The sequence below is a fragment of the Cystobacter fuscus DSM 2262 genome, from assembly GCF_000335475.2.
GTDB classification, from domain to species: Bacteria; Myxococcota; Myxococcia; order Myxococcales; family Myxococcaceae; genus Cystobacter; species Cystobacter fuscus.
Genome location: NZ_ANAH02000005.1, coordinates 575,657 through 633,327, shown reverse-complemented (window position 1 = coordinate 633,327; position 57,671 = coordinate 575,657). Strand labels below are relative to the sequence as shown.

38 protein-coding genes (2 of these 38 running past the window's edge) are annotated in these 57,671 nt (G+C 69.1%); 21 read left to right on the top strand and 17 right to left on the bottom strand.

The genetic code is table 11. The features are described from left to right. A protein-coding gene (locus D187_RS10095; protein ID WP_002625197.1) for an ATP-binding protein crosses the window boundary here: on the top strand, positions 1–2,358 show its 3' portion. Its footprint begins 567 nt before the window's first position; the window shows 2,358 of its 2,925 coding nt (coding positions 568–2,925); its start codon lies beyond the left edge, outside the window; its stop codon occupies positions 2,356–2,358. A gap of 101 nt (positions 2,359–2,459) precedes the next feature. Further along, entirely contained in the window at positions 2,460–3,854 is a 1,395-nt protein-coding gene (locus D187_RS10090; protein WP_002625193.1) for a peptide MFS transporter, read from the top strand. Between the two features lie 7 nt (positions 3,855–3,861). Here D187_RS10090 and D187_RS10085 read toward each other — a convergent pair whose 3' ends face one another. Both D187_RS10085 and D187_RS54940 read right to left on the bottom strand, forming a co-directional pair. Then, on the bottom strand, positions 3,862–5,322 hold the full coding sequence (locus tag D187_RS10085; protein WP_002625191.1) for a POT family MFS transporter: 1,461 nt from the start codon (positions 5,320–5,322) through the stop codon (positions 3,862–3,864). Positions 5,323–5,397: 75 nt separating this feature from the next. After that, a complete protein-coding gene (locus D187_RS54940; protein WP_002625189.1) occupies positions 5,398–6,276 on the bottom strand; it encodes a hypothetical protein in 879 nt (292 codons plus the stop codon). A gap of 722 nt (positions 6,277–6,998) precedes the next feature. Here D187_RS54940 and D187_RS10075 point away from each other — a divergent pair. The 3 genes from D187_RS10075 to D187_RS10065 are packed head-to-tail and all read left to right on the top strand — an operon-like array spanning position 6,999 to position 10,532. After that, positions 6,999–8,351, top strand: coding sequence for a class I adenylate-forming enzyme family protein (locus D187_RS10075; RefSeq protein WP_051256287.1), 1,353 nt, complete (start codon positions 6,999–7,001; stop codon positions 8,349–8,351). Then, a complete protein-coding gene (locus D187_RS10070; protein ID WP_002625185.1) occupies positions 8,344–9,078 on the top strand; it encodes an SDR family NAD(P)-dependent oxidoreductase in 735 nt (244 codons plus the stop codon). The genes D187_RS10075 and D187_RS10070 overlap by 8 nt, the downstream gene beginning before the upstream one ends. Next, on the top strand, positions 9,072–10,532 hold the full coding sequence (locus D187_RS10065) for a thioester reductase domain-containing protein (protein WP_002625183.1): 1,461 nt from the start codon (positions 9,072–9,074) through the stop codon (positions 10,530–10,532). The genes D187_RS10070 and D187_RS10065 overlap by 7 nt, the downstream gene beginning before the upstream one ends. Here D187_RS10065 and uvrA read toward each other — a convergent pair. After that, entirely contained in the window at positions 10,529–13,414 is a 2,886-nt protein-coding gene (gene uvrA, locus D187_RS10060) for an excinuclease ABC subunit UvrA (RefSeq protein WP_002625182.1), read from the bottom strand. The two genes, D187_RS10065 and uvrA, sit on opposite strands and share 4 nt — an antisense overlap. Positions 13,415–13,698: 284 nt before the next feature. Here uvrA and D187_RS10055 point away from each other — a divergent pair, with 284 nt between their 5' ends. Continuing rightward, positions 13,699–14,610, top strand: a complete 912-nt coding sequence (locus tag D187_RS10055; RefSeq protein WP_245591671.1) for a metallophosphoesterase family protein — start codon at positions 13,699–13,701, stop codon at positions 14,608–14,610. Positions 14,611–14,624: 14 nt separating this feature from the next. Here the strand turns inward: D187_RS10055 and D187_RS10050 are convergent, their stop codons facing one another. Continuing rightward, positions 14,625–16,001 carry a pyridoxal-phosphate dependent enzyme gene (locus D187_RS10050; RefSeq protein ID WP_043428988.1) on the bottom strand — a complete coding sequence of 459 codons (1,377 nt, stop codon included), beginning with the start codon at positions 15,999–16,001 and terminating at the stop codon, positions 14,625–14,627. 36 nt (positions 16,002–16,037) lie between these two features. On the opposite strand from D187_RS10050, the gene D187_RS10045 reads away from it, so the two are divergent. Beyond that, complete coding sequence (locus tag D187_RS10045; protein WP_002625176.1) at positions 16,038–17,585, top strand: AMP-binding protein; 1,548 nt, start codon at positions 16,038–16,040, stop codon at positions 17,583–17,585. Here the strand turns inward: D187_RS10045 and D187_RS10040 are convergent. Together D187_RS10040 and D187_RS10035 are read right to left on the bottom strand one after the other, a co-directional pair. Then, entirely contained in the window at positions 17,582–18,445 is an 864-nt protein-coding gene (locus tag D187_RS10040; protein ID WP_002625174.1) for a DUF5995 family protein, read from the bottom strand. The two genes, D187_RS10045 and D187_RS10040, sit on opposite strands and share 4 nt — an antisense overlap. A 25-nt stretch (positions 18,446–18,470) precedes the next feature. Beyond that, positions 18,471–20,858 carry a PEP/pyruvate-binding domain-containing protein gene (locus D187_RS10035; RefSeq protein WP_002625172.1) on the bottom strand — a complete coding sequence of 796 codons (2,388 nt, stop codon included), beginning with the start codon at positions 20,856–20,858 and terminating at the stop codon, positions 18,471–18,473. Positions 20,859–21,037: 179 nt separating this feature from the next. Between D187_RS10035 and D187_RS10030 the strand changes: the two genes are divergently transcribed. Then, entirely contained in the window at positions 21,038–22,684 is a 1,647-nt protein-coding gene (locus D187_RS10030; RefSeq protein ID WP_245591663.1) for a family 43 glycosylhydrolase, read from the top strand. A gap of 7 nt (positions 22,685–22,691) precedes the next feature. Here the strand turns inward: D187_RS10030 and D187_RS10025 are convergent, their stop codons facing one another. Next, positions 22,692–24,023, bottom strand: coding sequence for a ferritin-like domain-containing protein (locus D187_RS10025; RefSeq protein WP_002625168.1), 1,332 nt, complete (start codon positions 24,021–24,023; stop codon positions 22,692–22,694). Positions 24,024–24,297: 274 nt separating this feature from the next. Between D187_RS10025 and D187_RS10020 the strand changes: the two genes are divergently transcribed. Further along, a complete protein-coding gene (locus tag D187_RS10020; RefSeq protein WP_002625166.1) occupies positions 24,298–27,276 on the top strand; it encodes a discoidin domain-containing protein in 2,979 nt (992 codons plus the stop codon). A gap of 11 nt (positions 27,277–27,287) precedes the next feature. Here D187_RS10020 and D187_RS10015 read toward each other — a convergent pair whose 3' ends face one another. Continuing rightward, on the bottom strand, positions 27,288–28,196 hold the full coding sequence (locus D187_RS10015; RefSeq protein WP_051256304.1) for a phosphatase PAP2 family protein: 909 nt from the start codon (positions 28,194–28,196) through the stop codon (positions 27,288–27,290). Positions 28,197–28,249: 53 nt separating this feature from the next. Here D187_RS10015 and D187_RS10010 point away from each other — a divergent pair, with 53 nt between their 5' ends. The 4 genes from D187_RS10010 to D187_RS09995 all read left to right on the top strand — a co-directional run bounded on the left by D187_RS10010 (position 28,250) and on the right by D187_RS09995 (position 37,095). Next, on the top strand, positions 28,250–31,516 hold the full coding sequence (locus D187_RS10010; protein WP_002625161.1) for a PD-(D/E)XK nuclease family protein: 3,267 nt from the start codon (positions 28,250–28,252) through the stop codon (positions 31,514–31,516). Beyond that, positions 31,509–35,219, top strand: a complete 3,711-nt coding sequence (locus tag D187_RS10005) for a UvrD-helicase domain-containing protein (protein ID WP_002625159.1) — start codon at positions 31,509–31,511, stop codon at positions 35,217–35,219. Before D187_RS10010 ends, D187_RS10005 begins: the two co-directional genes overlap by 8 nt. A 12-nt stretch (positions 35,220–35,231) precedes the next feature. Further along, positions 35,232–36,542: an adenylosuccinate synthase gene (locus tag D187_RS10000; RefSeq protein ID WP_002625157.1), complete on the top strand. Its 1,311-nt coding sequence runs from the start codon at positions 35,232–35,234 to the stop codon at positions 36,540–36,542. A gap of 190 nt (positions 36,543–36,732) precedes the next feature. After that, positions 36,733–37,095, top strand: a complete 363-nt coding sequence (locus D187_RS09995; RefSeq protein ID WP_211241495.1) for a PH domain-containing protein — start codon at positions 36,733–36,735, stop codon at positions 37,093–37,095. Between the two features lie 3 nt (positions 37,096–37,098). Here the strand turns inward: D187_RS09995 and D187_RS09990 are convergent, their stop codons facing one another. Both D187_RS09990 and D187_RS09985 read right to left on the bottom strand, forming a co-directional pair. Next, positions 37,099–37,935 carry an FHA domain-containing protein gene (locus D187_RS09990; RefSeq protein WP_002625153.1) on the bottom strand — a complete coding sequence of 279 codons (837 nt, stop codon included), beginning with the start codon at positions 37,933–37,935 and terminating at the stop codon, positions 37,099–37,101. A 38-nt stretch (positions 37,936–37,973) separates the two neighbouring features. Further along, positions 37,974–38,423, bottom strand: coding sequence for a hypothetical protein (locus tag D187_RS09985; RefSeq protein WP_002625152.1), 450 nt, complete (start codon positions 38,421–38,423; stop codon positions 37,974–37,976). Positions 38,424–38,668: 245 nt separating this feature from the next. Here D187_RS09985 and D187_RS09980 point away from each other — a divergent pair, with 245 nt between their 5' ends. Continuing rightward, on the top strand, positions 38,669–39,865 hold the full coding sequence (locus D187_RS09980; protein ID WP_002625151.1) for a carbohydrate-binding family 9-like protein: 1,197 nt from the start codon (positions 38,669–38,671) through the stop codon (positions 39,863–39,865). 32 nt (positions 39,866–39,897) lie between these two features. Here D187_RS09980 and D187_RS09975 read toward each other — a convergent pair whose 3' ends face one another. The 3 genes from D187_RS09975 to D187_RS09965 are packed head-to-tail and all read right to left on the bottom strand — an operon-like array spanning position 39,898 to position 43,053. Then, a complete protein-coding gene (locus D187_RS09975) occupies positions 39,898–40,326 on the bottom strand; it encodes an endonuclease V (protein WP_002625150.1) in 429 nt (142 codons plus the stop codon). 2 nt (positions 40,327–40,328) lie between these two features. After that, positions 40,329–40,583, bottom strand: coding sequence for a hypothetical protein (locus D187_RS09970; RefSeq protein WP_043429169.1), 255 nt, complete (start codon positions 40,581–40,583; stop codon positions 40,329–40,331). A gap of 4 nt (positions 40,584–40,587) precedes the next feature. Continuing rightward, the gene (locus D187_RS09965; protein ID WP_051256286.1) at positions 40,588–43,053 is read right to left on the bottom strand and encodes a DNA internalization-related competence protein ComEC/Rec2; all 2,466 of its coding nucleotides are present in this window, start codon (positions 43,051–43,053) and stop codon (positions 40,588–40,590) included. Between the two features lie 202 nt (positions 43,054–43,255). Here D187_RS09965 and D187_RS09960 point away from each other — a divergent pair, with 202 nt between their 5' ends. Next, positions 43,256–43,750, top strand: a complete 495-nt coding sequence (locus tag D187_RS09960) for a CarD family transcriptional regulator (protein WP_002625147.1) — start codon at positions 43,256–43,258, stop codon at positions 43,748–43,750. Between the two features lie 103 nt (positions 43,751–43,853). Here D187_RS09960 and D187_RS56985 read toward each other — a convergent pair whose 3' ends face one another. Further along, entirely contained in the window at positions 43,854–45,116 is a 1,263-nt protein-coding gene (locus tag D187_RS56985) for an FHA domain-containing protein (protein WP_002625146.1), read from the bottom strand. A gap of 208 nt (positions 45,117–45,324) precedes the next feature. On the opposite strand from D187_RS56985, the gene cysS reads away from it, so the two are divergent. Together cysS and D187_RS09945 are read left to right on the top strand one after the other, a co-directional pair. Then, positions 45,325–46,791, top strand: coding sequence for a cysteine--tRNA ligase (gene cysS / locus D187_RS09950; protein ID WP_002625145.1), 1,467 nt, complete (start codon positions 45,325–45,327; stop codon positions 46,789–46,791). Between the two features lie 174 nt (positions 46,792–46,965). Continuing rightward, positions 46,966–48,423 carry a DUF8814 domain-containing protein gene (locus D187_RS09945; RefSeq protein ID WP_002625144.1) on the top strand — a complete coding sequence of 486 codons (1,458 nt, stop codon included), beginning with the start codon at positions 46,966–46,968 and terminating at the stop codon, positions 48,421–48,423. A gap of 24 nt (positions 48,424–48,447) precedes the next feature. On the opposite strand, the gene D187_RS49735 is transcribed toward D187_RS09945, so the two are convergent. Both D187_RS49735 and D187_RS09935 read right to left on the bottom strand, forming a co-directional pair. Next, positions 48,448–49,527, bottom strand: coding sequence for a hypothetical protein (locus tag D187_RS49735; protein ID WP_155893277.1), 1,080 nt, complete (start codon positions 49,525–49,527; stop codon positions 48,448–48,450). A 150-nt stretch (positions 49,528–49,677) separates the two neighbouring features. Next, a complete protein-coding gene (locus D187_RS09935) occupies positions 49,678–51,066 on the bottom strand; it encodes a glycoside hydrolase family 26 protein (RefSeq protein WP_002625142.1) in 1,389 nt (462 codons plus the stop codon). Between the two features lie 193 nt (positions 51,067–51,259). Here D187_RS09935 and D187_RS09930 point away from each other — a divergent pair, with 193 nt between their 5' ends. Then, on the top strand, positions 51,260–51,739 hold the full coding sequence (locus D187_RS09930) for a hypothetical protein (protein ID WP_002625141.1): 480 nt from the start codon (positions 51,260–51,262) through the stop codon (positions 51,737–51,739). Here D187_RS09930 and D187_RS09925 read toward each other — a convergent pair. After that, complete coding sequence (locus D187_RS09925) at positions 51,726–52,763, bottom strand: serine hydrolase domain-containing protein (protein ID WP_043429161.1); 1,038 nt, start codon at positions 52,761–52,763, stop codon at positions 51,726–51,728. The genes D187_RS09930 and D187_RS09925 overlap by 14 nt on opposite strands. Positions 52,764–52,938: 175 nt before the next feature. On the opposite strand from D187_RS09925, the gene D187_RS49730 reads away from it, so the two are divergent. The 3 genes in view from D187_RS49730 to pheA are tightly spaced (at most 16 nt apart) and all read left to right on the top strand, a layout consistent with a single transcriptional unit that may run on beyond the window. Next, positions 52,939–55,902, top strand: a complete 2,964-nt coding sequence (locus D187_RS49730) for an ATP-binding protein (RefSeq protein WP_002625139.1) — start codon at positions 52,939–52,941, stop codon at positions 55,900–55,902. Between the two features lie 16 nt (positions 55,903–55,918). After that, positions 55,919–57,502 (top strand): hybrid sensor histidine kinase/response regulator, encoded by a 1,584-nt coding sequence (locus D187_RS09915; RefSeq protein ID WP_002625138.1) that lies wholly within the window; start codon positions 55,919–55,921, stop codon positions 57,500–57,502. Continuing rightward, positions 57,499–57,671: the beginning of a prephenate dehydratase gene (gene pheA / locus D187_RS09910; protein ID WP_002625137.1), read on the top strand. Its footprint extends 688 nt past the window's final position; only the first 173 of its 861 coding nucleotides appear in the window; its start codon is at positions 57,499–57,501; its stop codon lies beyond the right edge, outside the window. Before D187_RS09915 ends, pheA begins: the two co-directional genes overlap by 4 nt.

Below are 57,671 nucleotides of genomic sequence, written 5' to 3'. Positions count from 1 at the left end.
GACGTGTGCCGCTACCACCTGCGCTGGACGGATCCGCTGCCCATGTGGGGCCGCTACATCGGCCTGCTGCTGGGCGCGGTGAGTGGGGTGGGCACGAGCATCCTCGGGCTGGGGCATCCGGCCTTCTCCGTGACGGCGTTGTCGCTGGCGGGCGTGTCGTTGGGCAGCTGGTTGGACCTGCGGCGGGAGATGCGCCGCAAGGACGAGGCGCTCAACGAGCAGACCCACGGCATGATGGGCTCGCTCGAGGAGCTGCAGCAGCGCTACGACGAGATGTTCCGCATCAACGTCGCCCTCGAGGACCGGGTGGCCGCGCGCACGCGCGAGCTCACCGAGTCCAACGCGCGGTTGGAGGCGGCGCTCGCCAAGCAGAAGGAGCTGGACCGGCTCAAGAGCGAGTTCTTCGACAACGTGAGCCATGAGCTGAGGACGCCCCTCACGCTCATCCTCCTCACGCTCGACTCCCTGCTGCAGCGCGGCCCCGAGGTGTTCGCGCCGCCCGTGCGCCAGCACCTGGAGACGATGAACCGCAGCGCCTCGCGCCTGTTGCGGCTCATCAACAACCTGTTGGACCTGACCAAGCTGGAGGCGGGCAAGACGAAGCTGCGCCACGAGCCGCTGGAGATCGAGAGCTTCCTGTCCTCGCTGCTGGTGCCCTTCGAGGTGCTGGCGGACAAGAAGGGCGTGGCGCTGGAGCTGGAGGGCCACGCGCCCACGCCGGTGCAGGTGGACGTGGCGCGCCTGGAGAGCGTCTTCCAGAACCTCATCTCCAATGCCCTCAAGTTCACCCTGCAGGGCCGGGTGACGGTGCGCCTGCACGAGGACGACACGTGGGTGCATGTGGAGGTCATCGACACGGGCGTGGGCATCGCCACGCAGGACCTGTCGGTCATCTTCGACCGCTTCGCCCAGGCGGACTCCTCGGGCACGCGGCGCTTTGGCGGCACGGGCATCGGCCTGGCGCTGGTGAAGGAGACGCTGGAGCTGCACAAGGGCGGCATCGACGTGTCGAGCGAGCTGGGCAAGGGGTCCAACTTCCACGTGCGGCTGCGCAAGGGCCCGGCGCCCGTGCGCGAGGCCGAGCCCGAGCTGCCGCCCGAGCCGGTGCTGCTGCGCCCCCTGGGCCGCTCGCTGGACGCGGCTTCCCTGCTCGAGCCCGAGGGCACCGTCACGGTGACCGCGGTGGAGGCCGTGCCCGTGCTCCCGCCGGATGTCGAGGCTGGCCCGGACGCGCCCCGCGTGCTGCTGGTGGAGGACGAGCCGGAGATCCGCTCCTTCCTGCGCCAGGTGCTCAAGCCCTACTACCGGCTCTTGGATGCGAGCAATGGTGAGGAGGGCCTGAGCCTGGCCCAGAAGGAGCGGCCGGATCTCATCATCTCGGACGTGATGATGCCGGTGATGTCGGGCCTGCAGATGCTGGCGGCCCTGCGCGCCTCGCCGGAGACGGTGGACACGCCCCTCATCCTGCTCACCGCGCGCCAGGAGGTGGAGGCCAAGGTCGAGGGCCTGACCATGGGCGCCAACGACTACCTGCCCAAGCCCTTCTCTCCCCGGGAGATGCTCGCGCGCGTCGAGGCGCAGCTGCGTCTGCGCGACGCGGCGATACGCGCGGCGGAGAACGAGCGCCTGGCGGCCACGGGCCTGCTCACCTCGGGCTTCGCCCACGAGGTGCGCAACCCCCTCAACGGCTTGATGAACGCGTTGTTGCCCCTGCGCGAGAGCCTCACCGGCACCACGCCGGACATCGGCATGGCCGTGGGCATGTTGGAGCTCATCGAGGAGTGCGGCCAGCGCATCCGCCACCTCGCCGAGGGGCTCTTGTCCTTCGTGCGCACCGGCACCAAGGCCATGGCGGTGGACCTGGGCGCCTCGCTGGACGCCAGCGTGCAGGCGCTCTCCTGGCGGCTGTCGCCGGACCTCAAGGTGGAGCGTGACTACCAGTGCGCCGAGCCGGTGTGGAGCGATCCGGGCTCGCTCAACCAGGTGTGGGTGAACCTGCTGGACAACGCGGTGCGCGCCGTGGCCAAGGAAGGCGGCCGGGTGCGGGTGGTCACCTCTCGCGAGGGCAGTGACGCCGTGGTGTCCATCATCGACAACGGGGTGGGCATCAAGCCGGAGAACATGGATCGCGTCTTCCAGCCCTTCTTCTCCACCCGCGACGCGGGCGAGGGCACGGGCCTGGGCCTGGCGCTCTGCCAGCGTATCGTCCTGCAGCAGGGCGGGCGCATCCGCATCTTCAGCGAGTACGGCAAGGGCACGCGCGTGGAGGTGCGGCTGCCCCTGGAGGCCGATCCGGACCGGCTCCTGCCGCCGCTGCTCTCCGATGGCCGGGTGCGTCAGCACCACTGGAACACGTAGAGCGGCCTGACGGCGAGGGGTGGTCTGACAGGCAGAGGCGCTTCTGCTAGTAGAAGCAGGGGCCTCTTCCCCCTTCCCCCTACCCGCGAGGACATTCGCGCATGGCACACAGTCCGGCCTCCACGACCGGCCGAGGTCACCCCAAGGGCCTCTACCTGCTGTTCACCACCGAGATGTGGGAGCGCATGAGCTATTACGGCATGCGCGCCCTGCTGGTGCTCTACATGGTGGGCGCCACCGGCAATGGCGGCTTTGGCTGGAGCCAGGCCAAGGCGCTGCAGGTCTACGGCTTGTACACGGCCCTGGTGTACACCACGCCGGTGCTCGGCGGCTTCCTCGCGGACCGCTACCTGGGCCAGCGGCTGTCGGTGACGCTCGGTAGCATCCTGATGATGCTCGGCCAGTTCGTCCTGGCGATGCCCGGCAACAACGAGGCCCTCTTCTACGCGGGCCTGGGCCTGCTGGTGGTGGGCAACGGCTTCTTCAAGCCCAACATCTCCACCATGGTGGGCGGCCTGTACGCACCCGGGGACTCGCGCCGGGATGGCGCCTTCACCATCTTCTACATCGGCATCAACGTGGGGGCGTTCCTGGCCTCGGCGGTGTGCGGCACGCTGGGCGAGAAGTACGGCTGGTCCTGGGGCTTCGGCTCGGCGGGCGTGGGCATGGCGCTCGGCGTCCTCGTCTTCCTGCTGCTGGGCAACCGCTTCCTGGGTGACGTGGGCAAGCGCCCCACCCAGGTGGTGCGCCAGGAGAGCAAGCCCGCGGCTCCCGCGGCGGCCCTCACCCGCGCCGAGGTGGACCGGATCGTGGTCATCTTCGTGCTCGCGCTCTTCGTCGTCTTCTTCTGGGCGGCGTACGAGCAGGCCGGCGGCCTGATGAACCTCTACACGGACGCCAAGGTGGACCGGCACCTGCTCGGCTGGGAGGTGCCCACCACCTGGTTCCAGGCCGTCAACCCCATCTTCATCATCGGGCTCGGTCCGATCTTCGCCGAGGTGTGGACGAGCCTGGGCCGGCGCGGCAGGGATCCCTCCATCCCCGCGAAGATGGCCCTGGGCCTGCTGCTGCTCTCCTTTGGCTTCGTCTTCATGCTCGGTGCCTCCAAGCAGAGTGCGACCGAGGGCAAGGCGGCGATGATGTGGGTGGTGACGGCCTACTTCTTCCACACCGCGGGCGAGCTGTGCCTGTCGCCGGTGGGGCTCTCCATGGTGACGAAGCTGGCGCCCACCCGCTTCGCCTCGGCGCTCATGGGCGTGTGGTTCATCGCCAACGCGGTGGCCAACTACCTGGCGGGGCTCATCGGCGGCTACGCGGAGAAGCTGGGCGAGTTCGATCTCTTCCTGGCCATCACCGCCTTCACCGCCGTGGCCGGCGTGGTGCTGCTGGGCGTGTCGCCCGTGCTCAAGCGGATGATGCACGGCGCGGACGAGATTCGCCCGACCGCGCCGACGGGCTCGGAGCAGGGGGGCGCGCACTCCGCCCCCGCGGCCTGAGCGGGCGCTACAGCGCCTTCGAGTTGTCCGCGAGGGAGGGAGGGGGCTGCGCGCGATCCGGCACGCTGCCCCCCACGTCCTGCTGGTAGTAGTCGCGCACCTGGTAGTGGCGGGCCATGAAGGCCATGGCCCCGGCGGCCAGCAGCGCGAGCCCTCCGTAGAAGAAGAACTGGCCCGCTCCGCTGAAGACGTTGAGCGCGGAGGCGATGGCCACCGCCACGTTGGCGAGCGTGGTGGTGAGCAGCCACAAGCTCTGGATGATGCCCTTCATCTCGCGCGGCGCCTGGGTGTAGGCGAACTCGAGGCCCGTGGTGGACACGAGGATCTCCGACAGCGTGAGGACGATGTAGGGCAGGAGCTGCCAGGAGATGTTGAGCACGGTGCCCCGCTCCATCACCACCTGGAAGTAGCCCGCGATGGCGTAGGAGAACGCCCCCACCGCGAGCCCGAGCGGCATGCGGCGCAAGGGGGTGAGCTCCCAGCCCGCCCGCTGGAAGGCGGGATACACCACGCCCACCAGCAGGGGGATGAGGATCATCACCAGCGCGGGGTTGATGAACTGCATCTGGCTGGGCTGGAAGGTGATGGGGCCCACCTGGGGATCCATGGCGCGCGCCTGGATGACCCAGGTGGACGCCTTCTGGTCGAAGAGCATCCAGAAGAAGGGGATGGTGGGCAGCAGCAGTCCGCTGATGCGCAGCACGGCCTTGGCGCCCTCCACGGCCTCGGCGGGGTGCTCGCGCGTGGCGCCGTCGAGCCAGTGGCCCCCCTGGCCCCGGTGGCGCAGCGCGGAGCCGACGACCTTGTGGAAGGAGTGGGGGTTAGGCCCGGTGGGGGGCACCACCACGTAGTGCTTGCGGCCGCTCCAGAAGATGACCGTGGCCACGAACATCAACACGCCCGGGATGCCGAACGCCACCGCGGGCCCCAGGTGCTTGAGCGTCAGGGGGATGGTCAGCGAGGCGAAGAAGGAGCCGAAGTTGATGGTCCAGTAGAAGATGGCGAAGACCTTCTTCACCAGGTGCTTGTTGTTCGCGGTGAACTGGTCACCCACCATGGCGCTCACGCACGGCTTGATGCCGCCGCTGCCCAGGGAGATGAGCACCAGGCCCGTGTAGAAGCCCGTGGCGTTGTTCTCGAAGAGCGCCAGGCACGCGTGGCCCAGGCAGTACACGAGGCTCAGCCAGAGGATGACCTTGTACTTGCCGAACCAGCGATCCGCGAGGTAGCCGCCCAGCAGCGGGCAGAAGTACACGCCCGCCATGAACAGGTGCATCAGGCTCTTGGCTTGAGCCGAGCGCGCGCCCTCGTCGGGCACGGCGTTGCGCAGCAGATAGTCGATGAGGAACACCGTGAGGATGTTCCTCATCCCGTAGAAGCTGAAGCGCTCACAGGCCTCGTTGCCGATGATGTAGGGAATCTGAGGCGGGAATCGGTCCGAGGATGGAGCGCTGGGCGTGCGGGCCATGGGCGGGGAGTGCCTTGCCGGTAGGGGGTCCAACCTCCCTGCCTACTCCACCGCCCACCCCGGCACAACCCGGGCTCAGGGCGCCAACGACAGCCCGACGAAGGGCCCCGCGAACAGGTCGCGGTTGACGATGCCGTCCACCAGTCCCTGATCATTGAGGTAGGTGGCTCGGTAGCCCGCCCGCAGCCGCAAGACGCTTCCCAGGTCCACCCCCACGCCGGCATCCCCGCTGAGCTGCACGTACGGCAGCGGCGTCCAGTGGGCGGAGGCCTCCAGCTTGAGCGGTCCCGCGACCTTCAGGCGGGCGCTCGTTCCCAGGCCTGGTCCGATCATGGTGATGTCCGGCGCGAACGCCGCGTCCAGGCCTCCGGTCAACCGCCACTTCACCCGGTCGCTGTTGACCAGCAGGAAGCTGGGCCCGAGCGAGAACAGGGCAATGGAGTCACGCCCCATGCCTTCTTCCGCGGCCAGGTTGAACAGGTCCAGCCTCGTCCCGAAGCCGAACCGCTGCCCGTCCACATTCAACCCCAGCCCCACCGAGTAGCCATTCGCCACGGCGCCCGTATCCACCTTCAGGTCGAGCTGGGCGGGCGGGGTCGACATCTCCTGCGCGGAAGGGGGAGGCGGCGGACGCAGTCGCCGCCACGCCGCGCTGTACCCATAGTACCGGCCGTAGCTTGGCAGGCCGACGCCCAGGAAGGGCCACGCCCAGGCCGGATCGAAATAGTAGTAGCTGGCCCACGGGTACCCGTAATGGGCGTAATACCCCTGCGGATTGCCGTAATAGGAGGGATTTCCTCCCCAGTAACCTCCTCCAGGCCGGGAGGGGCTTCCTCCATTGCCGGGAGACGAGGACGGCGGAGGCGTCGAGCGCTTGCCGAAGCGCGCCTCCGCCTCGCCCGAGCCGAGTCCAACAGCCGCGACGGTTAGAACCAATCCTACTTGTTTCCACATGGTCCCACTCCGGTATGAGGGGCCGGTGCCGCACGGCCCTCTCTTGACATGAAGATAACAAGCGTGCCGCTGGCACGCTCGGACCGAGCCCCTCCCGGAACATAGGCGAAAGCCCCGCAGGGGGCCCGACGTTCCGCCCCCGGAGTTTATTCACGGATTTTTCGTGGGGCCCGGTGGGGGTCGGGAGGGCACGCAAGCGCCACCCGCGCGTCCAGGGACCGCGCCTCGCATGGCAGGCGCAGTGACACCTGGAGGCTGGGCCGCGGCGGCCTCACGGTGCGGGGAGAGCGTACCGCGGGACAAGGGTCGTGCCCCGCTGAAGTCGATGCGTTTGCGCCCTCTTCCCCATTCCACTTCCATCGGGCCGGTGACTCGCGGCGTCTGTGTTTCCGTCCTCCCTGATGCGTGGGTGCTCGGATTGGATGCCAATCCACGACTGTCAGGGATAAAGGGAATCCACATCCACGAAGGCATGAGAGGTTTCAACCCTGGTGAAGGACGGCGCGGGGCCGGTGGACCCTCGCGAAAGCCTTCTCGGGAGTTGTGATGTTGAATCCCGAGCAGCAGCGCCACACTCCCGAGAACTCCGCGTCTGCTCACCTTGACCCACGAGAGATCGTGCGCCACAGTCACCCCGGCGATACGGCCGTTCCCGTACGAGCGTCCATTGGGCTCGCTCGTTCCTCTCGCGATTCAATTGAGCGCGTTTTTCCATCATCGATATGTCTAACTTGAAGGCACGGCTCGAGCAATTCGGGTCCAAGCCCGCACTCGTCTTTCGCGGATCAACGATAAGTTATGCCGAGCTGTGCGAACGCGCCAACGCGTTCACGACGTTGCTGACGTCGGAAGGGATCGCTCCGGGCGAGTGCGTGGCACTTCGCGGAGATTTTTCCCCCAACACAGTGGCTCTCCTGATCGCGCTCACCGACAACCGCTGCATCGCCGTTCCCTTCGGCAGATCAGCACACGCGCAGCACGCCTCGTGGTTCGAGATCGCCCAGGTCACCCGCCTCTTCGACTTCAACGAAGACGACACGTGGAGCCTGAGCCGGGTGCCGTGGCGGGGCGAGGCGAATCCCCTCCTGGCGCAACTGCGCTCCGACGGGCGCGCGGGCATCGTCTTCTTCTCCTCCGGGACGAGCGGGGCGCCCAAGGCCATGTTGCACGCGGTCGACCGGATCCTCGAGAAGTTCGCGCGCCCACGAGCTCCCCGCCGCACGCTGAGCTTCCTGTTGCTCGATCACGCCGGTGGCATCAACACGTTGTTCGGCATCCTCACCGGCGGCGGAACGTTGGTCGCTCCCGAGGGCCGCACTCCGGATGCGATCTGCGCGTTGATTCAAGAACACCGCGTCGAACTCCTGCCCACGACGCCCACGTTCCTGAACGTCATGCTGCTCGCCGAGGCGCACCAGCGCTACGATCTCTCGTCGCTCGAGCTGATCACCTACGGCACCGAGCCCATGCCCGAGTCGACGCTCCGGGCGGTGCACCGCGCCCTGCCAGGCGTGCGCATCAAGCAGACCTATGGCCTCAGCGAGCTCGGCGCGCTCGCCACGCGCTCCGAGTCCGATGACTCGCTGTGGATTCAGATCGGCGGCGCGGGGTACGAGGCGAAGGTCGAAGGGGGCACGCTGCGTATCCGCACGAAGATGGCGATGCTCGGCTACCTCAACGCGCCCTCGCCATTCGACGCCGAGGGGTGGATGGATACGGGCGACGCGGTCGAGGTGCGCGGCGACTACGTGCGCGTCCTCGGCCGACAGTCCGAGCTCATCAACGTCGGCGGCCAGAAGGTCTTTCCCCAGGAGGTGGAGAACGTCATCCTCGGCGTGCCCAACGTCAAGGACGTGCTCGTGCAGGGCAGGGCGAGCCCCCTCGTCGGACAGGTCGTCGTGGCGACGGTGCGGCTCGCCCGGCCCGAGCCCGTTGACGAGGTCCGCAAGCGGGTGCGCGAGTTCTGCAAGGACAAACTGGATGCCTTCAAGATCCCCGCGGTCGTGACGGTCACGGAGAGTGATCTCTCCAATGAGCGCATGAAGAAGGCGCGCACCAGGACGGCTCATGTCTGAGAAAACCCTCGTCATCGTGAGTGGTGGAAGCCGTGGTCTGGGCGAGCACCTGGTGCGCGCCCTGCTCGCGGACGGCTACCCGGTCGCGACCTTCAGCCGTGGCAAGACACCCTTCATCGACGGCTGCCTGGCCGGACATCCGGACCGCTTCTACTGGGAGGAGTGCGACATCACCGACGCGCCGAGGCTGGACCGCTTCGTCGCCGAGTGCACGCGCCGGTTCGGCCCGGTCGGCACGCTCGTCAACAACGCGGCGTTCGCCACCGATGGGCTGTTTCTCTTCACGAAGAGAAACGACATGCACAAGGCCCTCGCGGTGAACGTGGAAGCGGTCATGAACCTGTCGCAGACGTGTCTGTCCGGCATGGTTCGCGCGCGCAAGGGCATCATCATCAATGTCTCGTCCGTCTCCGCCGTGCGCGGCATCAAGGGCGTCGCGGCGTATGGGGCGACCAAGGCCGCCGTGGATGGCTTCACGCGCGGGCTCGCGCGAGAGGTCGGCTCGCAAGGCATTCGCGTCAACTCGGTCGCGCTCGGCTATTTCGAGAGCGCGATGAGCACGGCGCTGCTCGATTCGGATCAGGTCAAGAAAATCGTCGAGCGCACGCCGCTCAAGCGCGTTGGCCACATCGAGGAGATGGTCGGCGTGATTCGTTTCCTGATGTCCCCGGCGGCCGGGTTCATCACCGGGCAAACGCTCCTGGTCGATGGAGGACTGACATGTTGAAAATCAAAGACGCGGTATGCAAGGTCATCAATGAAGTCCTCTCGGAGGACGGACGGAAGCTCGAATCGACCGCCGACGAGACGAAGCTGTCCACGCTCGGACTCGACTCCATGTCCATGGCGCGGGTGATCGTCACCCTGGATGACGAATGCAAGGTGGCCCCGTTCACCCAGGGCGGGGTCGACGTGACGAGCATCCGGACGCTGGGCGATCTCTACCGGGCCTATTCCCTCTCGCCAGCGGAGGGCGCCAAGGAGTCGACGCCCGTGGAGGCGGACGTGGTGCTCGCCGCGGACGTCGTTCCGTCCTCCCTTCGGGCCACGGGTTCGAAGGACATTCTCCTCACGGGCGCCACGGGCTTCCTGGGCAGCCACCTGCTCGATGAACTTCTCGACCAGACAGACGCGGTGATCCACTGTCTCGTCCGCGCCGAGGACGCCAACGCGGCCCTTACCCGCGTGGCGAAGAGCATGGAGCGCCGCGGTCTGCCCCTGGGTGATCGCCTGCGCCGCGTCCGCGCCATCGTGGGGGACGTCTCGCAGCCGCGCTTCGGGCTCTCCGTGAAGGAGTACGAGGAGCTCGCGTCGCGCGTCGGGGTCGTCCACCACTGCGCGGCGTGGATCAACTTCCTCTACCCCTACACGACGCTCAAGCCCTCGAACGTCATCGGCACCGAGGAGGCACTTCGCTTCGCCTGCGCGGGCCGCACCAAGGAGTTCCACTACATCTCGACGCTCGGCGTCTTCTGCGGACTGCAACACGCGAGGGCCACGGTGAGTGAGTCGACGCCGGTGGGCCCCTGCGGGCCGATGGCGCTCGGCTACGAGGAGACCAAGTGGGTCGCGGAGCAGCTCGTCGTCGAGGCGCGCGGCCGTGGTCTGCCCGTCACCATCTACCGCACGCCCTTCCTCACGGGACACTCCGCCACCGGGGCGTGGGAAGCCACGGACCTGTACCGACTGATGCTCGAGGGGTGCATCCAACTGGGCGCCGCGCCGGACTGGGACCACGAGATGGCCGCCGTCCCCGTCGACTGCGTGAGCCGCGGCATCATCCGCCTGTCGCTCCAGGGGTCTTCCCTCGGGAAGATCTTCCACATGAGTCACCCCGCGCCGATCACCTGGAACTACTTCGTGAAGCAGCTCGACTCCCAGGGCTACCCCCTCCGCCTGGTTCCCGTCGCGGAGTGGCTGCGGATGCTGCTCGGCGCGATCGATCGGCGGGAGCCCAACGCGCTCGCTCCCGTCCGCCCGCTCTTCACGCCCAACGCCGAGGATGGAAAGACGATCCTCGACCGCCTGGCGCGCGACCGCGTGGCGATCCTCGGCTGCGAGCAGACTCAGGCGGACCTGAAGGCCCACGGCGTGGGCTGTCCCGCCTTCTCGCCGGAGCTGCTGGTGCGCTACGCGGCGCGGGCGGTGGGTGAGCCGATGCGCCGCGCGGACGCGGGCTAGGCGGCGGGGGACGCCACCTCGGGGGGCCGCTGGCCCACGCGGTGGCGTCGCTTCTTCGTCAGCACGTACTTGAGGTAGCGCCCGGTGTAGCTCTCCTTCACCTCGGCCACCTGCTCCGGCGTGCCCGTGGCGAGCAGCTGTCCTCCACCCGCTCCACCCTCGGGGCCCATGTCGATCACCCAGTCCGCGCTCTTGATGACGTCCAGGTTGTGCTCGATGACGAGCACCGTGTTGCCCGCCTCCACCAGCCGGTTGAGCACCTGCAACAGCTTGCGGATGTCCTCGAAGTGCAGGCCCGTGGTGGGCTCGTCGAGGATGTAGAGCGTGCGGCCGGTGGCCACGCGCGCCAGCTCCCGCGCCAGCTTGATGCGCTGGGCCTCGCCGCCCGACAGCGTGGGCGAGCTCTGCCCCAGCCGGATGTAGCCCAGGCCCACGTCCTCCAGCGTCTGGAGCACGCGCATGATGTCCCGGTGCGCGGCGAACAGTTGCATCGCCTCGCGCACGCTCATGTCGAGCACCTCGGCGATGTTCTTGCCCTTGTAGCGCACCCGGAGCGTGGCTTCGTTGAAGCGCTTGCCGCCGCACACCTCGCACGGCACGTACACGTCCGCGAGGAAGTGCATCTCCACGAGCTTCACGCCATCTCCCTCGCACGCCTCGCAGCGCCCGCCCTTGATGTTGAAGGAGAAGCGCCCCGCGGTGTAGCCGAACGCGCGTGCCTCGGGCGTCAGGGCGAACACCTCGCGGATGCTGTCGAAGAGCTTCGTGTACGTCGCCGGGTTGCTGCGCGGCGTGCGTCCGATGGGCCGCTGGTCGATGTCGATGACCTTGTCCAGGTTCTCCAGCCCGAGCACCGCCTTGTGCTTGCCCGGCACCTCCCGGCTCTCGTAGAGCGCGCGCGCCGCGGCGGGGTAGAGGATTTCATTGATGAGCGTGGACTTGCCCGCGCCGGACACGCCCGTGACGGCCACGAACAGGCCCAGGGGGATGTCCACCGTCACGTCCTTGAGGTTGTTCTCCCGGGCTCCCTGGATGGTCACCTTGTTCTTGCCCGGGGCCCGGCGCTGGGCGGGCACCTCGATCTCCTTGCGGCCGGAGAGGTACGCGCCGGTGAGGCTCTTCTCGTTGTCCATCACCTCGGCGGGCGTGCCCGCGGCCACCACCTGGCCGCCCAGCTCTCCCGCGCCGGGGCCGAAGTCCACCAGGTAGTCCGCCTCCTCCATCGTCTCCTCGTCGTGCTCCACCACGACGACGGAGTTGCCCAGGTCGCGCAGGCGCTTGAGCGTGCCGAGCAGCTTGCCGTTGTCGCGCTGGTGCAGGCCGATGGACGGCTCGTCGAGGATGTAGATGACGCCCGTGAGCTCGCTGCCCATCTGCGAGGCGAGCCGGATGCGCTGGCTCTCGCCGCCGGACAGCGTGGACGCGGTGCGATCCAACGTCAGGTAGTTCAGGCCCACGTCCTCGAGGAAGCCCAGGCGGCTGCGGATCTCCTTGAGCAGCTCGGTGGCGATCTTCCGCTCCGTCTCCGTGAGCTTCAGCTCCTTGAGAAAGCGCAGCGAGTCCCCGATGGTCAGCCGGCTGAGGTCCACGAGCGAGCGGCCATGCACCTTCACCGCCCGGCTCTCCGGCTTGAGGCGCGCGCCGTCACACGTGGGGCAGGGCTTGTCGCTGAAGAACTTCTGGTAGTAGGTGCGCGCGGCCTCGGAGGTGGTCGTCTTGAAGCTGCGCATCAGCTTGTTGACGAGCCCCTCCCACTCCATCGTGTAGTTGCCGCCGTCGCCCCACTTCACGTTGAAGCTCTTGCCGTCCACGCCGTACATCAGGATCTTCTTCGACTTGGCGGGCAGCTTCGCGTAGGGCGTGTCCAGGTCGATGCCGAAGGCGCTGGCGAGACTGTCCACGAAGTCCGCCGTCCAGCCCTCGCCTCGGTTCATGCTGTTGGCCCACGGCTCCACCGCGCCCTCGCGGATGGTGCGCGAGCCGTCCGGGACGATGCGCTCGGGGTCCATCTCCGCCTTGGTGCCCAGGCCGTTGCAGTCCGGGCACATGCCCAGCGGGTTGTTGAAGGAGAACGAGGAGGGCGACAGCTCGCCGAAGGACAGGCCGCAGGCGTGGCACGCGTTGAGCTCGCTCATGACGCGGTCGCTCGCCGGGTCTCCCGTCTCGTTGGTGAGGATGAGCAGGCCCTTGCCCTCGCGCAGCGCCGTCTCCACCGAGTCCGTCAGCCGCTGCTTGCCCTCGGGCTTGATGGTGACCCGGTCGATGATGAGCGCGATGTCGTGCTTGGACTTCTTGTCCAGCTCGATCTTCTCCTCCAGGCTCTTCACCTTGCCGTCGATGCGCGCGCGCGAGAAACCGCGCTTGAGCGCCTCGGTGAGGATGTCCTTGTGCTCGCCCTTGCGGTTGCTCACCACGGGAGCGAGCACCATGGCCTTGGTGCCCGCGGGCGAGCCCATGAGCGTGTCGACGATCTGCTGGGCGCTCTGCTTGCCCACGCGCTGGCCGCAGTTGGGGCAGTGCTGCACGCCCACCGAGGCGTAGAGCACGCGCAGATAGTCATGCACTTCGGTGACGGTGCCCACGGTGGAGCGGGGGTTGTTGCTGGCCGCCTTCTGCTCGATGGAGATGGTGGGCGACAGGCCGCGGATGGTGTCGTACCGCGGCTTCTCCATCTGCCCGAGGAACTGCCGGGCATAGGCCGACAGGCTCTCCACGTAGCGCCGCTGCCCCTCGGCGTAGAGGGTGTCGAACGCGAGCGAACTCTTCCCGGAGCCGGAGACGCCGGTGAACACCACCAACTTCTTCTTGGGGATGTCCAGGGAGATGTTCTTGAGGTTGTGCTCCTTGGCTCCACGGATGGAGAGGGTGTCGGGCTCGGACATAGGGGCGCGGTCTAGCACTGAAAGGGCGCGCAGTGGGGGGATTGTGGGCGCGCGCACGGGGTGGGATGGTCCTCAACGGTTCGTGTTTCAACCCGAATCCAAGGGCCCGCCAGAGGGTGGGGCAGGCGGAGGTGCGACCGGGGAGATCACCTGGCTGGTGGGCTGCCAGGGCCCGCTCCGACAGGCCCCGCGCGAGGCCCCATGGCGGTGCGCGTCACTTGCGCTGATTTTGACACAACGCCCGGGGATGGATCTCGACAGGGCGTGGATGGCCGGGCAGGGTGATGGGCACGATGGCTCCGGACTCACTCCTGGTGGTTGGTGTGGGAGACATCCATGGTCGCTTCCACCGGGTGGAGGCATGGCTCGACGCGCTCGAGGAGGCGCGCCGTCGTCCCGTGGACTTGGTGTTGGCCGTGGGGGACGTGGAGGCCTTCCGGCTCGCGGATGATCACCGGCGCAAGGCCGCCAAGCGCGGCATGCCCGCGGAGTTCGCCGCGTACGCGGATGGGGTGCGCGCGATGAAGCGGCCCCTGTACTTCATCGGCGGCAACAACGAGGACTTCGAGGCGCTGCACGACGAGCCCGAGGGCTTCTCGCTCGCGCCCAACGTGCACTACCTGGGGCGCGCCGGGCTCAAGGAGCTGCTCGGCCTGCGGGTGGGCTACCTGTCGGGCATCCACGCGCCGCGCTTCTACGAGCAGCCGTTGAAGCGGCCGCGCTCGCTCGACACGGCGAAGCAGGCGGGCTACTTCCGCGCGCCCGAGGTGGAGCGGGTGATGGCGCTGCGCGACATGGACGTGCTGCTCGTGCACGAGTGGCCCCGTGGCCTGCCCCAGCGGGCCCAGGAGCGGGAGACGCCGCCGCCGGGCCGCACGCTGCCCTCGTACTGGATTGGCAACCCCATCACCCGGCGGCTGGTGGAGACGGTGCATCCGCGCTGGGTGTTGTGTGGCCACTCGCACCGGGCCTTCGCGGTGTCCCTGGGCGGGGGTCGCACGCCCACGCGCGTGGCCTGTCTGGATCAGGCGGCCAGGCCCGAGGAGTCGGTGTTCTGGATGGAGTTCCAGAACCGCGAGGTGGTGTGCGCCGGGTGGGGCGCCTCGGGCGAGGTGGCCTGGCGGGCGGGGCAGCCCTGGGGGCTGGGCTCACTGCCCACGCCCACCGAGCCGCCCCCCCTGGGCACCATGGGGTAGGGCCTGGCGCCTGCTCAGCGCAGCTTGCGGCGCAGGTGGTTGAGCAGATCGATGCGGGTGATGAGTCCGATGAACTCGTCCCCCATCATGACGATGGGCACATAGCCCTTGTCCAGGGAGCTGAGCAGCTCGGGCACCGGGGTGCGCACGTCCACGGTCTGCAGGCGCGTGGACATGAAGTCGCGCACCGGCAGGCGCAGGCGCGTCTCGTCATTGATGGCCGCGAGCAGCAGGTCCGACTCGTCGATCATCCCCACCACCTTGCCCCCGTCGAGCACCGGGAGCTGCGACACGTCGTAGAGCTTCATGCGCCCGTAGGCGATGAGCAGCGTGTCGGTGGGGGCCAGGGTGACGACGGCCCGGTCCGAGTAGCGGCGGGTGATGACGTCGCGCAAATCCCCGTGGGCCGCGCGCGGCAGGAAGCCCTGATCGGCCATCCAGAAGTCGTTGAACATCTTGGACAGGTACTTGTTGCCGCTGTCGCACACGAAGGTGCACACGCGCTTGGGGCTGGTCTGCTCGCGGCAGTAGCGCAGCGCGGCGGCGATGAGCGTGCCCGAGGACGAGCCCGCGAGGATGCCCGCCTTCTTGAGCAACTGCCGCGCCGTGTCGAGGCTCTCCGAGTCGGGGATGGTGTAGGCCTTCTTCACCCGGGACAGGTCCGCGTTGGGCGGCAGGAAGTCCTCGCCAATGCCCTCGACGACCCACGAGCCCGCCTTGCCCATGTTCCCCGTCTTCACGTAGTCGGCGAGCACCGAGCCCTGCGGGTCCGCGAGCACCATCTCGCACTCGGGGATGGCCTTGGCGAAGTAGCGCGACAGGCCCGCGAGCGTGCCGCCCGAGCCCACGCCGCACACCATGGCATCCAGGCGGTGCTCAAGCTGGGCGGCGATCTCCGGGCCGGTGGTGGTCTCGTGGGCGAGCGGGTTGGCGGGGTTGGCGAACTGGTTGACGTAGAGGCCGCCCAGCTCGCGCGCGATGCGCTCGGCCATGTCCTGGTAGTACTCGGGGTGGCCCTTGTCCACGTCCGAGCGCGTCATGATGATCTCCGCCCCGAGCGCCTTGAGGTGGAGCACCTTCTCCTGGCTCATCTTGTCCGGGATGACGAGCGTGAGGCGGTAGCCCTTCTGCGCGGAGACGAGCGCCAGGCCCAGGCCGGTGTTGCCGGCGGTGGCCTCCACGAGGTGCTTCTGGTGGGGACCGAGCTGGCCCGCCTCCTCGGCGGCGGAGATCATGGACAGGCCGATGCGGTCCTTGATGGAGCCGCCCGGGTTCTGGCTCTCGAGCTTGAGGAAGAGCTCGCACGGACCCGTGTCCAGCTGGGTCACCTTCACCATGGGGGTGTTGCCGATGAGGCTGAGGACGTCGTGGCGGAGAGGGGCGAAGCGCATGGCCACGCACAGTACACGCGGTAGTCTCCGGAGTGCATGACGACTTCTCTCCTCGACACCTTCCTCACCCGGGCCCGTCAGCTCCCCGACGGACCCGTCCTGGACTTCGAGCGGCGCCGTTTCACCGCCGGACAGCTCGCCGCCGACGTGACGGCCTTCGCCCGCGCCCTGAGGGAGCAGGGGCTCGCCCCCGGAGACCGGGTGGCGCTCTTCCTGGAGAACAGCCCCGCCTTCGTCATCGCCTACCTGGGCACCTGGTACGCCGGGGGCGTCGTCGTCCTCGTGAACACCCAGTACCGCCAGGTGGAACTGGGCCACATCCTCGCCGACTCGGAGGCCCGGGCCTGTGTCACAGGGGCGGCGGGCGCCGCCGAGCTCGCTCCCTTGAAGGCCCAACTTCCCGCGCTCGAGTGGCTCGTCACCGTCGAGCCGACCGCACAGGCCGTGCCCTGGCCCACGCTCGACTTCGACGCGCTGCTCGCCCGGGGGGCCGCGTCCTCCGCCCCGCTGTCACTGCCCTCGGGCGAGCAGCTCGCCGTGCTCGGCTACACCTCGGGCACCACCGGCCGCTCCAAGGGCGCGATGATGCTGCACCGCAACCTGCTCGCCAACGTGCGCGCCGTCACCGAGGCCTGGCGCTGGACGCGGGAGGATCGGCTGCTGCTCGCCCTGCCGCTCTTCCACACCCACGGCCTCATGGTGGGACTGCATGGCACGCTCTACTCCGGTGGCACGGTGGACCTGCGGCGCCGCTTCGACGCGGCCGAGGTGCTCGCGTCGTTGAGCCAGGACGCCTCCCTGACGATGTTCTTCGGCGTGCCCACCATGTACGGCCGGCTGCTCGAGGAGTCGCGCCGCACCGGCGTGCGCCCCCGGGCCCTGCGCCTGCTCGTCTCGGGCTCGGCGCCGCTGAGCGCCCAGCTCTTCCAGGAGGTGGCGGAGGCGTTCGGCCAGCGCATCCTCGAGCGCTACGGCATGACGGAGACCATCATGAACACCACCAACCCCTACGAGGGCGAGCGGCGTCCGGGCACGGTGGGCATGCCGTACCCGGGCCAGGAGGCGCGCGTGGTGGACGTGCGCACCCGCCAGCCGCTGCCGCCGGGGGAGACGGGGGAGATTGAAGTTCGCGGCCCCCACGTCTTCGCGGGCTACTGGCGGCGTCCGGACGCCACCGCCGAGTCCTTCGACCCCGAGGGGTGGTTCCGCACGGGGGACCTGGGCGAGCGCGACGCGGACGGCTACTTCCGCATCACCGGCCGGGCGCGCGAGCTCATCATCAGCGGCGGCTTCAACGTCTATCCCCGCGAGGTGGAGGAGGTGCTCGCCCAGCACCCCGCCGTGGCGGAGGTGGCGGTGCTGGGCCTGCCGGATCCGGACTTCGGCGAGCAGGTGGTGGCCGTCGTCGTCCCGGCCACCGGCCAGAGCGCCGAGCCCTCGGCGCTGGTGGAGTTCTGCAAGGAGCGGCTCGCCAGCTTCAAGAAGCCCCGCCGGGTCGTCTTCGTGGAGGCCCTGCCGCGCAACGCGCTCGGCAAGGTGCAGAAGCACGTGCTGCGCGAGCGGCTCCTCGGCGCGGGCCGCTAGAAAGGCGAGAAGACCTGCGTGGGCTTCTTCTTCTCGGGCGCGGTGTCCTCGCGCTCGAGGGTGATGGGCCCGAAGGTGGCCTTGCTGAAGAGGTTCAGGAGGCTCCGCAGTGAGCGCTGGAGCACTGTTCCCTCGCACGCGAGGCTCTCGGCGAGCTGGGCGGATTCCCAGTCGAGCCGGTCATGGACGAGCTGGAGTTCCTCCGGGGATTGGGCGGACAGGAAGGAGATGGCCGACCACCAGACTCGCTCGCGGTAGTACTTGATGCCGAGTTCCCCGAGCACCTCGTCCAGGTCGCCCACCAGCTCGCCCATCAGTTGCAGCTCCCCGCCATAGTCTCGCGTGAGCACGGTTTCCACCTGGGGGATGGTGTTGATGAGGATGTTGTTGACCTGATCGTGGTCGAACTTGCGCCGCGGCAGCAGCAGGTGATCCCTCCCGTCCTCGTGCTCCTTGAGGTTGAGATAGATGCCGTAGGCGAGGTCGTAATTGATGTGGGCGTTGATGCCGAGCAGCATGTCCTGGAAGACCGAGGTCTCGTTCGTGCCCGCCAGGCGGTGCGCCATCTTCCAGGCCCGCTCGCCGCCGCGCTCCTGGGTGCTCAGGGATTGGAAGTAGAGCAGGGAGAACTTCCCGGCCAGCTTATCGACCCACTGGGGATCGAAGAAGATGCGTTTGTCATAGCGGCCGCGTTGGTGGACGGCCTGCCAGACGGCGGAGGTGATGAGGTAGTAGGCGCGCAGGAAGATGGCGCGCTGATCATTCTCGCGGTGGAAGTAGTCGAGCGCCGAGCGCATGGCGTCGAGGGAGTCTTCGATGTTCCTGGGCCGGTACGCCTTGATTTCCGCGAGAGTCGCCATGAGTGCCAGACCTCCGGTGAAGGCTTCATCCTATGTTCCCGGGCTCCGCCCGTCGAACCACTTCCACACGGCCCTGACTGCCATTGACGCGCACCCGGTCGCCGGTGCGCAGGCGCATCGTCGCGTTGCCACAACCCACCACCGCGGGAATGCCCAGCTCCCGGGCGACGATCGCCGCGTGGGACAACGGTGCGCCCACGTCGGTCACGATCGCGGCGGCGCGCGGAAACAGGGGCGCCCAGCCGACGTTGGTCACGGTCGTCACGAGGACTTCCCCGGCCTGGAAGGTGTCGCCCTCCTCGGGCGAGGCCAGCAGCCGTACCGGGCCCTCGACGATGCCGGCCGCTCCGGGGAAGCCGGTGATTCCCTCCTGGACGGGCGCGCTGTCCCCACGCGCATCGAACACATCGCCGCGCCGCCGGGGATCGGCCGCCCATTGAATGGGATCGAAGCGGCCGCGAATCAACGTCGGGTAGACCGGCAGTGCCGAGTACCGGGCATGCGTTTGCCGGCGGGCTGGGACGAACGCGAGCGCCGTGGCATCGCCGCGCAGCAGGGCGAGGATCTCCTCGTGGTACAGGAAGAAGAGGGCGTCCCCCTGGCCCGTCAACGTCCCCGCCCGCAGGACGAACGCGCGCAGCACCCAGAAGGCACGAATCACCTCCGAGCGCGCCGCCTCTCGCGCGTGAGCCCCCTCGGCGGCCAGGTCCAGCAGTCCGCGTATCTTCGCGGCCCGGCGCGGATGGTTTCGTTGGAATCGCTCCCAGGCGGCGTCCCGCGCCTCCTTCTGACGCGAGAGCAGCGTGTCCACGTCCACGGGGGCCGCGCGCGCCTGGGCGAGCTGCCGGTCGATCCATTCCGGATCCTCGGCGGGACGGGGGAGGGAGATCTCGAACTCGTGTGGGCCCCGGTGACCGTATCGCCGGGCATAGGTCTCGCGGTCGAGCTCCCCCCGGCTCAGTCGGGCGAGTGCCACGAGGGGTTCGAGGCTCGCCAGGGGACTCGCGCCGCTGCTCAGCCCCGACAACAGCGCGGTGGCATCGGCGTCTCCCACCCACTTGCGCAGCATGCGCCGCAGCCCGTGGGTGGCTCTTCCACTCCGCCGGCTCCCCGCTTCCAGCATCTGGCAGCACTCCTGATGGTAGGGGAACAGCTCCTGGTCCCACAGCGCGCTCAGCTCCGGGGCGCTGGACATGGCCTGGATTCGGGCGAGGAGCGCCTCGCAGCGCCCGGGGGCGGACGCGACGAACGCGGCCAGCCTGGATTGGTTGGCACGCACGCGCTTGCGGAGGCGGATCGCGCCGGGGACGAGCTTGCGCAGGAGGCTCCAGCGCGAGAGCGGCAGCAGGGGGGTCTCCATGCCCTCGGGAAGCCGTCCGAAGGCCTCCTCGGCCGTCTCGGCGAAGCGCTGGCGGCTCACGCCGAACGCCCAGCCCAGGGTCGCCGCGAGGCTCAGGTTCATGTAGGCGCGGCCGCCGAGATTGCCCATGGGCGGGTCGTTGCCCATGAAGAGCAGGGGCAGGGTCTCGGCGAGGAAGAGGCGCAGGAGGGACCACGTGCAGGGCGTCATCACGTCCGGGACCGCCTCGCCGAGGTTCGTGCTCGTCCACAGGTAGTCGCCCGTGAGGCTGTCATTCCACTCGCCCGTCGCGGGATCATGGCCGCGCAGGGTGGTGATGGGCCGGGCTTGCAGCAGCATGAGCCGGCCCCGGGAGATCGCCCACTCGATGTCCTGTGGTGAGCCCAACTCCTCCTCGAGCCGCAGGGCGAGCCGCCGGAACTTCCGGGCGTGGGCGCGCAGCTCCGGGGGGCCGGAGTACGTGCCCTTCAGCCGGTCGAGGGTGAAGGACGACGGCGTCACCTCGCCCGCGACGAGTCGCTCACCGAGCCCGCTCACGAAGTTGCCCACCAGCGCCGAGCGGTTGCCCGTCACCGGGTCGGCGGTGAAGAGCACGCCCGAGGTGTCCGCCTCCACCAGGTGTTGGATGACGACCGCGACCTCGTGCCCGGTGGCGAGTCCCTGGGCCTGGCTGTACGCCGCGACGCGGTCCGCATGGCGGGAGCGGCGCACGGTCTCGATGGCACGCCGCACGGCGTCATCGTCTCGCACGTCCAGGACCGTCTCGAAGCCTCCGGCGAAGGAGGCCCGCTCCGAGTCCTCCCCGAGGGCCGACGAGCGGACGGCGAAGGCGCGATCGGGTTGGCCCGCCCGCAGCCGCGCGAGCGCGGTGACGACCTCGTCCCAGGACTCGGGCCGGAGCGCGTCTCCCTCGAAGGCGCTCGTCAGGACGATGAAGCCCGGGGGCACGGGATGGCCCGCCTGATGAAGTCGCGCGAGCACGCGCCCCTTCCCACCCGCCTGGGTGGCCCGTTCGGCGGTGAGGTCCTCGAAGAAGCAGACAGTGGTCGTCATATCAAATGATGTAAAACGTGTTTATCCTTCGATTCAAGGAACCAATGCGGAGAGAAGACACCATGCGTCAAAGAAGCCACTGGATATCCCTGTCATGTCTCGCCCTCGTGGGGCTCGCCGGCTGCGGGAGCGCGGAGGAGGGGAGCCACGCTTTGCCGATGCAAGGAGAGGTGTCGGCCTTGGCGGACGGCGTCTGCTCCGGCGTCACCTGCGGTGGCCACGGCGTCTGCCAGGATCGGTCGGGAAGCGCGGTGTGCGTCTGTGATGAGGGCTTCACGGGGACGTCCTGTTCCACGCGCGGCGGGAACTTCTACGCGCGCTCATTGCTCGTCTCGGGCATGGCCGATCCCGACGTCTACAAGGAGCACGACGATCTCTTCTTCCTCACCGGCACGGGAAATGGGGCGTCGGTGCCCATCTATGAGACCAATGATCTCTCGAGCTTCCGCCTCAAGCTGAGCTACAGCCCGTCCGCGGCGGATCCGGTCTACGACTACTGCATGATCTGGGCGCCGGACCTCAACAAGGCCAACGGTGTCTATGTCCTGAACTTCTCCGCCCAGCGCGTTGCCAATGGGGCGGCCTGTCCGGCCTCGGGTCAGGACGTGACGACCTTCACGGCCACGGCTCCCGACCTGAACCTGCGCTTCGGAGTGCCCCAGCCCATCAACCCGAACACGACGTACCCGCGCACCCAGGTTCCGGCCTCCTGCGTGGCGGAGGGATGCAACCGGACCATCCGCATCGACTCGGCCACCTACAACGATCCCTCGGGCCGCTGGTTCTTCTATGTGTGGTTCGACCGGGGCAACAACATCTCCTCGTTCAACACCTCCGCCCCCGGCGTCGTCTACAACCACGCGGGCCCCGCGCTCTACTCGCTGCCCGCCGAGGAGGAGACCATCAACGAGGCCCCGGAGATCTTCAAGCGCAACGGCCTCTACTACCTGCTCCTCAGCACGGGTTGGTTCAACAGCCAGTATTCCATGCGCTACATCGTGGGGGATTCGCTCCCCCAGCTCACCCGGGCGCGCGCCCTGCGCCGGCTCTCCATGCCCATGCGCAATGCCTCCGGGGCGCTCATCCAGACCCATGGCCACAACACCGTGGTCGATCGCCGGGGCGAGTACTTCAACATCTTCCACGTCGGTGCCTTCCAGCCCGCGGGGACCTTCACCTCGCGCAGCACCTACAAGCAGCGCCTCGCCTTCAAGCCGGACGGCTCCCTGGCCTCGCTCAACCAGGTCAACGTCCGGTGGACGCGCATGGCCGGGTACAGCTACTCGATCGATCTCGTGCTGCGCGACGGGACGGTGGTCGGCCCCTGCCTCGACGTGAACCAGCTCGGGACCTCGAACAAGGTGACCTTCAATGGCGTGTGCCCGAGCGCCGGCAGCCGCATGGTGAACAAGGGGGACATCGCCGCCTTCCGGCTCTACTACTCGAACAACGGCGTCTGGGGGGCCAACGTCCAGACGGCCTATGACGGCGGCGCCGACGACGTCTTCCTGGAGCCGCCCGGCGGGACGACCCCGTTCGTGGACCTGAGCTGGAGCGAGGAGGAGACCGGCGCCCAGTACTCCATCGACGTGCAGCGGCGGGACACGGGGGCTTGGATTGGCCCCTGTATCGACGTGAACTCCGTCAACCGTGCCCTCGCCTGGAGCTACACCGGGCGTTGCACCTCGCCGGGCATCGACGTGGCCCCGTCCAACATCAGCGCCTTCCGCGTCTGCTCGGCGGTGGGCGGCGATTGGTCCCGTGCTCGGTGCGGCACCACGGCCTATGACGGCAAGCGCATGGACGCGTCCGTCGTGATTCCCTGAGCGGGCGTCAGGCCCAGAGGCTCTGCTCGAGCGAGGCGAGCAGGGCCGCGGCGACCTCGGGGGTGGGCATGCCCGCCTCGGTGACGAGGTCGGCGTCGGGCGGCGTGGCCACCTCCGCACGGAGGGCCGCCACGGCCGCCCGGCGGGCCTCGCGCAGGGCGGTGCGCTCGGACTCGGACAGCCGGGCGTGGGCCCAGCGGTCGATGGCCCAGGACAGCTCGGCGTGCCGGGTCTCGTCCTCGGCGATGCGCGCCATGGCGCCGCGCACCTGCTCATCGCGCGCGTGCAGCGCCTGGTGGTGCGCCACGAGCGCCCCGTACGTCTCGCGCGTGCAGCCCTCCACGGCGTTGTCCAGCGCCACCTCGAAGAGGGAGCGGAGCGGCAGTGTCTCCACCTCGGGCCTGGGGGGCGTGGCGCCGAAGCGGTGGGCCAGCCGCGTGCTGAGCTGCGTGTGCATCACTTCTTCCAGCGCGCTCGCGAGCGCCGCGTCCTGGAGGGCCTCGTCCGCGCCGTGCAGGGCGAGTTCCTCGCGCAGGCGCAGGAAGGCCTGGATGGACGCGGCCTCCAGGTGGGCGGCCGCCGCGAAGTGACGCCCCAGGGCCTCGGCGCAGGCCACGCCGTCCGTGGCGCGCAGCCCTTGGGGCCTCCGTCCGATGGCGCAGCCGGGATTGCCCCGTTCGATGATCTTGCTGCTCTCCTCCCGCACGTCTCCGGAGGGGGACACGCTCAAGATGTGGCGTGTCACGTTGCTGCCGGCTCCGCAGGCGTGGCCCGTGGTGGTGATGACATGGAAGCCTCCGTCGGCATCGGCCCGCACCGCGCCTCGTTCCAGGTTGTTGCAGCTCAGGTAGTAGCCCTGGGCGAAGGCGAGCAGGGCGGCCTCCTGGGCCGTGTCGATGGTGCCCAGGAAGCTGCGCAGGCCCTCCAGCGTGTCGATGGCCGCCACGTCGTCGCCCCGCGTCGTCGCGAGGAAGTAGTTGGTGCAGGCGTCAATGCCGCAGCTGCGCAGGAAGCCGTTCTTGGTGGTGAGGGCGTCCAGCGCGGATTGACACGCCGCGGGCTGGGAGGCGCTCGCGCAGGCGGTGCCCGAGGAACCCCGCGCGTTGGGGCGCTGGGTGGGTTCTTCCGTCGGGTAGAAGTAGGTGTGGAAGTAGCGCAGCTGCACGAAATCGGTTGGCACCGCGGGATTCAGTCCAGTCACCGTGAGGAGGCCATCCTCGCAGGCGGGCGCGGAGTAGTCCGTCAGGTCGACGATTCCGCAGCCCGCGAGGACCAGCGGGGAAGCGAGCGAAGCGCGGAGGGTACGAGCGAAGAGGTGGCGCAGCCGGAAGGGTTCCATGGAGGACTCCTGGGTGAAGGGGCGAGGGATGCCTGAGCAATGTGGATGCCAGGAGTCGCACGACCCGTGTCCCGAGAGACAGGGACCCGCGTGTACCCTGGTGCCGCGGGCTCGAAATTCCGAGGCGCCCTGAGAGCGGTGTCGGGCTTCGCCGCCTGGACATTCCAGGACGGGCGGGGCTGCATGACAGCGCTGTCCGACTCCTGAAGAATCAGGAGCGCAGGGACATGAAAGCATGGAAGTATCGTTATTCTCGAATTCGATGAGTTGGGGAATGACGATGAGACTGCTGTGGCTGTGGGTGGCGCTCGCGGTGACGAGCGGCTTGATCGATCCCCTGGGGAGCCAGTCGGCCCGGGCCGCGAGTGGAAACCTGGCGCTGACCGCGACGGCCACGGCGTCCTCCTCGGGAGGAGCGGGCTCTGACGCGGCGAAGGCCCGGGATGGGAGTCCGTCCACGTCCTGGAAGGCCAGCGGCGCGACGACGCCCCAGTGGCTCCAGTTCGACCTGGGAGACCTGTACACCCTGAGCCGGGTGGAGCAGTCCTTCGACGCGCTGGGCACCTGGCGCTTCCGGATCGAGGCGTCGGTGGACGGTGCGAGCTGGGCCACCCTGGTGGATCGGACGACGGGGGTGGCGGGGCAGGTCTTCGCGGAGGGCGTCAACGGAACGTTCAGGTACGTGAAGCTGACGGTGACGGGCGCCCGGGAAGGTTTCGCCGCCTCGAGCCGGGAGTTGCGGGTGTTCGGCACGAACGAGGGCGACAACCTCGCGGTGGGCAGGCCGTTGTCCGCGTCGTCGAGTGTGGCGGATTACGAGCCGGGGAAGGCCGCGGATGGCAACACGTCCACCTATTGGGTCGCCGGCAGTGCGAGCGTGCCGCAATGGCTGCGGGTGGATCTGGGCTCTCCGAGCCTCGTGACTGGCGTCGAGCAGAACTTCAAGGATGTGGACACCTACAAGTTCAAGATCGAGGGCTCCGGGGACGGCACCACCTGGACGATGTTGCTGGATGGGGGAGCGGGGGTCTCGGGTCAAACGTTCTCGCGGCGGGTGAGTGGGACCTACCGGTATGTGCGCCTGACCGTTCTGTCCTCGGCGTCCTCCTATTGGGCCAGCAGCACGGAGTTCAAGGTGTATGGCTTCGCCAATCTGGCGCTGGGCCGGTCCGGAAGCGCCTCGACGGTTTCCCCGGGGTACGAGATCAGCCGGGCCACGGATGCCAACTCCGCCACCTATTGGTGCGCGACCAGCGCGAGCATGCCGCAGTGGATGATGGTCGACCTGGGAGGGTTGTCGAGGGTTCGGAGGGTGGAGCAGACGTTCGTGGACGTGGATACCTATCAGTTCAAGCTGGAGGGGTCCGCGGACCGGACGACCTGGACGGTGCTCCTGGACAAGACAGCGGGGGCCTCGGGGCAGACCTGGGGACAGGAACTCGGTGGGAACTACCGGTACATTCGCCTCACTGTTTACTCCTCCGCCGCCGGGCACTGGGCCAGCAGTCAGGAGTTGAAGGTGTTCGGGACTCCACTCGAGAGGAACCTGGCCCTGGGCGTCTCCGCTTCGTCCTCTTCCCTCGCGCCCGGGTATGAACCCGCCAATGCGGTGGATGGGAATCCGGTCTCCTACTGGGTGTCGAGCAGCGCGAACTGGCCGGAGTCGCTCACGCTGGATCTGGGCAATCTCAGTCTCATCAAGCGGATCGAGCAGTCGTTCGTCGATCTCGACACCCACCGCTTCAAGATCGAGGGTTCCCCGGACAAAACCACCTGGACGATGTTGTTGGACAAGACGGCGGGGGTTGCGGGCAAGGACTTCATCCAGGACGTGAGTGGCGGCTATCGGTACATCCGCCTCACGGTGTTGGGGTCCGCCGCCGGGCACTGGCCCAGCAGCCAGGAGTTGAAGGTCATCGGCCTCGGCTCACCGCTCCAGGGCCGGTGGTGGGAGAGCTCCTCGGGCGTCATGAGGTACTACCCGAAGTATTATCAAATCGATCTGAACACCATCGTCAGCGAGCTGGATGACCTGCGTGCACGGGGATACAGCGCGATCGAGCTGATGGCGCCGTACACCGGACCCGCCGACGTGTGGGCGGGGCTGGGCGCCACGGACAACTACAGCATCGATCCGTCCATCGGGACGATGGCGGACTTCCAGAACCTCATCGCCCAGGCCCATGCCCGGGGGATGCGCGTGTTGATGTTCGGCAATGTCGGGTATGCGCGCGACACCGCTCCGTTCTTCGTCAAGGCGCAGGACGACAACCGGAACAACGTCTACAGCAAGGAGCGCATGTGGTTCCACTTCCGCTCCACCCCGGGAGAGCGTTGGTACTGGAGCAGCCGGGCGGGGGCCTATTACTACGCGTTCTGGGGACAGAACATCCCGTCCTACAACTTCAACACCCAGGAGTGGCGCGACGAGACGCGGAAGTACATCAAGTTCTGGATGGACAAGGGGATTGATGGCTTCGCCCTGGACGCGCCCGATGTCTATGACGGCATCAACGTGGCCATCAACAACGCCCACATCACGGACATCCTGCGGGGCTATGACACGTGGGCCAATTCCGAGGGGGCTCGCGGCCCGGGCTACGTCAAGGACTGGCATTACAACAGCATCCAGGACTACACCCTGACCAACTGGGGCGGCGCTGGCTACAGCACCATCATTCCCGCGATCGACACCCAGAATCCCGATGGGCTCGAGGGGCTCTTGAAGTCGAACCGGGATGCCATCAACGCCATGGGAGGCATCACCCAGACGCCCCCGAGCTGGGAGATCGCCGGGGTGCCCGCCAACAAGCGCTTGCTGGAGATCGCGACGCTGACGACCCTGGGGACCTTCTTCTACCTGCACAATGGCCAGCACACCCTGCTGCCCCATGAGTCCATCATTCCCACCTGGTCCGCCGCGGATCAGGCCCGGCTGTGGAGCCTGATGCGGGCCCAGGGCAGCTACAAGGCGCTGTCCCCCTCCGGGCATCGGGTCAAGCTCAACACCCAGGACAACCGGAGGTTCTACGCCTACAAGCGCACGAACCGGGAGGGGACCGTCAAGGCGCTGGTGATTCTCAACTACCAGGGCTCGACCCAATCCATCACGGTCAACCTGGCGAACACGGACATCTCGATGTCACAGACGCCCGTGGACCTGCTGAGCGGCGGCTCGGGCCCGGCCATCACCTCGGCCAGCTACACGGTCACCTTGCCGGCCTACGGCTTCACCGTGCTGGGAGTGGATTAGCCCTGGAGTGCCTAGAACTGTCCGGACAACATCACGCCACCGGGGTTGCCCGACATCCGCATCGACATGCCCGACTGTGGTGCCGGGCCGCCATTGTCACTGGCGGCGCGTCCATGCAGCAGCAGGGGCACGCCCACGCCGAAGACAGTGCCCGCCGCGGCGCCCACCAGCACGTCCGTGAGGTAGTGCTTGTCCGCCCCCATGCGCATCAGCCCCACCGACGCCGCCGCGGGCACGCCCACCGCCCAGATGAGCCAGTTGTTGCGGTAGCCGCGCATCCCGGACACCGTGCCCGCCGCCGCCACGAGCGAGAACGCCAGGCTCGTGTGGCCGCTGTAGAAGGACAGGTTGTTGTCGCTCGGGTTGTGGCCGAGGCCCTTCTGGTCCTCCGGCAGCACGTGCACGAAGGGGCGCTCGCGGCCCACGGCGAACTTCACCACCTGGTTGGCCAGCGCCGCCACCGCCGCCGTCTCCACGATCGTCATCGCGTCCTCCGCGTAGTACCGCGCCGACGCTCCGCTCCCGGACGCCAGCAGGTACTGCGCGCCCAGCACCCCCACCGGCAGCACGCCGAAGCCGGTCACGTTGCTCCAGGTGTCCCACGTCTTGCGTCCCGCCTCGGTCTTCCCCGCCATGCCCCGGCCCCAGCGATCCACCCCATTGAGGGCGTCCTGGCCGTCCGGAGAGCGGTCGCACCACCGGCAGGTGTTCGGGGCCAGTTGGTTCTTGAGGAAGGCCTCGCTGGTGATCCACAGCGCGCCACTCACGCCCGTGATGAGCCCGTCCCGCGTCCAGTTGACGTCGAGCGCCCGCACCGTGGGTGCGTCCGCCGCCTGGCGCGCCCCGGGAAGCGCGGCGTCTGGAACGGGAGAGGAGGCAACCAGGGAAGCGAGTGCTAGAAAACAGAGGGCAGAGGGCATGGCGGCGAGCATAAATGCGCCCCCCTCATCGTTCTAGACTCCACTCCCCCCGTATGTCCGACCCCCGTCGTCCCCTCCAGGTCTTCCCCGATGCCGCACGCCGTCAAGCCGCCCTGCGCGCGGCCCGGCGGGACTCGGGAGTCGTGCGCGGAGACCTCTTCCTCGACTGGGTGGGGTTCCTCGACGCGCTCGGTGGCGTGCGAGAGCTGGGTCGGCGCCCGTGCCCGCCCTTGGCGGCGCGCACCGTGGTGGCCTCGCTCGCGCAGGGCCTGGGCCCCACGCCCCTGGGCGACTTCGTCCATGAGCCCGCCTTCGCCCGCGCCGCGCTCGAGGTGCTGTTGGATCTCAAGGCCGGGCGGCTGTCCCCTCGGGAGCTACAGGACGCGCTGGAGGTGCTTCCCCCCGAGCGGCGCGACCGCGTCCGGACGATCGCCCTGCTGCACCATGCCTACGAGCGGAAGATGGCGGAGCTGGGCCTCGCCGATCGTGAGGACGGCGTGCGAGGGGCCCGCGAGGCGCTGGAGCGCGGCGCGTGGCCCGAGGCCTGGGCCGACGTGGGAGAGATCGTGTTGCGCGGTGTCTACGATGTCCGGCCCTCGACGCTGGAGCTGCTGCTGGCCCTGGCGGCGGCGTGTGAGTCGCGCCGGGTGGGCCTGCGCGTGGAGACGCCGGTGGGTGGCTCTCCCGTGGCGGACGCGGCCCTGGCCGCCCTCTTCCGCGCCTTCGAGAACCGCGGCGAGGTGCTCTCACACGTGGACCTCTTCAAGGCGGACGTCTCCTTCGAGTCCCGTCCGATGAGCGAGCTGGGCCGTCATCTCTTCTCGCCCCGGGCCCCCAAGGACGCGCTCGTGGGCGCGGTGGAGGGCCTGAGCCTGTGGAGCGCGGCGACGGCGCGGGACGAGGCCCGGCTCATCGCCCGGGACGTGCGCCGCCTCGTGTCGGAGGGCGTGCCTCCGGGACACATCGCCGTGGCCTGGCGCGACTTGAGCCACGAGGCGCATTGGGTGGCGGAGGCCCTGGGCGAGCTGGACGTTCCCGTGCGCCTGCCCTGGGGCGAGCCGCTCGTGCTGACCGGGCCCGTGCGGCTGGCGTTGGATCTGCCCCTGCTGGTGGAGGATGGCTTCCCCGCCGAGCGCGTGGCGGACGTGCTCTCCAGCCGCTACGCGCCCCGGCTCTCCGCGGGCGCGCCCGAGGCCCCCGCGACGCTCCTGTCGCTCGCGGCCGTGCGCGATGATCGGCTGGGCGCCTCGCGTGGCAAGGGCGCGTATGACGTCCGCCTGGACGCCCTGGCGAGGCGGTTGACGCCGCTTCCGGATCAGGTGCGGCCCAAGGAGCAGCGCCGCGCCCACGAGGTCCGGGTGCTGCGCGAGCGGTGTCTCAAGTTGATCGAGGCCTGCCGCCTCATTCCGGAGCAGGGCCGTGCCTCGGAGCTGCTCACGGCGTGGTGGCAGGTGGTGCGGCGCCTGGGGTTGTTGGACTCGGAGGGCACGCCGGAGACTCCCGCCGAGGAGGGGCTGGGCGCGCTCGCGGTGGAGGCCCGAGCCCGGGACGACGCGGCGCGCAGGGCGCTCGTGGCGCGCGTGCGCGAGCTGGAGCGGATGCTCGCGGCGGTGGGCGGAGGTCCCCGGTTGCGCCGGCGCACCTTCGGCCGTTGGCTCGCGGACGCGATGCGCGACGTGCACCTGCCGCCCCGGGGCTCGGCGGTGGGGGCCGTGGAGGTGCTGGAGGTGGGCGAGCTGGAGGGCCGCACCTTCGCGCATGTCTTCCTCGGCGGGCTGGCCGAGGGCCGCTTTCCGGGCCACGAGGTGCCCAACCCGTTGCTCGGAGACTCCGAGCGCCATGCGCTCAACAAGCACCTGGGCCGCGACGTCTTCCGCCTCACCGGTGGCGAGTTCGAGGACCGCGCGCCCTGGCGGCTCACCGAGGACCGGCTCCTGTTCGCCAGCGTCCTGGTGGCCGCCGAGCACACGGTGAGTCTGTCCTTCTCGGTGGCGGGTCCGGGCGGGCAGGAGCAGGCGCCGTCCTCGTTCCTGGAGGAGGTGCGGCGCCTGACGGGAGCCACGTGGCCGTTGCGCTCGCTGCCGGCCATCGCGCCGCTGGACGAGGCGCTCACCCCGGCGGAGCTGCGCCAGCGCGTGGTGCTGGAGTCGCTCGCGATGGAGCGGCTGCGCGTCTCGGAGCCGGATCCCGCCCGCGCGGTGCTGCGCGAGCGCTTCTCGCACACGCCCTGGTTCCAGGCGGCCCGGGAGATGATGCAGGTGGAGATCGAGCGCCTGCATTTCTTCGGGGGTGGGGTCCAGGACGCGGGCCGCTACACCGGCGCCGTGGGGGCTCCGGACCTGGGCGAGTCGCTTCGCGAGGCGTTCCGCTTCAGTGCCGAGCGGCCCCTGTCCGCCTCGTCGATCGCGCGCTTCAGCAACTGTGGCTTCCAGGGCTTCCTGGCGTATGGGCTCAAGGTGCCCGAGCCGGAGCGGCCCGGGGAGGAGTTCGACAGCCGGGGGCAGGGCGTCTTCTGGCACCGGGTGCTGGAGGAGTTCTTCAAGCGGCTCAAGGAGCGCGAGCTGCTCGGGCGGGGGTTCAACGAGCTGCCGGAGGCGCTGTTGGACGCGGTGCTCGACGAGGTGCAGGAGCACTTCGAGAAACACCACTACGTGGGCCACCCCGCGCTGTGGCGCCTGGCGCGCGAGCGGGCGAAGAACATGGTGCGCCGCGTGCTCCTGGACGAGCGGCGCGGTCTGCCCTTCGAGCGGCTGGAGCCCTCGGGCTTCGAGCTGCGCTTCGGGCCGAAGAATCCGGCGGAGGGGTGGAGCGCGGTCACCCTCCAGCTCGGCGAGGACGTCATCCACTTCGAGGGAACCATCGATCGCCTGGACATGGCCGGGGGCGAGGTGGGCGTCATCGACTACAAGTCCGGCCACCTGTCGCGCTCGGAGCTGCGCAACAAGCTGCTGGACGCCTCGGACTTCCAGCTCCCGTTGTACCTGTACGCGGCGCGGGCCAGTGGGCACCAGGGCACGCGGCACGCCGCCTGGTTCTCGTTGAAGACGGGCAAGGCGATCCTCCTGTCGGAGGTGCTCGCGGACAAGAAGCAGGAGCTGTCGTTGGATCTGGACGAGCTGCTGTCCACCGAGCCCGACGTGCGCCAGCGGCTGGCGGCGGAGCAGAAGCCCAACCTGGCCAACGCGGTGGAGTCGCTGGTGCGCCGTGTGAGGGCGGGACAGTTCGCCATGCGGCCCAAGGACTGCGGGCGCTGTGGCTACCAGGCCGTCTGCCGCATCACCGAGCGGCGGATCGTGGGCGAGGAGGGTGCCCATGAGTGACGCGCTCGCGTTGGCGTTGGAGAAGAACCTCGCGCTGCTCGCGGGCGCGGGAGCGGGCAAGACGTACAGCCTGGTGACGATGACGTTGCACCTGCTGGCCGGGGCGCGCGAGGGCTTCACGCCCTTGAGGCCCGCGCGCCTGGGGATGGTGACGTTCACCGACAAGGCCGCCGCGGAGATGCGTGCCCGCGTCCGCGCGCGCCTGGATGTGCTCGTCCAGGAGGAGCCCAAGGTCTCGCAGGAGCCCGAGCTGCGCGCCTCGCTCGAGCGCCTGGGTCTGCCCTTTCCCTCGCGCGACACGTGGCGTTCGCTGCGCGAGGAGCTGGGCTCGGCCTCGATTGGCACCTTCCACTCGATGTGCGGGCAGATCCTGCGCCGTGCGCCCCCGGGCTCGGGCGTGGATGCCTCCTTCGACGTGCTCGATGAGCTGGAGGCGCGCTCGCTCGTGCTGGACGTGTGCGAGCGCGTGGTGCTGGATGCGCTGGAGTCCAGTGACACGCTCGTGCGCGAGCTGTGCGCGGAGATGACCTTCTCGGGATCCGACTTCACCGAGGGCCTGGTGTCCTCGCTGGCGGAGCTCTACGGGAAGTTGCGCGAGGAGGGCCTGCCCGCGGCCCGGGCGCGCGTGTCCGACCCCGGCGAGGCCCGGGAGTCCTTCGATGCCCTCGTCGAGAAGTGCCTCGAGCTGTGCGGCACCGTGCGCGAGCATGACGCCAAGGGGGAGTGGCGGGGACTGCGCGAGAAGCTCGAGCGCGCGCTCACGGGGCTCACCCCGGAGAATGTCTTCGCGCCCGAGCGGTTGTTCGCGCTCAAGGCGGCCTTCAATGAGGATGGCCGCGACGTGCGCCGGCTCAAGAAGGAGCCCGGCAACTCGATGAAGGAGCTGTACTGGTCCTTCTTCGGCAAGAGCGACGGCACGGTGTTGACGCTGGAGGACGTCGCCGCGGCGTGCCGCACGGTGCCTTTCGAGAGCACGTTCCGCGCGCTGCTCGAGCAGGTGGAGACGCGTCACGCGGAGGAACTCTCCCGGCGCAACGCCCTGGACTTCACCTCCCTGTTGGTGAAGACGCGGGACTTGCTGAGGGAGCTGCCCGACTTCCGCCGGCAGATGCAGGAGCGCTTCGGGGCGCTGATGGTGGACGAGTTCCAGGACACCAACCGCTTGCAGTTGGAGCTGGTGCTGCTCCTGGCCGAGAAGCGCGAGGAGGGTCCCCGGGCGGTGACACCCGAGGACGATCTGGTGGCCGCGCTGCCACTGGAGCCCGCCTTCCTGTGCGTGGTGGGAGACCGCAAGCAATCCATCTACGAGTTCCGCGGCGCGGACGTGTCCGTGTTCGAGGTGCTGGCGCGGAAGATCGAGCAGGAGGGCGGCGTGCGCGACTTCCTCCAGCACAACCGGCGCTCGGTGCCGCCGCTGCTCGACTTCTTCAACCAGGCGTTCGCGGGCGTGCTGGTGCCGGGCGAGGGTGGGGCGCGTCCCTACGAGGTGGTGTATTCGCCCGAGGGGGATGATCTGCTCGCGGTGCGTCCGGCCCCCGTGGCCGCGCCGGTGGTGGAGCGGCTGCTCGTGGAGGACGAGAGCCTCACCACCACGGGCGAGCTGCGCCTGGAGGAGGCGGACGCGCTGGCCAGGCGGTTGAAGCTCCTGCTGGCCCCGGGCGCTCCGCCGCTCATCGCGGTGACCAAGGAGGGCACGGAGGTGCGTCCCCTGCGCGGGGGAGATGTGGCCATGCTCTTCCGGACCTTCAATCACCTGGAGGTGTACCGGCAGGCGCTCATTCGCCACGGCATTCCCCACCGTGTTCTGCGCGGCCGTGGCTTCTATGGCGCACAGGAGGTGCTGGATCTGGCCTCGTTGCTGTCGCTGCTCGCGGACTCCGAGGACACGCTGGCCTTCGCGGCGGTGCTGCGCTCCCCATTGGTGGGGCTGTCGGACGCCTCGCTCTTCCGCCTGGCCGGGCCCGAGGGCTTGTCCCTGCCCGCCGTGGAGAAGGCGGGCGCCTCGCTCCTCGAGGCTCTTCCGGAGGGGGAACGCGCGCGGCTCGAGCGCTTCCTCGCGGCGCTGCCCGCGCTGCGGCGCGAGCGGGATCGGCTCGGCGTGCGGGCCCTGCTCCTGGCCACGCTGGAGCTGACGGGCTTTCGCGAGGCGCTGGCGGCCACGCCCTACGCGGAGCAGGCGAGCGCCAACGTGGAGAAGCTGCTCGCGCTGGCGGGCCGGCGCGACGAGCGGGGCACGGGTGGTTGCGTGACGTTCGCGCGCGAGCTGCAACGCCTCGTCCACGAGGAGCCCACCGAGGCCCAGGCGGATCTGCTCGAGGCGGGAGACCCGCGCGCGGTGCAACTGCTCACCATCCACCGCGCCAAGGGGTTGGAGTGGCCGGTGGTGGTGGTGCCCGCCCTCGGTGGCTCGCGGCGCTCCAACAGTGGAGGCCGGGTGCTCTTCGAGCGCGCACGAGGCCTCGCCCTGCGGCCCTGGCTGCCGCCGGAGCTGCTCGACCGCGTGGACACGAAGTTCCGCTCGCCCCGCTTCGACGCGGTGAAGGCGGAGATCAAGCGCCGGGAGACGGCCGAGTACCGGCGTCTGCTGTACGTCGCGCTCACGCGTGCCCAGGATCGGCTCCTGCTGTCGGGCGGCGAGGAGCGCAACGCCGCGGACTCGTGGTGGTGCCTGCTCGGCGCGCGGCTCGAGGAAGATTCCCGGCTGCGAGGCCTGGTCGAGGATCTGGACGCGAGGACGCTGCCGGAGCCGCCCGAGGTGGACCTCTCCGAGGAAGTGGACGAGGCCGAGCAGGAGGCCCGGGTCGAGACGGCGTGGCAGCGGGTGCACGCGCGCCGGGACGCCACCGTCCCGGAGTCCGTGACGGTGGAGGCGGGAGCGGTGCAGGACTTCATCGCCTGTCCGCGCCGCTACCACTACGTGCACCGGCTCGGCCTGCGCGCCGATGGAGTCGCCTGGGAGGCGCCGCCCCGCCAGTCCGCGCTCTACGTCGAGCGGGACTCCTGGGGCGCACCGGCCCCGAGCGTTCCGGACCGGGTGCTGGCGCTCGTGCGGAAGGTGGACTTCCGCCTGGCGGGGACGCCCGCTGCGGAGCGGCGCTCGCGCCTGGAAGCCTTGGCCCGGGAGGTGGGCTGGGCGGTGGAGGAGGAGGGCGTGGAGGAGGCGCTCTCCACCCTGACGCGCTTCCTGGACACCGCGTGTGCCCAGGAGCTGGCGGCCGTCCCCGGAGCGCGGGTGCATCGCGCGCTGCCCTTCGTCCTGGACCTGCCGGGAGTCGCGCCCACGGCCCTCGAGGGGGAGTTGGACCTGCTCTGGGAGACCCCGGAGGGTGAGGCCCGGGGCGTAGTGTTCCTACCGGCCGGTAGGTCTCCCCGGGGACTCGAGGCGCATGCGGACTTCCTGGCGGCCGTGGCCTTGGCGGCCCGGCGGCTCATCCGCGAGGACGTCCCGCTGTGGGTCGGGGCCGTCTTCCTGGGCGGGGAGGTATTGGAGCCGGAGTTTTCCTCGGAAGAAGCAAACCTACAGCTCCCCGCCGAGCGCTTGAGGGACGCGGCCCGGGCCCTGGTCGAGGCGGATGTCCGAGGGCGCTGGCCCGGACGAGACGCCCCGGTGTGCGCGGGGCTGGCCTGTGGCTATATCGCACACTGCCACCCGGACGCCCCGGCGCGCTCCAACTCGGTGACGGACCGTGCGGAAGCGTGCTAAGCGGCCGCAACTATGCCGAACGTCGTCGTCATTGGTGCGCAGTGGGGAGATGAGGGCAAGGGCAAGGTCGTGGACCTGCTCACGGAGCATGCCCAGGTGGTCGTGCGCTTCCAGGGAGGCAACAACGCGGGCCATACCCTGGTGGTGGGTGGCCAGAAGACGGTGTTGCATCTCATTCCCTCGGGCATCCTCCATCAGGGGAAGACCTGCGTCATCGGCAACGGCGTGGTGTTGGATCCCGCCGTCCTGGTGAGGGAGATCGACACCCTCAAGGAGCGCGGCTTCCTCAAGGATGACGCGCACCTGATCATCTCGGACAACGCCCACGTCATCTTCCCCTGGCACAAGCTGCTGGACTCGACCCGGGAGAAGGCGCTGGGCGTGGGCGCCATCGGCACGACGGGGCGTGGCATCGGCCCGGCCTACGAGGACAAGGTGGCGCGCCGCGGCATCCGCGTGAGGGATCTGCTCAACCCGGAGCGGTTGCGCAAGCGCATCGACGAGCGGCTGCCCGGCATCCGTGAGGAGCTGCGCGAGCTGTGCGCCGCAGCCAGCGAGACGCCTCCCGAGCTGGACGCCAACAAGGTGCAGGCGGACTTCACCGTGCTGGGCGAGCGGCTGCGGCCCTACGTGGGCGACGTGTCGCTCTACCTGTCGGGCCAGGTGCAGCGCGGGGCGCGCATCCTCTTCGAGGGCGCCCAGGGCACGCTGCTGGACGTGGACCACGGCACCTATCCCTTCGTCACCAGCTCCAACTGCGTGGCGGGCAACGCCGCGGTGGGCTCGGGCCTGGGCCCCACGGCGATTGATCGGGTGATGGGCATCAGCAAGGCGTACACCACGCGCGTGGGCGGTGGTCCGTTCCCCACGGAGCTCACGGACGAGCTGGGAGATCGGCTGCGCAAGGTGGGTGACGAGTTCGGCGCCACCACGGGCCGTCCGCGCCGCTGCGGCTGGCTCGACGGCGTGGTGCTGCGCTACGCGGTGCGCGTCAACGGCCTGTATGGCCTGGCGCTCACGAAGCTGGACGTGCTCTCCGGCATGAAGTCGCTGCAGATCTGCAACGCCTACGAGATGGACGGCAAGCGCATCACCGAGCTGCCCGGGGACTACGAGGACTTGGCGCGCGTCAAGCCCCTCTACGAGACGCTGCCGGGCTGGGACGACAAGCTCGCCGGGGTGCGCACCTTCGACGAGCTGCCCGAGAACGCCAAGCGCTACGTGCGCCGCGTGGAGGAGATCTGCGGCGTGCCCGTCACCTGCATCTCCGTGGGCGCCGATCGCGGCGAGACCGTGTTGCTGCAAAACCCCTTCCGGAGCTGAAAGCCCGCTTTCAGGGCAAAGCACTGAACAATCGGGGAGTCCCGGAAGTCATGCGGTGGACTCCCCGACCGGAGGGCAGGGGAGCCGGTGGCGCGTGTCAGGGAGGCACCTTAATTTCAGGTGCATGGATCGGGGCGACTCGAAGGCAGGAAGGCAAGTATTCCGCCCACACGCCGTGCTCGCGGCCATCATGGGCGCCGCGACGCTGCTCTGGCTGGGGGTGTTGCTCTACCTCCTGCGCTTCGACGGGGTCCCGGTACAGACGTTCCTGTCCGCGCTCTTCTTCGTCCTCTTCTTCGCGGTGTCGGTGACCTACTACGGGCGCACCCGCATCGTCGTGGACGCGGGCGGCATCACGTACCGGGGCATGGTGCGCACCCGCCGCTTCTCCTTCTCGGACATCCGCAAGGTGGATGTGCTGCCCGGTCCGGTCACCGTGTACGCGGTGCGCGGCAGCCGGGGCCTCGTGCACTTCACCAGCCTCTTCTCGCACCACCAGCGCCTGGCGCGGCTGCTCATCGAGCGGGCCGGTCTCTCGCCGCTGCACGCCTGAGCTTCAGCCCGTCAGGACGTAGGTGGCCAGCAGGCCCACCAGGGCCAGCCCCGCGCCCAGGACGAGCAGTCCTGCGTCCCAGCGTCCCCGCGAGCGCACGGGCGCGTGCTCCCGCTGCTCGCATGGGCGCTCGGGTTCGGGCGTGGGCGCGGCTTGCTCCTCGGGAGGCGGCTGCGCGATGGGCTCGGCCGCCGGGGCCTGGAAGCGCAGCAAGGTCCGTCCCAGCTCGATGATGTCGCCGTCCTGGAGCGCCTGGGGGGCCTCCACGCGTTTCCCATTGAGATAGACGCCGTTGGGGCTGTCCTGGTCCTCCAGGAGGAAGGCGCCCTCCTGCTGGCGGATGCACGCATGGCGGCGGGACACGGCGATGTCCCTCAAGCGCACGGCCACCTCCAGGCTTCGTCCCAGCTCCATCCGGGCCTCCGCGAGGGCGAAGCAGCGGCCCACGTCCGCGCCGGTGAGGCACTGGAGGGACGCGGCGCGCGAGACCAGGGACTCCTCCATGTCCCCCAACAGGTGCTTGAGCACGGCCACCGTGCCCACCTGCCGCTCGGTGTCCGCGCCGGGCGCCAGCAGCTTCAGGCTCATTCCCTCGGGCAGGCCCACCTCCTCGCCGGGCAGCACCAGCCGCGCCACCCGCGGGGGCACCATCACCCCCGCCACGGTGAAGGTGCGACGGGCCTCCACCATCAACCGGGGCCCTTCGATGCGCAGCGTCAGCAAGCCGGGCGGCAGTCCTTCGAGGCGGACATGATCGTCCTCGCCGCCTCCCAGCAGGTGCACCCCCTCGGGAAGCTCGAAGGCGGTCGGGGTGCCCAGGTGCTCGAATTCGAAGTGCATGGCGTGGGGAGAGGATGGAAGGTGGTCTGCCCCTGGGACTACTTCGCGATCCGCGTGAGCGAGTTGTTCCGGACGAAGGTGCCCGGGAAGGACTGCCCATTGGCCGAGTACGTCAGTGTCCCGGATGAATCGAGTTGAATGCTCGAACCCGTGAGCACCGCGGTCCCGCTGGTGAAGGTCATCGAGAGCGAGACGCCCTCCAGCTCACCGGTACACGTCACCCCCGCTCTGAGCGTCGCCACGTTCCCTTCGACCTCCGCGGGCAGGGCGCACGTGCCGCTCGAGTCAACGATGACGATGTCCGAATCGATCCCTTCCGAGATCCGGTACGACGCCTTTCCGGGAAGGTTCGTGCTTCCCCTTCCGGGGAAGGACACGGTGAGCGAGTCCGGCCCGGTGTAACTGCCGTGGAACTGCTGACCGGCGGGGCCACAACCCAGGGCGAACGTGGCGAGCGGCAGGGAAAGCCAGAGCATCGAGCGCTTCATGTGAGGACTCCTCGTGAGGGGGGCGCGGCTCCTGGGGAAGGGCACGCGACGGGGTGGATGCCGGGGCCGCTCGTGCAGGACTCCTGCCAGTCCTCTCCTGAGCCGCGAGGACTCCCCAAGCCCCTGCGATTCAAGGACATGGCCGTGCGCCGATGGAGCGGCCGCGGTCTTCCCCATCCACTGAGTGGGATGCCCCATCATCCACGCCATGGACGGATGCGCTGGGACTAGGATGGGCGCCCCCGATGAGTCCCGCCCTTCGCCTGCTGCCCCTGCTGCTGCTCTCGCTCCTCTCCGCCTGCCGTGACGAACAGGCCGGCCCCAAGCCTCGTGCGAAAGCCCTGCCGCCCCCTGCCCGGCTGCGCGTCCTGGACGCGGCTCCGGCGGACCTGACCTACCGTGCGGGCACCACGTTCGCGGGAGGCGCGGTGCGCTACCTCGGCACGCGCGTGTCTCCCGCGGTGGCCGCGCCCGGCCAGCCCGTGCAACTCGCGCACTACTTCGAGGCCCTGCGCGCCCCGCCCCAGGGGTGGGAGTTCTTCGTGCACGTGGTGGAGCCCGGCTCCGGGCAGATGTTGATCAACGCGGACCATGGCTTCGCGGGCGGTGTGGGGCCCCTGGGCAGCTGGCCCGTGGGCAAGGTGGTGGAGGACGTGCACACGGTGGCCATGCCGTCCATTCCGGGACGGGTCGTGCTCGGCTTCTGGCGGGGTGAGGAGCGTCTGGCCGTGGACGAGCCGCGGGCGCACGCGGGAGACAACCGGATGTTCGGTCCGGAGTTGGGCGGTGCTCTGCCGCCCCTGCCCGAGTACACCGTGCACCGCGCCGCCCGGCCGCCGGTGCTCGACGGGGAACTCGAGGATGAGGCATGGAAGGCGGCCACTCCGGTGGTGCTGCGGGGCAGCTTCGATGGCCGTGCCGTGTCCCCGCGCACCGAGGCCCGGCTGACCTACGACGACCAGCACCTGTATGTCGCCTTCGACGTGGAGGATCCGGATGTCTGGGGCACGTTCCGCGAGCAGGACGAGCCGCTCTACACCCAGGAGGTGGTGGAGGTGTTCCTCGACGCCAACGCGGATGGGCGGACGTACAACGAGCTGCAGGTGTCCCCGCACAACGTGCACTTCGATGCCTACTTCCCCGCGCGCCGTCAGGGCATGGACTTGAGCTGGGACTCGGGCATGACGAGCGCGGTGAAGGTCCGGGGCACGCTCGACGAGGCGTCCGACCGGGACGAGGGCTGGCGGGTGGAGATGAAGATTCCCCTGGCCCGCCTGGCCGAGGTGCCTCACCTGCCCCCCCAGAAGGGGGACCGGTGGCGCTTCAACCTGTACCGGCTGGAGCACCCGGAGCGACGGGGAGAACAAGGGCAATCCTTTTCCCCGCTCTTCGTGGGGGACTTCCACGCGCTGCCGCGCTTCGGCTGGCTGATCTTCGACTGATCAGGTGCTTCCTGAACAGAAGTCCGCCGTGTTCATCCCCGCGATAGCCGATCCACGTCCTTCAGGAGCGTGGGCACGCGGTAGGGCCCATGCATCGTGCGGACGCGTTCAGCCGCCACGGCGGGTTCCATGCCGGGCACGCGGCGGTCGAGCGCTTCGTACAGGTGCGCGCCCAGCCCCTTCTCGGCCGAGGAGCCCAGCCAGACGTAGCCGTCGATGAGCACCGTCACCAGGGGCTGGTCGACCTGGGAGAGCAGGGCGAGCAACACCGGCAACTCGCGCTCGTAGAAATGTCCCGGCTGGTACTCGGCTGCCGCCGGCAGGTGAACCAGGCGCTGCTCCGTGGAGGCCGTGGCGGCCCAGTCGGCGAAGAGCAGCAAGGCTCCTCGCGTCTCGTGCTCCTGGTAGTGGACGTCGACGCACGCCAGCAGGCCGTGTTGGCGCTCCTCGTCGGTCCCCATGGCTACGCGTGCGGGGAGATCTCCCAGTGCGCGTCCGCCATGGATCGCTCGGTCGGGTTCCCGAGGAAGCGCAGGAAGCCGTTGAGCTCCAGGGTGTCGATGAGCTCCTCGGCCTCCAGTTGGGAGAAGCCCTTGGTGGTCACGAGCAGGTCGCGCATGAACGCCTTGCCGCGCAGATAGCCCACGGGTTCACCCGGAGGGAGCATGTGCTTGAGATCGGCGGTGAGCTGACGCAGGTCAGTGTCTTCGGAGATCATCGCCTCAAGGCTGGTGATGAGCGCGCGCGGGTGCAACCACATCCTCGTTCCTCTCCGAGGCGGGTAGGAAGGGGCTCAAGCGTACGTCGTGTCCGTCACTCTCCAGGGTGATGGCCCCGTGAAGGTCGGTGCGCAGACACTCCGTCCCCAGGGCCCGATAACGCGCCTCCACCTCCGGGTGCGGAAAGCCGAAGCGGTTGCGGCGGCCCACGCAGAAGATGGCGAAGCGCGGACGCAGCCGAGCAAGCAAGCCCTCGGTGGAGGAGGTGCGCGAGCCATGGTGGGGCGCCTTGAGCACCGCCACCGGTCCGAGCGCTCCCTCCGCGAGCAGGGCCTCTTCGCCCGCCTCCTCCACGTCTCCAGGGAGCAGCACGGTGACGTCGCCATGGCGCACGAGCAGCACCACGCTCGTGTCGTTCTGGCCCTCGAGCAGCAGGCGATCTTCCGGCGGTCCAAGCACCTCCAGCGTGGCCTCCCCGAGGAGGTACGGGGCATGGCCCCGCTGCACTTCCTCGACGTGGGCTCCCGCGGCCGCGGCGATGAGCTGCCGCGACAAGGGACCGTCCGCGCTGTCCGCGGGCAGCCACAGTCGCTCGGTGGGCACCTGTTGCAGCGCGGAGATGAGACCGAGCGCGTGATCCGGGTGGGGATGGGAGAGGACGGCCAGGTCCAACCGCTCGATGCGGGAGGCGCGCAGGAAGGGGACGACGACGCGCAGCCCGGGATCCGCGCCGCCGGGCACACCGCCTCCATCGAGCAGCGCGTGGTGTCCCGCGGAGCTGAGCACCATCGCGTCTCCCTGGCCCACGGACAGGAAGGTGATGCGCAGGCCCGGCTCGGGAAGGACGCGGGGGAGCAGCAGGGCGAGTACCAGGCTCGCGGGCACGAGGAGTCCTCCCAGGCGCCAGCGCCGCTCGCCCAGGGCCCAGCACACGAGCCCCACGCCATAGAGCAGCGAGGCGGCGGCGCCGAACGAGGGCAGCTCCACCGTGGCCAGGGGCACGTGGGCGAAGAAGCGGGTGAGCCAGAGCAGCACCTGCGAGGCCCACGCGCCGCCCCACAGCAGCGGGGTGGCCAGCACGGGCGCCGCGACGAAGAGGGCCGCGCCGCCCGCGGCGAAGCCGGTGAGCAGGCCGCACAGGGGCAGACAGACGATGTTGGAGACGAGCCCCGCGAGGCTCGCGCGGCCAAACGTTCCGGCCACCAGCGGAAGACTCGCCACGGTGACGGCGGCGCTCGCGCAGAACGTCTCCAACACCGTCTCCCTCGTGCTCGCCAGCAGGCGCCGCAGCCGGTGCGGCTCGCGCGGGTCGGGCGGCGGCAGGGGGACGGCCTCGCGCAGCGCGGGGGTGAGCAGCAGCAGGCTGAAGACGGCGAGGAAGGACAGTTGCAGCGAGAGATCGGCGACGCTCGAGGGCGTCCAGACGACGAGCAGCGCGGCGGCGGCGGCGAGGCTGTTGAGCCCATCGGCCCGGCGCCAGAGCGTGAGCCCCAGCAGGACGACGGTGGCCATCACCGCCGAGCGCACCGCGGGGGGCTGGTTGCCGGTGAAGACGACATAGGCCCAGACGAAGGGAATGGCGGCGGGGGCCGCGAGCCGCCGCGCATCCACCCGCCGCGACATGGGCAGGGCCGAGCCCGCGCGCACGAACAACCCACGCAGCAGGGCGAGCGTCATGAGCGCGAGCGCCGCCACGTGCAGCCCGCTCACGCTCAACACATGCGCCAGCCCGCTGCGCGAGAAGTCCTCCTCCAATGCGTCATCGAGCGCGGCGCGCTGTCCGGCCGCGAGGGTGAGGAAGAGCGTGGCCGCGTCGGGCGACGGCGCCACGGCATGCACCGCCCGGGCGAGCCCCTCCTGAAGCTGGACCAGGGCCTCACGCCAGCGTGGGGCGGGGGACAGCACGAGCAGCCGCGCGGGCTCGAAGCCCCCGGTGAACGCCATCCCCAGTCGCCAGCGTTTCGCGGAGAAGTCCTTTTCTCCTGGATTCGCCGCGGGCTCGAGTGGCTTCAGCTTGGCTTCCAGGCGCAGGCGCTGTCCTGGCAGGAGCACGGGAAGCGCGCCTCGCGCGGACAGGAGGGCGCGGAAGCGGGCGGGGGTCTCGGCCCGGGGCCCCACGCGGACAACAGCCAGCAACAGGCGTGTGGACTCCGCGGTGGCCTCCACGCGCTCCACCTCTCCCTCCAGGACCGCGCGGCCTCCTTCTCGCAGTCCGGGAGGCACCTCCACCCCGGCCTCCAGGGACGCCAGCCCCGCGCCCGTGAGCGCCAGGGCCCCGAGCACGCCCAGATGGGCACCAGGCAGGCGAGCGAGCCCCAGTGCGCCCACCGCCACGGTCGAAGCCATCAGTAATTGGAATGCCCCCTCGCCCGCGCTCGTTCGTATCCACAGACCCGCGCCGAGCATGAGGCTCACGGCGGGAAAGAACAGCGGACGTACGGTCAAATCTCGCCACGACGAACGGCCCATCACCCACCCCCCACCCACTCCGTCCAGTCAGGGTGTAGCACTCTACCCAAGAGGACACCCACGCAAAGCGGCGCAGGCTAGTCCGGGAAAACCCGCCGGGTCAAGACGCCAAAGTTGCTGGAGGGGTTGGATTGTGGTACGAGTGGGACGTTTTCCGAGGCCGGGTGTCGAGACCAAGCCATCCTAGAGGAGGCGGTAACGAGTGCAGACGAGCTTCAAGACCGGCGATAAGGCTGTGTACCCCGGGCAGGGTGTGGGCGAGGTGATGGGCATCGAGCACACCGAAGTCGCCGGGCAACGTCAGTCCTTCTACGTGCTGCGAATCCTGGAAAATGGGATGCGCATCATGATCCCAATCAACAAGGTGGGCTCGGTTGGCCTCCGGGAAATCATCAGCGAGGAAGACGTCAAGCAGGTCTATTCCATCCTGAAGGAGAAGGACATCTCGGTCGACTCCACGACGTGGAACCGTCGCTACCGGGAGTACATGGAGAAGATCAAGACCGGCTCCGTGTTCGAGATCGCCGAGGTGCTGCGCGACCTGTACCTGCTCAAGGGTGACAAGGATCTCTCCTTCGGTGAGCGCAAGATGCTGGACACGGCGCGCTCGCTGCTCATCAAGGAACTGTCGCTGGCCAAGGACTGCTCCGAGGACGAGATCGAGTCGGACCTGAAGAAGATCTTCAACATCGCCTGAGCCTCCTCGGGTGGACGTTGAAAACCCCGGCTCCCCATATGGGGGACCGGGGTTTTTCTTTGGCCCCTGTTTCCTTGCCCCATGAGGGGGCCCGCCCGGGCGGCTACGGGCTCTGGATCTGCGCCTGGGCCTGGGTCAACGCCTGGCGGATGCGCGGCGCGTACGCTCCCCACCCCTGGGCGATCTGCCGATCGAGGGTGTGCGCCTCGGTGAAGTGGCGGATGGCGGCCGGGGCGTCCCGGGCCTCCATGGCGGCCTGACCCGCCTTCCACGCCTGCTGGAAGCGCTCCAGCAGCAGGGCCAGGTTCTCCACGTGCTCGCGCCGGGCGAGGCTCAGGGCCGCCTCGACGTGTCCCGACTCGTATTGGGCGAGGACTTCCGCCTCCGCGTCGGGATTCGGGGCCGCGTGGAGCTCGGGCGGCGGAGGCTTCGGGGCGGTCTTGACGGAGCCCTCCTTCACGGTGCGGCCGGTGTCCCGTCCCGGACGGGTGGTGGGAGCGGTGGGCCGGGCCTCCTCGGCGAGTGCCTGGGCACTCGCCGTGGGGGGCTCGGCCTCGGGGCCTGGAGGAGGGGGCTCCGCGGTCACCTCCACCTCGATGTCCGGCTCCCGGGCGTGGAACGGCTCGGATTTCTCCACCCGCGGCTCCTCGCGCATCAACCGGACCGCCGAGAGCGTGAGGAACACGGCCACCAGGCCACTCGACGCGGCGGCGAGCAGGACGAGGCGCTGGGCGCTCAGGCCCACCCGGAGGGGCGAGGCGCGCCGGCCGTCGGCGCCGCGGCGCGAGGGCATGGGTCCCGGCCCTCTCACGCGCAGCAACGCGTTGCCCAGGGCTATTTCATCTCCCGAGCGCAGCTCTCGCTCGCCCGTGAGCCGGACGCGGTTGACGTAGGTGCCGTTCTGGCTGCCCACGTCCTTGAGCAGGAGCCGGTCGCCCAGGCGGGTGAGCTGGGCGTGGCGCCGACTGATGGAGGGGTGCTGCAGCCGCAGGTCGGACGAGGAGGCGCGGCCCAACGTCAGCACCCCCTGCTTGATGGGGACCAACTGGCCCGTGCCGGGACCGCGCTCGACATAGAGGCAGGCGCGCTCGTGGCCGGGATCCTCGTACTCGCCGGAGGAGAAGCGGGCGGGAAACTCGCGGTCCCGCTCCTGGCGGGAGGTGCCCGCCGCGTGCCGACGCGAACGGCGCGGGCCCATGGGAAACTGGGGCACGCGCTGGGGTCGCGGATCATCGGCCTGCAGGGGCGCCACTTCGTCATCATCGAAGGGCAGGTCCACATCATCCGCGGGCGCCGTGGTCTCTCCCCCCTCCGCCACGGAGGGCGGAGCGGAGCGGGGCGGGCGCTTGGGATTCGGAGGACTCATGGGGGTGCTTCTCCCAGGATTCGATGGCCGGGCGAGACGGGGGGTCTCCCAGGGCAGCAGGATAGTCTTTTTTCGGCCGGGAAGGGGGAGCGAGGGCCCATCTATGTTGACTGAGTCGTCGGGCCGTTGTGAAAGTCCCGTCTTTCCGACTGCGCGTCGGAATCAGCAGTCGGAACTCGAGAATCGACCGCCCTGGAGGTTCGTGCACGTGGCCGCCGCATCCATCCGCCTTTTCAACACGATGACGATGCAGAAGGAGACGCTGGTGCCTGTCGTCCCGGGCAAGCTGGGCGTCTATGTGTGTGGCCCGACGGTCTACAGCTACGTCCACATCGGCAACGCGCGCACGTTCACGTCCTTCGATGTCGTGGTGCGTTATCTGCGCCACCGCGGCTTCGAGGTGACGTACGTGCGCAACTACACCGACGTGGACGACAAGATCATCAAGGCCGCGCAGGAGACGGGCGAGGCTCCGGTGGCGCTGGCGGCGCGGTTCGTGGAGGCGTTCCGCGAGGATGCCCGGGCCCTGCACCTGCTGGAGCCGGACGTCTCACCCAAGGTGAGCGATCACATTCCGGAGATCCTGCGCATCATCGGCAAGCTGGTGGACAAGGGCGTGGCGTACGCCTCCCAGGGCGACGTGTACTTCTCCGTGCGGCGCTACCCCGACTACGCGAAGCTGTCCAAGCGTGACCTGGATGAGCTGTGCGTGGGCGAGCGCGTCCAGCCCGGTGAGCAGAAGCACGAGCCGCTGGACTTCGCCCTGTGGAAGGCCGCCAAGCCGGGCGAGCCGTCCTGGGACAGCCCCTGGGGCCCGGGCCGGCCCGGGTGGCACATCGAGTGCTCGGCCATGAGCGAGCGCTACCTGGGCGAGACCTTCGACATCCACGGCGGTGGGTTGGATCTCATCTTCCCGCACCATGAGAACGAGCTCGCCCAGAGCGAGGCCGCGAGTGGCCACACCCTGGCGCGCTACTGGATGCACTGCGGCTTCCTCGATCTCGAGGGGGCGAAGATGTCCAAGTCGCTCGGCAACGTGGTGCGCCTGCGCGAGGCCCTGGAGCGGGTGGACGCCGAGGCGCTGCGCTTCTTCTTCCTCTCCACGCACTACCGCCATCCCCTGGCCTTCTCGGACAAGGGCCTGGCGGACGCCGAGCTGCGCATGGAGTACTTCTACGAGACCCTGCGCAAGGTGGACGAGCGCGTGGGTGGCAAGGAGTTCGCCCCGGGCCCGCTGCACGGCGACGCCGCGCGCTTCATGGCGGACTTCGAGGCCCAGATGGACGACGACTTCAACTCGGCGGGCGCGCTGGGAGTGCTCTCGGGCCTGTTCGCGATGATGAACGAGCTGGTGGACAAGCCGCCGGTCAAGGACAAGGCCGTGGTGGGCCGCACCCTGCGGGCGTTGCGCGAGGACGTGCGCAAGGTGTCGGGCATCCTCGGCCTGTTCGAGGAGGCGCCGGCGTCCTGGCTGCTGCGGCGCCGGGACCGGGCCGTGAAGGAGCGGGGGCTCGACGTGGCGCGGGTGGAACAGTTGATGGCGGCGCGCGCGGAGGCCCGCAAGGCCAAGGACTTCGCCGAGGCGGACCGGCTGCGCGTCGAGCTGAAGTCCCTGGGCGTGGAGATCATGGACACCGCGGCGGGCACCCTGTGGAAGGTGGCCGCGCCCGCGTAGGGCTCCCTCCTTCGCGGGTATCCATCTGCCCGTGAGCGACGATCCCTTGGGGCTCGTCGCTCGCGATGACGCATCGCTTCCGACTCCACCTCGACAGAAGCGGATTTCCCGCGTTTATCAAATTCCAAGAAAAAGCTAGGATTGGACGCCTGCTCACTCACCGGGAGTCCATCCATGCGCTCGAGGCCGCGGTCCATCTTCATGACGATGATGTGGGGAGTCGCGCTCGCGGGAGGCTCCGCGTTCGCGCAGAGCCCCCAGCTGCCCGACGCGGCGTCTTCGCGGGTGGCCCTTGTGGCGAGTGCCAGCACCTCGCGCTGGACGGAGGAACTCGCCACCGGCGAGGGCACGGGTGAACTCGTGCGCACCTCGGAGGGGTTGCTCTTCGAGCCCTATGCCGTCATGCGCAGGCCCGAGGGGTTGAGCCGGCTCATGGGCCTCTACACCTTTCCGGCCCGTCGGTTGGAACAGCCCGTGGACACGATCCGGCCGCTGCTCCAGGCGAGCGCATCCCCGGAGATGGGCGTCGAGGTGGATGTCCGGGTGCGTACGCCCGATGGAGCCTGGAGCGAGTGGCGCACCGCCAGCGCGGGAGAGGCCGCGCGCCTGCCTCGCGCCGGCACGGAGGTGCAGGTGAGGCTCGCGCTCCTCGCGGACGAGCGCGGTCGCGGTCCCGTGGTGCGGGAGGTGCGGCTGGAGGGCTCGCTGGAGGGAGACCCGTCGCGGGAGGAGTTCCAATCCCTGGCGGCGCTGAGCTACCGCGTCTTCGCCACGCGCGAGGGCCTGGTGGGGGGCACGACCGCCAATGGCCATGTCATCAAGTCCAACGATCGTTTCGTGGCGCTGCCGTCGCGCCGGGCGCTCGCGTCCAATGGCGGTTCCGAGTACCAGGTGAAGGTGTGCTACCCGAAGACGGGCAAGTGCACGACCACCTCCGTGTGGGACGTGGGGCCCTGGAACACGAAGGATGACTATTGGAATCCCTCGAGTGTCCGCGAGATGTGGAAGACCCTGCCGCAGGGCAAGCCCGAGGCCCAGGCCGCCTATCAGGACGGCTTCAACGGTGGGTTGGATCAGTTCGGGCGCCGTCCGGCCAACCCCGCGGGCATCGACATCGCCGACGGCGCGTTCTGGACGGACCTGGGGATGAGCAACAACGACTGGGTCGACGTGACGTACCTGTGGACGTCGGGAGGGAGCACCCCCACGGGCCTGGTCATCGACAGCAACAACGCCAACAACGACAGCACCCGGGGCTACATCCAGCTCTCGGGTACCAGCTGGGCCTCGTCCACGAACGTGGCGGGCTACTACGGCTCGAACTACCTTGCCTCGCCCACCGCGGCCGTCTCCGAGCCGGCGACGTTCTGGTTCTACCTGCCCACGGCGGCCACCCGGACGATCGACGCCTGGTGGACCGCGGCGGGTGATCGCTCGACGACCGCGCCCTTCATCGTCTGGGACGCCAATGGCACCCAGCTGGCCACCGTGAAGGTGAACCAGCAGGCCAATGGCGGCAGGTGGAACACTCTCGGCACGTGGAGCTTCCCCGCGGGCTGGAACAAGGTGCAGTTGAGCCGCTGGACCACGGCGGGTTCCTACGTCATCGCCGACGCGATCCAGGTGCGGTAGCGGTGTCCCCTTTCTGGGGGCTCGTCACGGTCCCGTGGCTCCAGCGAGGGGCGAGAGCCCTGCCTGGGGTTCGAGCTGGTCGAGCTGCTTCTTGACGAGGACGCGTTGGTAGTTTGTCGTCGCGTCCTTCAGCTGCGTGGTCAAGGCGTCCAGGGTCTCGGCGGTTTGTCCATGAAGGCGGCCCGTGGAGCACAGCGCATACTTCAGACGATCCAGCCGCCACTGTTGGGTCGTGCCGAGACTGGAATCGGCCGTTGGCTGGGCTGGGGCGGGCACGCACTTCACCGGCCTCGTGGGCCTCGCGGGCGGGGGGGATTTCTCCTGCTCCACCCTGGACGACTCCGCTGCCTGGAGCTTTTTCGCTGATGCGGTGGCTTGAGTGTTCAGGGCCTCGGCGGGCCGCGGGTGCTTCGCTTCTTCCTCGAACTGGTCGATCTGCTTGCGGATGAGAATGCGCTGGTAGTTGGTTGTCGCCTCCTTCATTCGCGTGCTCAAGGTCGCCAGGGTCTCGGCGGTCTGGCCATGGAGGAGGTCCTTGGAGCACAGCTCGTACTTCAGACCGGCGAGCCGCCACTGCTGCTGGCCGCTCATGCTGGTATCGGCCGACTGTGGAGGCACGGGCTCGCACTTCACCGGGCCCACCGGCTTCGAGGGCGCGGGGGGCTGGTTCTCCGCCAGGGCCTTGGGAGACGGCTCCGCCACGCGGGAGGGGACTGTGGACTCGAGCGTTGGTGCGATCTCCTTCTTGACCTTGCGCCGCATGTCCTCGAAACGCGTTCTGACCTTGGGGGCGATCTTCTGCTCGGGAAGGGCCACGTCGGGCCTGAGCAACAGGGCGGCCCGGAAGGCGGTGAGCGCCTCATCCTGCTTGCCCATGTCATACAGGATGAGCCCCTCGTAGAGGGACAGCGTGACCTCGTCCTCCGTCCCCCGCTGCATCTGGCGCGCGAGTTGGATCTGACTCAGCGCATGCTCGTAATCCAGACTCTTGTACAGATGCCGGATCGAGGTGATGCAGTTCTTCACCTCGCTGTCGTTCGCGGCCGGGACGGAGCGAGGCAGCAGCAAGGCCAGCGCCACCACCATCGCGGAGGCGCTCCTCATGTCGAGACCGGTTCTCAAGTGGCTACATCCCTTCGAAACGGAGCAATCCTGGAGGGGATGAGCAAAGGGCGAAGTCGCCCCGGGTGCAAAAATATCGCCGCCCGGAGCCCCCTCGGGACTCCATGGCGGCGGACGCCCCCGTTCCTCCGCCTACTTCGCGGTGAAGGGGGTGTCGTTGCGGTAGAGCAGGGTCTTCGACCAGTCGGGCAGGAAGATCAACGTGTCGACCCGGTAGGTCCCCGCCGCGAGCGACGTCGGAATCGTGAACGCTGTCGTGTACGCGCGCGTCTGCCCGGCGGTGAAAGCCTGGGCCGTGTAGCTCTTCTCCGACACCAGCGCCGTCGTGGCGGCATTGCGGATCTCGTACTTCACCACCAGGCTCCTGGCCGTGGACGAGGTGACCGAGCCGGAAACCTGGAAGCTGGTGCCCCGCGTGACGGTCGTGGGGCTCACCGTCGCCTGGGTGGTCGACACGGCCTCGGTCGGCTCCGGCTCGGTGGGCGTTTCCACGTAGTAGCTCTTGAACAGCGCGGCCGCGTTCGGGAACTCGGTCTGGAAGTCGTGGCCGCTCCGGCTGTCCACGTCGGAGAGCTGGTGATGGCCGTCCGACGCCTGATAGTCGAAGTACGAGTGGTAGCCGACGTTGTTCGCCGGATTGAAGATGAACTCGAGCATCTGCCCGACGTAGTAGGTGTTGTCCCCCCCGCCATGAGTGGCCGCGTCGTTCACGCCCCACTCGGGAACGGACAACGGCTTGCCATGTGCTTGCGCGAAGGTGCGGAACTTGCTCAGCGCCGGAGCGAACTGCGCGTTCCAGACCGATTGCCAACGGCTCAGCGCGCACGAGCCCGTGCAGCCCGCGGGAACCGGATAGGCCCCGTTCCAGCCCTGGTCATACAGATCGAATCCGATGTAATCCACATACGCGTCCCCCGGGTAGGTGGCGGCCAGATCGCTGGACGAGATGTCGTAGTTGGGATTCCAGTCGAACTTGAAACCGGCGGACGGCTGGGCGGCGCGCATGGCCGTCACGATCTTGCGGAAGCAGGCGGCGAAGTTGGCCTGCTGTCCATTGCCGGAGTACCACGGCATCCAATTGCCGCTGAACTCCCAGCCCAGGCGGATGATGGTGTTCTGGAGCTTGTAGGAGACCAGGTTGTTCGCCAGCGTCTTGAACCGGTAGTCGTAGGTGCCCTGCGCGCACTGCGCCAGCGAGCCCTGCCCACTCGGGAACATGGCGACCGAGTAGTTCAGGCGCCGGCCCGGTTTCGCGTTCACCCATGTGCTCCAGGAGCTGAGCTGCCAGGAGGGATTCTCGATGTTGCCCCAGGTGTCCTTCGCCTGATGGCCCTGTCCCAGGGTGACTTCATGGCCGAGCCAGGTTGAATAGGCGTTGACGACTTCGGGATTCGAGTAGACCTCGCCCCGGTACACACCCGTCAGGGGCTCCGCGGCCGCACTCGCGCTCCAGCCCAGGACCGACATGGCGGCGAGGGAAGAGGCGAGCGTGAGTCCGACGGTTCTTGCACCAATGTTCAAGACGATTCTCCAATTTTACTGTTCTAAGAGGATTATCGGTTTTGCCCGGGAAAGGTTGCTGGTGCTCGCCACGTCATGTGGCGGGCGGGCGCTCTCTTGTCGGCGCTTTACCCCGAGTGCTCCCGTTGTTGACAATCCGTTCCATTCACTGCTGCTGTTGGATGTGTGTTGCAGAGAAGGAGCGTGTTTCGAAATGAAGACCGTCATCCTCGCGCTTGTCGCCCTGTCGTTCGCCCTGCCTTCGACGGCCTCCGACAGGAAGGCGTATCCCAACGCCAGACAGAGCTATCCCTTCGTGATGAAGATCAGCGACTTCTACGGGGTGGAAGGGTTTGGCTTCGATTACTACCTCGACACCTCGAGGCTGGTGGTCGTCTTGTGGGACGACCTGGGAAGCCCCCGGAAGGAAGTCCTCGCGAAGTCGCTGACGAAGGCCGAGGCCAGGGAGTGGGCGAGCTATCTCCAACGTCTGCCCATGGATCAACTGAAGAAGGAGTATGTCAATTCAGGCGCCGACGACGGCTTGCAGCAGACGTTTACCTTCAAGTCGGGCGGAAGGGAGAAGACGGTGGACGTCCGGAACATTCGAGTCGAGGAGCTCGAGAAGCTCTGCCGGAAGCTGAATCTCCTGATCCCCGACAAGCACCTGCGGCTGCGAGTCAGTGACGGGTGAGGAGCGCGAACCCGAGGGACTCGACCGGCACGCGCCGCAGCAGCGAGGCGAAGGGAGAGGGCGCATGGTTCGACAGCACGGCGACCCCGGTGTCCGTCTCCATCGAGAAGCCCAGGAAGCCCGAGTAGCCGCCCATCGCGGAGGAGCGCCACACGAGGGGCTTGCCCCACCCTCGTGACACGTTCCATCCGAGCCCCACCCGCTTGCCCCAGGCCTTCACGCGCGGGGTGTGCGCCAGCCGCGCGGCATGGGTGAGCCCGACCTGCCAATGTCCCAGGTTCGCGTCGAGGAAGCGCAGCAGGTCGGGCACCGTCGAGTAGAGCGCTCCCGCGCCGGGCAACGCCGGCCAGGTCCAGGCGGGCACCGGCTCGCCCCGGGCGGTGTGGCCGCGAAGCACGCGCGGTTCCTGGGTCTCGGAGGGCCGGGCGGTGGTGTCCCCCAGCTTCAGCGGCGTGCACAGCCAGTCGCGCACCGCGTGTGCGTAGTTGAGCTTCAATCGGCGCGAGAGCGCATGGCCGAGCACGCCCATGCCGAGGAGGGACTCGGCGTACCTTCGCGGCGGCGGACGCGGGGGGTGGTAGCCGCGCAGGAAGTCCCCGAAGAGCGTCGCGTTGTAGTGGCCATAGGGGTCGGCCGGGTTCCACGTGCCCGTCCACAGGTTCGGCGGCTCGTACGGCATGCCCGAGGTATGCGTCGCCAGTTGCTCGAGCGTGATGCGGCCGGCGGCCTCGTCCGGCAGGAGCGAGCGGGGAATCAACTCCTGGAGCGGTGTGTCGAGCCTCGCCTCGCCCCGGTCCACCAACAGCGCCAGGAGGGTGCCGGTGAAGACCTGGGTGAGCGCGCCCAGGGCGTACAGGGACTCCTCGGCGGGGGGCTCCCCCTGGCCGCGCAGCATCCGCACGTGGTGCTCGCCCCGGTGCGTGATGCCCACGCACAGCGCGGCCGAGGGATACGCGCCCACGTAGCGCCGGGTGGCGAGGAGCAGGGCGTCAGCGGGTGAGCCAGGGGGGGGACGAAGGTTCATGGGGCCGGGGGTCGACGCGCTCACGCGCATGGGATTGTCGGGCGGACGAATATCCCATCCGTTGGAATGACGGCGAGTGCTCCGTCCAGGGGCGGAGTCTTTCGCGCCGGGGGAGGGGATGTTGTATGTCCGTCGCCCGCGGGCCCGAGCTCCCGCAGTTTCCCCGGGAGGCTCCTTGGAGACACGCACGACCAGTGTCCTGCTCGTTGATGATGATCCCGCCAACCTCTCCACCCTGGAGGCCGTCCTCGAGCCGCTCGGCCAGCGGCTGGTGCTGGCGGATTCCGGGCGCGAAGCGCTCCGGTGCGTGCTCGAGGAGGACTTCGCCGTCATCCTCCTGGACGTGCGCCTGGGGGACATGAGCGGCCTCGAGGTGATGGAGATGTTGCGCGAGCGCGAGCGCAACTGGCGCACGCCCATCCTGCTCATGACGGCGGCGGACATCGCGGTGCCGGAGTTGCTGGAGGGCTACGCCCACGGCGCGGTGGACTACCTCAGCAAGCCCCTCATCCCCCAGGTGCTGCGCGCCAAGGTGGCCACCTTCGTGGAACTCCAGCTCGCGCGCGAGCAGGTCCGCCGTCAGCAGGAGGCCCAGCGCGTCCTCGAGCGCAGTCAGTGGGAGGCCGAACAGAGCGGCCGGTTGCACGCGCTGCTGCTCCAGGCCCCGGTGGCCGTCGCGATCACCCGTGGCCCCGACTTCATCCTCGAGTTCGCCAATGCCTTCTACGAGAAGGTCATGGGCCGCCCCGTGGAACTCGGTCAACCGCTGCTCACGCTGTTCCCCGAGCTCGAGGCCCAACCCGGGCTCCTGGAGAGCCTGCGGCGCGTGCTGGAGACGGGCGAGCCCTTCTTCGGCAATGAGTTCCCCGTCACCCTCAATCGGGGAGAAGGGGGCGCGCCGGAGGAGGCCTACTTCGATTTCATCTATCAGGCCGCCCGCGATCCGACCGGGCTCATCACGGGCGTCATCTCCATCTCCGTGGAGGTGACCGGCCACGTCCGGGCGCGGCTCCGCTCGGAGCGCCTCGCCGAGGAGCTGCACTCGCGCACGGAGGCGCTGCGCGAGAGCGAGGAACGGTTGCGGCTGGCGGTGGAGTCCACGGCGCTCGGCACCTGGGACCTCAACCCCCTCACCCGGGTGCTGAGCTGGGACGCACGCTGCAAGGCGCTGGTCGGGGTGCCACCGGAGACCCAACCCGACCTCGAGTTGTTCTTCACGAAGGTGCACCCCGAGGATCGCGAGCGGGTGTTGGCCGCGATGCGGCGAGCCATGGACCCCACGGGGGACGGTCACTACGACGTCGAGTACCGCCATGCCGAGCGGCGCGAGGACGCGGAGTGGTGGATGCGCGCCACGGGCCGGGTGCACTTCGAGCAGGGCCGCGCGGTGCGCTTCACGGGCACGGTGCAGGACATCTCCGAGCGCAAGCACGCGGAGCGCGAGCGGGGCCGGTTGCTGGACGAGGCGCGCCAGCGGGCCGAACAGCTCCGGGGGCTGACCGAGGCGTCGCTGGCCATCAACGCCGTGGAGGGCCTCATGCCGGCGTTGTCGCTCATCGCCGAGCGGGCGCGGGCGCTCGGGGGCGCCCAGCGGTGCACGGTCAGCCTGACGGACGGCCACGAGGGCGTGGAGTCCATCACCGCCCTGTCGCTCGCGGATCCTTCCCTGGCCCGGCGCGGCGATGAGTCCTGGAGCGAGGAGGCGGGCCTGGCCGCCCGGGTCCGTGACTCGAACCAACCCCTGCGTCTGACCCAGGAGGAGCTGCGGGGACGTTCGCCCCTCCCACCCCCGCGCGGCTGGCTCGCCGTGCCCCTGGTGGGCCGCGATGGCGCCAACCTCGGCCTGCTCCAGTTGTCCGACAAGGAGCGGGGCGACTTCACCGCCGAGGACGAGGCCATCGTCATGCAGCTCGCCCAGATGGCGAGCGTCGCCGTGGAGAAGATCCGCCTGTACGAGCTCGCCCGCACCCAGCGCCGCAACCTGTTCGCGGCGCTGATGCAGATGCCCGAGCCTCTGGCGGTCTTGCGGGGCCCGGACTTCCGCTTCGAGATGGCCAATCTCACCTTCTCGCGCTCCGTGGGCGGGCGGCCCCTGGAGGGCCGCCCCATTCGCGAGGCGATGCCCGAGCTGGAGGGACAGGGCCTCTTCGAGACCCTGGAGCACGTGTACCACCAGGGCGAGGCCGTGCTGCGCAAGGAGGTGGTGGTGCGCTGGCGGTGCTCGCCGGAGACCTTCCTGCGTGAAGGCATCTTCAACCTCGCCCTCCAGCCCCTGCGCGATGGGGAGGGCCGGGTGGAGGGCATCATCGCCGTGGCCTTCGCGGTCACCGAGCAGGTGCTCTCCCGGCGGGAGATCGAGGCGCTCGCCGAACAGCTCAGCCTGAGCGAGCAGCGGTTGATCACCCTCGCCGTCGACCTGGAGGACCGGGTGCACGAGCGCACCGCCCAGCTCCAGGCCGTCAACCAGGAGCTGGAGTCCTTCAGCTATTCGGTCTCGCATGATCTGCGTGCCCCGCTGCGCCACATCATCGGCTTCGCCCAGCTCCTGGAGCGGCGTGCCGGCTCCGTGCTGGACGAGGTGTCACGAGGCCACCTCAAGACCATCACCACCGCCGCGCGCGATGGCGGCACGCTCATCGATGATCTGCTCGAGTTCTCCCGGATGGGCCGCGCGGCGCTGCGCCAGTCGCGCGTGGACCTGGGGGAGCTGGTGCGCGAGGTGCTCCGCGGCCTCGAGCCCGACATGAAGGGGCGGAGCCTGGAGTGGCGCATAGGGCAGCTGCCCGCGGTCAAGGCCGATCCGGTGCTCGTGCGCCAGGTGCTGCGCAACCTCCTGGCCAATGCCCTGAAGTACACCCGGCCCCGGGCGCATGCCCTCATCGAGGTGGGGGCCCGCGACGCGCAGGGCGAGGTGGAGGTGTGGGTGCGCGACAATGGGGTGGGCTTCGACATGCGCTACGCGGACAAGCTCTTCGGCGTCTTCCAGCGCTTGCACACCGTCGAACAATTCGAGGGAACGGGGATCGGATTGGCCAACGTGCGGCGCATCATCTCCCGGCATGGGGGCCGTACCTGGGCGGAGGGCGCCGTGGATCAGGGGGCCACCTTCCACTTCACCCTGCCCCGGGCCGCTTCCTGATAAGACGGACTCCTCCGTGAGTGAACTCGAGAGAACCTTCCTGGTGGATGCTCCCCCCTCCAGGCCCCTGTCGCTCCTCCTGCTGGAGGACAGCGCGTTGGATGCGCAGCTCATCTCCGCGCGCTTCGAGGAGGCGGGGCTCGACGTGCGGCTGGTGCGCGTGGACAGCCAGACCGGGTTCACCCAGGCACTCGAGGGGTGCCCCTTCGATCTCATCCTCTCCGACTACAACGTCCCGGGCTTCGATGGTCTGGCCGCGCTGAGCGCCGCCCGGAGCGCCTGCCCGGACACGCCCTTCGTCTTCGTCTCCGGTGCGCTGGGCGAGGAGCGGGCCATCGAGCTGCTCAAGCGCGGGGCGACGGACTACGTCCTCAAGGATCGGTTGGAGCGGCTCGTGCCGTGCGTGGCGCGGGCCCTGCGCGAGGCGGAAGGGGAGCTGCGGCGCAAGCGCGCCGAGGAGGCCCTGCGCAAGTCCGAGGAGCGCTACGCGCTGGCCATCCGGGCCACCTTCGATACCATCTGGGATTGGGATCTGGAGACGGACTTCCTGCACTGGAACGACACGCTCCAGCAGGTGTTCGGCTACACCCCGGAGCAGTTCGGCTCCCATCCCGACCATTGGGCCGAGCGCGTCCACCCCGAGGAGCGTGAGCGGGTGGTCCAGGGCCTCCGAGGCGCCATCGGCTCGAGCGCGGAGCACTGGATGGCGGAGTACCGGTTCCTGTGCGCGGACGGCGCCTGGCGCCATGTGCTGGATCGCGGCTACATCGTCCGGGAGCCCGGCGGCAGGCCCGTGCGCATGGTGGGCGCCATGCAGGACATCTCCGAGCGCAAGCGCACCGAGGAGGAGCGGCAGCGGCTGCTCCAGGAGGCCCACCGCCGGAGCGAGTTCGAGCAGCAACTCATGGGCATCGTCAGCCATGATCTGCGCAACCCCTTGAGCGCCATCCTCATGGCCGGCACGCTGCTCTTGCGCCACCAGGACACCCAGCCCTGGCAGACCAAGATCGTCACCCGCATCATGTCCTCGGCGGATCGTGCCCACCGGATGATCCGGGATCTGCTCGACTTCACCCAGGCGCGCCTGGGCGGTGGCATCCCCGTGAGCCCCGCGCCGCTGGACCTCCACGAGCTCGCGGCCCAGGTGGTGGAGGAGGCCCGCACGGCCCACCCCGGGCGCGAGCTGCTGCTGCTGCGCACGGGCGATGGTCTGGGGCGCTGGGACGCGGATCGCATCGCGCAGGTGCTCTCCAACATCCTCGGCAACGCCCTGCGCCACGGCCTGGAGGGCACCCCGGTGCGCGTCGAGACGGAGGGGCTGGAGGCGCAGGTGCTCCTGCGGGTGCACAACCTGGGCGCGCCCATCCCCGCGGATTTGCTCCCGCACCTCTTCGAGCCCCTCACGCGTGGCGGCACGCGGCCCGGGCACTCCGATCGGAGCATCGGCCTGGGGTTGTACATCGTGCGGCAGATCGTCCTGGCGCACGGGGGCCAGGTGGAGGTCCACTCCACGACCGACGCGGGCACCACGTTCACGGTCCGCCTGCCCCGGCTCGCCGACGCGCGGCCGGCTTCCACCGACGAGGCACGTTCGACATGACGCGGATCTCCCTGCTCGGGCCCGGGACGTTCTCCGAGGAGTCCGCCCGCCACTTCCTCGGGGCGGTGCCCCACCAACTGCTTCCCTGCACGCTCATCGCGGAGGTCTTCCAGGCGGTCGTGTCGGGCCGGGCCGACCTCGGGGTCATCCCCATCGAGAACACCCTGGA

What these genes read in the sequence shown, in the direction of transcription:
- D187_RS10090 (WP_002625193.1), top strand. Translation starts at nt 2,460, where the DNA reads ATGGCACACAGTCCGGCCTCCACGACCGGCCGAGGTCACCCCAAGGGC.
- D187_RS10085 (WP_002625191.1), bottom strand. Translation starts at nt 5,322, where the DNA reads ATGGCCCGCACGCCCAGCGCTCCATCCTCGGACCGATTCCCGCCTCAG.
- D187_RS54940 (WP_002625189.1), bottom strand. Translation starts at nt 6,276, where the DNA reads ATGTGGAAACAAGTAGGATTGGTTCTAACCGTCGCGGCTGTTGGACTC.
- D187_RS10075 (WP_051256287.1), top strand. Translation starts at nt 6,999, where the DNA reads ATGTCTAACTTGAAGGCACGGCTCGAGCAATTCGGGTCCAAGCCCGCA.
- D187_RS10070 (WP_002625185.1), top strand. Translation starts at nt 8,344, where the DNA reads ATGTCTGAGAAAACCCTCGTCATCGTGAGTGGTGGAAGCCGTGGTCTG.
- D187_RS10065 (WP_002625183.1), top strand. Translation starts at nt 9,072, where the DNA reads ATGTTGAAAATCAAAGACGCGGTATGCAAGGTCATCAATGAAGTCCTC.
- uvrA (WP_002625182.1), bottom strand. Translation starts at nt 13,414, where the DNA reads ATGTCCGAGCCCGACACCCTCTCCATCCGTGGAGCCAAGGAGCACAAC.
- D187_RS10055 (WP_245591671.1), top strand. Translation starts at nt 13,699, where the DNA reads ATGGGCACGATGGCTCCGGACTCACTCCTGGTGGTTGGTGTGGGAGAC.
- D187_RS10050 (WP_043428988.1), bottom strand. Translation starts at nt 16,001, where the DNA reads ATGCGCTTCGCCCCTCTCCGCCACGACGTCCTCAGCCTCATCGGCAAC.
- D187_RS10045 (WP_002625176.1), top strand. Translation starts at nt 16,038, where the DNA reads ATGACGACTTCTCTCCTCGACACCTTCCTCACCCGGGCCCGTCAGCTC.
- D187_RS10040 (WP_002625174.1), bottom strand. Translation starts at nt 18,445, where the DNA reads ATGGCGACTCTCGCGGAAATCAAGGCGTACCGGCCCAGGAACATCGAA.
- D187_RS10035 (WP_002625172.1), bottom strand. Translation starts at nt 20,858, where the DNA reads ATGACGACCACTGTCTGCTTCTTCGAGGACCTCACCGCCGAACGGGCC.
- D187_RS10025 (WP_002625168.1), bottom strand. Translation starts at nt 24,023, where the DNA reads ATGGAACCCTTCCGGCTGCGCCACCTCTTCGCTCGTACCCTCCGCGCT.
- D187_RS10020 (WP_002625166.1), top strand. Translation starts at nt 24,298, where the DNA reads ATGACGATGAGACTGCTGTGGCTGTGGGTGGCGCTCGCGGTGACGAGC.
- D187_RS10015 (WP_051256304.1), bottom strand. Translation starts at nt 28,196, where the DNA reads ATGCCCTCTGCCCTCTGTTTTCTAGCACTCGCTTCCCTGGTTGCCTCC.
- D187_RS10010 (WP_002625161.1), top strand. Translation starts at nt 28,250, where the DNA reads ATGTCCGACCCCCGTCGTCCCCTCCAGGTCTTCCCCGATGCCGCACGC.
- D187_RS10005 (WP_002625159.1), top strand. Translation starts at nt 31,509, where the DNA reads ATGAGTGACGCGCTCGCGTTGGCGTTGGAGAAGAACCTCGCGCTGCTC.
- D187_RS10000 (WP_002625157.1), top strand. Translation starts at nt 35,232, where the DNA reads ATGCCGAACGTCGTCGTCATTGGTGCGCAGTGGGGAGATGAGGGCAAG.
- D187_RS09995 (WP_211241495.1), top strand. Translation starts at nt 36,733, where the DNA reads ATGGGCGCCGCGACGCTGCTCTGGCTGGGGGTGTTGCTCTACCTCCTG.
- D187_RS09990 (WP_002625153.1), bottom strand. Translation starts at nt 37,935, where the DNA reads ATGCACTTCGAATTCGAGCACCTGGGCACCCCGACCGCCTTCGAGCTT.
- D187_RS09985 (WP_002625152.1), bottom strand. Translation starts at nt 38,423, where the DNA reads ATGAAGCGCTCGATGCTCTGGCTTTCCCTGCCGCTCGCCACGTTCGCC.
- D187_RS09980 (WP_002625151.1), top strand. Translation starts at nt 38,669, where the DNA reads ATGAGTCCCGCCCTTCGCCTGCTGCCCCTGCTGCTGCTCTCGCTCCTC.
- D187_RS09975 (WP_002625150.1), bottom strand. Translation starts at nt 40,326, where the DNA reads ATGGGGACCGACGAGGAGCGCCAACACGGCCTGCTGGCGTGCGTCGAC.
- D187_RS09970 (WP_043429169.1), bottom strand. Translation starts at nt 40,583, where the DNA reads ATGATCTCCGAAGACACTGACCTGCGTCAGCTCACCGCCGATCTCAAG.
- D187_RS09965 (WP_051256286.1), bottom strand. Translation starts at nt 43,053, where the DNA reads ATGGGCCGTTCGTCGTGGCGAGATTTGACCGTACGTCCGCTGTTCTTT.
- D187_RS56985 (WP_002625146.1), bottom strand. Translation starts at nt 45,116, where the DNA reads ATGAGTCCTCCGAATCCCAAGCGCCCGCCCCGCTCCGCTCCGCCCTCC.
- D187_RS09945 (WP_002625144.1), top strand. Translation starts at nt 46,966, where the DNA reads ATGCGCTCGAGGCCGCGGTCCATCTTCATGACGATGATGTGGGGAGTC.
- D187_RS49735 (WP_155893277.1), bottom strand. Translation starts at nt 49,527, where the DNA reads ATGAGGAGCGCCTCCGCGATGGTGGTGGCGCTGGCCTTGCTGCTGCCT.
- D187_RS09930 (WP_002625141.1), top strand. Translation starts at nt 51,260, where the DNA reads ATGAAGACCGTCATCCTCGCGCTTGTCGCCCTGTCGTTCGCCCTGCCT.
- D187_RS09925 (WP_043429161.1), bottom strand. Translation starts at nt 52,763, where the DNA reads ATGAACCTTCGTCCCCCCCCTGGCTCACCCGCTGACGCCCTGCTCCTC.